Consider the following 54,567-nt stretch of genomic DNA (forward strand, 5'->3'; position numbering starts at 1 on the left):
CAGGCCTTCTGGCTGGTCGACCTGCTGGAATCGGCCGGCTACGACGGCCCGCGCCACTTCGACTTCAAGCCCCCGCGCACCGAGGACCTCTCCGGCGTCTGGGCCTCCGCCGCCGCCTGCATGCGCAACTACCTGCTGCTCGCCGAACGCGCCCGCGCCTTCCGCGCCGACCCGGACGTCGTCGCCGCGCTGACCGCCGCCCGCCTGCCCGAACTCGCCCTCCCCACCGCCCAGGACGGCCTCGCCGGCCTCCTCGCCGACCGGGACGCCTTCGAGGACTTCGACGTCGACACCGCCGCCCGCCGCGGCATGGCCTTCGAGGTCCTGGACCAGCTCGCCATGGAACACCTCCTCGGCGCCCGCTGAGCCCCGTGCCCCGCCCCGCGGGCACGCCCCCACTCAGGGCCGTGCCCGCGGAGTAAGACGACTGACCAGCGAGTTCAACATGCTGTTTATGCTCGGGCGGTCCGATCCGACCTGCCCGGAGCTCGTTATGCCGCCGCCCCCTGCCGCCAAGCCGTCGCACCCGTTGCAGGCGCTGCGGGCGGCGGTCTTCGCCGCGGGCGCCCTGTCGGTTCTGGTCGGTGTCGGCGTGCTGCTCCACCAGCCGATGCTGATACCGCCGCTGGCCGCCAGCGCGGCCCTCGTCCACGGCGCTCCGGGACTGCCGATCTCGCAGCCCCGGAACCTGATCGGCGGACAACTGCTCTGCGCGCTCATCGGGTTCGGCACCCTCGCGGTGACCGGCAGCAGTGCCTGGGGCGCCGCGGTCGCGGCGGGCCTCTCGCTCGGCGCGATGCTGCTCACCCACCTCTCCCACTCACCGGCGGCCGCGACCTCGGTGATCGTTGTGCTCCAGGCCCCGCACCCGGTGCCCTTTCTGGGCCTGCTGGCCCTGGCCACGCTGCTACTCGTCGGCGTCGGCCTGTTGCCGGCGCGCATCGGCGGCCACCCCGTCCGCTACCCGGTCACCTGGGGACGTCAGCGCGCCACCGGTCACGAGTGAGCCGCTCCGGCTCGGGGCGCAGGCGCCGGCGACGGCGCCGAGGAGTGACAGGACGGCGAGCGCGGCGACGGCCGGGCGGAACCCGGCGGCGAACCGGGCCGGGCTCTCCAGGGCGCCGTAGTGGGTGAACAGCGCCAGCGCCAGGGCGATGCCGAAGGCGCCGCCCAGCTGGCGGAAGGTGTTGCTGCTGCCCGCCGCCTTGCCGATGCCCGACGGCGGAACCGCGCCGAGGATCACGGTCTGCACCGTCGGCAGCGCCATCGAGATCCCGACGCCGGCCGCGACCAGTCCCACCGCCAGCGCGGCGTAGGACGGGGACGTGCCCGCGGTCAGCGCCACGAAGGCCAGCCCGGCCGCCTGAAGGGCGAGCCCGGAGGCGAGGATCCAACGCTCGCCGATCCGGTCGGAGAGGTTGCCCGCAATCGGCGCGACGACCATGGGCGTGGCGGTCCAGGGCAGCAGGCGCAGCCCCGCGGCGAGCGGGTCGTCGCCGCCGACGATCTGGAAGTACTGGGCCATCAGGAAGACGGCACCGAACAGGCTCGCCGTCATCAGGAAGCCGGCCGCGTGCCCGGCGGAGAAGGCGCGGGAGCGGAAGTACGGCATCGGCAGCATCGGCGTCCGGGTCCGCAGCTCCCAGAGCACGAAGGCCGTGAGCAGGGCCGCTCCGCCGAGGAGCGCGGTGAGGATCTCGGGGCTGGTCCAGCCGGAGGCGTTGCCCCGGACCAGGCCCCAGACCAGGCCGAGTGCGCCCAGGGCGACGAGCGCGAGGCCCGGAAGGTCCAGCGGACCGCCCGGCCCCCGGCTCTCCGGCACGTGGCGGACGATCAGCGGGACCAGGACCACGCCGAGCACCACGTTGATCCAGAAGATCCACTGCCAGCCCAGTCCCTGGACGACCGCGCCGCCGATCAGCGGCCCCGCGGCCACGGCGAGACCGGTCAGGCCGCCCCACACGCCGATGGCCCGGCCGCGCTGCGCGGGCGGGAACGTCGCGCCGAGGATGGCGAGGGTCAGCGGCATGACGGTGGCGGCGCCCACACCCTGCGCCGCACGGGCGGCGATCAGCGGCCCGATCGAGGGCGCGAGCGCGCACGCGGCCGAGCAGAGCGAGAAGAGGGTCAGGCCGACGACGAGCACCCGCCGCCGTCCGTAGCGGTCCCCGAGCGCGGCGGCGGGGAGGATCGAGACGGCGAGCGCGAGCGTGTAGGCGTTCACTGTCCAGCCCAGCTGCTCGGGCGTCGCCCGGATCGCGTGCTGGATCGTGGTGAGCGCGGTCGTCACGACAAGGGTGTCGAGTACGGCCATGAACGCGGCGGCGGACATCAGGGCGAGGACCCAGCCGTGGCGGTCGGTCGAGGCCGCGCCGGGGGCGCGGGCGGTGGTGAGCTGCTGCGTGGTCATCGGAGGCTCCCGTTCGGGACGCGCGGTGGAGCGCGTGCTCTGCCTCTGGACGAACGGCGCCGCGGGGAAAGGACAGCGCGGAGGGACCGGCCGGGAAGTTTTCTCTGCCCGAATGTCCCGCGCGTCAGGCCTCGTTCGTCCCTAGGGTGAGGACGAGGGCGCCCGCCCGGTCCGGACAGCGAGTCCGAAAGGTTGACCGTCATGCTCTACGCCGCGCTCATCTACACGCCCGATCTCGACTTCGCCGAGCCCGAGATCGCCAAGGAGTGGCTTCCGCAGTACGCCGCCTTCCGCAGTGAGGCGGACGAGCACGTGGTCGGCGGCAAGGCCCTCGCACAGACCGCCACGGCGACCACCGTGCGGGTTCTCGGCGCGCGTGGCGGCGAGGTGGTGGTCAGCGACGGCCCCTACGCCGAGACCAAGGAGGCGCTGACCGGCTTCTACCTGCTGGAGTGCGAGGACCTCGACGAGGCCGTCGCCCTGGCCGCGAAGATTCCCGGGGCCTGGCACGGCGCGATCGAGGTGCGGCCCGTCGCCGACTTCAGCGCGGTGCAGTCGCTGCTGACGTCCGAGTAGCCGCAGGGGCCCCGACAGAGGCCCGAAGGGAACGCCCGTGGAGGACCCGCTCGCGCGGACCGTCCGGCTGGAGGGGGCCAGGATCCTGGCCACCCTCGTGCGGACGGTCGGCGATCTCGGCATCGCCGAGGACGCGGTGCAGGAGGCCACCATCACCGCGATGCGCGAGTGGCCGGTCTCCGGCGTGCCCGAGAGCCCGCGGGCCTGGCTGACGGTGGTGGCCCGCCGCAAGGCGACCGATCTCGTGCGCAGGGAGGGCCTGCGCGGCCGCAAGGAGCGGGAGGCGACGCAGTTGCTGGACCAGACGGCCCCCGAGCCGCCGGAGCCGGTCGGCGCGGTGGGCTCCGACGACCAACTACGGCTCATCTTCGTCTGCTGCCATCCCACGCTCGCTCCCGAGGCCCGGGTGGCGCTGGCCCTGCGCACACTCTGTGGCCTGGAGGTGCCGGAGGTGGCCGCCGCCCTGCTGACCAGCGAGGCGGCCATGGCCAAGCGGCTGACCCGGTCCCGCCAGAAGATCAAGCAGGCCGGCATCCGGTACCGGGTGCCCGCCGAGGCCGAGCTGCCCGCCCGGCTCGCGGCCGTCTGCGGCGTCCTGCACGGCCTCTACACCGCCGGCCACACCCGGCTCGACGGCGCGACGCTGCTCGACGTGGACCTGTGCGACGAGGCGGTGCGGCTGGCCCGGCTGCTGCGCGACCTGCTGCCGGGCCGGCCCGGGCCGGAGGCGCTGCTCGCGCTGCTGCTGCTCACCGAGGCGCGCCGCCCGGCCCGGATCGACCCCGACGGTGCGCCGGTCCTGCTCGCCGCCCAGGACCGCGGCCGCTGGGACCGGGCCGCGATCGACGAGGGCCTGCACCTCCTGGCCACCTCCCTGGAGCGCACCGAGGGGCAGGCCGACCCGTACCAGCTCCAGGCGGCGATCGCCGCCGTGCACGCCCTCGCGCCGACCGCCGAGGCCACCGACTGGCCCGAGATCGTGCGCCTCTACGACCTGCTGATCTCCGTTCAACCCGCGAGCACGCCCGCCGCGCTCGGCCGGGCCGTCGCCGTGGCCGAGGCCTACGGTGCCCCGGCCGGCCTGGCGGCCCTGGACGCTCTCGACGCGCAGGCGCCCGATCCGCACGACCACCGTCGCACCGCTATCCGCGCCGAGCTCCTCGCCCGCACGGGCCGCCTTGCCGAGGCCGCCGCCACGATGCGCCGCTCCCTCGACGGCCCCCTCCCGGACCCGGAACGCGCCCACCGCCTGCGCCGCGTCGCGGAGTGGGAGACCGCCGAGGACCGGCCCTAGCTCCGCCGATTACCGACCGCTACTTGCGTGGTCACAGGTGTGCAGGTTAAGGATGGGGGGTGCGCAGACGCCACCGCGAGGCCTCGACGCACCGTGACCGCGGTGCGTCGTCCGAGCCGGGCTCGAACAGTCCGAGCGGTCCGCGCCGCGGGCGCGGGCTGAGCCGGATGCTCTCCGCCCGGAGCCTGGCCGGGCGGATGTTCCTGACCGGCCTGCTGATCGTGCTGCTGCTGGTGGCGGCGGCCGTCACCGCGATGGTGCTCCAGGCCCGCTCCAGCACGGTCAGCGACGCCCGCCGGGTCACCCGGGGCGTCGCCGAGGCGTTCGCGAGCGGACCGGGGCTCGCCCAGGCCCTGGAGAGCTCGAACCCGTCGGCGGTGCTGGAGCCACGCGCCGAGGCGGTACGGCAGGCCACCGGCGTGGACTCGGTCGTGGTCTTCAACACCCGCTACGTCCAGCTCACCTCGCCGGACCCGACCTTCGTCGGTCGCCCCTACCAGGCGCCCCCCTTCGTGACGCAGGAGGTGGTGCCGAAGCTGCTGGCCGGCCAGACCGTCACCTTCACCCTGAGCGAGCCGGGGTTCAGCTCGATCGCCACCGCCGTCCCGATCTTCGACCCGGCCCACCGGCCGCTCGGCGTGGTCGTCGTCAACATCACCGTCGGCCGGGTCAACTCGCTGGTCGACACCCACCTGCCGATCCTGATCGGCGGCGCCGCCGTCGGGCTGGTGCTGGCGGCCGCAGGCACCGCCTACGCCTCCCGGCGGCTGCTGCGGCAGACCCGGGGCCTCGGCCCGACCGAGCTGTCCCGGATGTACGAGCACCACGAGGCCGTGCTGCACGCGGTCCGCGAGGGCGTGCTGATCATCGGCGGTGACGGACGCCTGACGCTCGCCAACGACGAGGCACGCCGGCTGCTGGACCTGCCGGCCGAGGCCGAGGGCCGATCCGTCGCCTCGCTCGGCCTCGACCCCGCCACGACCGAGCTGCTCACCTCCGCGGACGAGGTGACCGACGGCATCCACCGGGCCGGTGACCGCCTGCTCGCGGTGAACAAGCGCCCCACCGCGCCCTACGGCGGCCTGCCCGGCAGCGTCGTCACGCTGCGCGACACCACCGAGCTGCACGAGCTCACCGACCGCATCGAGGTCGCCGGGCAGCGCCGGCAGTTGCTCTACGAGGCGGGCATGCGGATCGGCCGGACCCTGGACATGACGCGCACCTGCGAGGAGCTCGCAGAGGTCGCGGTCGGCGGGTTCGCCGACACCGTCACCGTCGACCTGGTCGACGCCGTCACCCGCGGCGAGGAGCCGCCGCGGACGGCCGCGTTGCTGCGCCGTACCGCACTGCGCGGTCGTCCGGGCGTGGGCTCGCCCGGGTCCGCCGCGCCGGTCGGCGCCAGCGTGACCGTCACCGCCGGCAGCCCGCAGGAGCGCGCCGTGACCAGTGACGAGGCGGTGCCGGACGACCACCACGGGACGCTGACCGTCGCCCTGCGGATGCGCGGAGGCCTGCTCGGCCTGGTCCAGTTCCGCCGCGCCGTCACGAGCGCGCCCTTCGACGCCGACGACCTGCTGCTGGCGAAGGACCTGGCCGCGCGCGCCGCGATGTCCGTCGACAACGCCCGTCGGTTCACCCGCGAGCACGGCACCGCCGTCGCCCTGCAGCGCAGCCTGCTGCCGCGCAGCGTGCCCGAACGCACCGGGCTGGAGGTGGCGCACCGCTACCTGCCCGCCACCGCGGGCGTCGGCGGCGACTGGTTCGACGTCATCGCCCTGCCCGGCTTCCGCACCGCCCTGGTCGTCGGGGACGTGGTCGGCCACGGCATCAACGCCGCCGTCGCGATGGGCCGACTGCGCACCGCGATCCGGACCTTCTGCGCCCTCGACCTGCCGCCCGACGAGGTGCTGGGCCGACTGGACGAGCTCGTCTCCCAGCTCGACGAGGAGTCCACCGACGTCAGCTTCACCGGGTCCACCTGCGTGTACGCGGTCTACGACCCCGTCGTGGGCGTCTGCACCGTCTCCCGTGCCGGGCATCCGGCGCCGGTCGTGCTGACCCCGGACGGGCGGCTGGACCGCCCCGAGGTGGCCGTCTCGCCGCCGCTGGGCGTCGGCGGGCACCCGTTCGAGACCACCGAGATCCCGCTCGCCCCCGGCTCCCAGCTGCTGCTGTTCAGCGACGGCCTGGTCGAGTCCCGCGAGCAGGACGGCGACCAGGGCCTGGAACGCCTGCGCGCGGCCCTCGAGGGCCGCGGCGGCACGAGCCCGGAGGAGACCTGCTCCGCCGCGATCCAGGCCGGCCCGAGCCCCCACCCCACCGACGACATCGCCCTCCTCGTCGCCCGCACCACGCTGCTGCGCCCGGACCAGGTCGCCACCTGGGACGTGCCGAGCGACCCCGCCGCGGTCGGACCGGTGCGCAACGCCTGCGTGAAGCAACTGGCCGAGTGGGGTCTTGAGGAGATCTCCTTCAACACCGAGCTGATCCTGAGCGAGCTCATCACCAACGCCATCCGCTACGGCGCCTCACCCGTCCGTGTGCGCCTCCTGCGCGACACCGCCCTGGTCTGCGAGGTCTCCGACGCCAGCAGCACCGCTCCGCACCTGCGCTGGGCCGCGACCACCGACGAGGGCGGTCGCGGCATCTTCCTCGTCGCCAAACTCGCGCACCGCTGGGGCACCCGCTACACCCCCACGGGCAAGGTCATCTGGTCCGAGCAGTCCCTGACGGAGAGCGCACCCGGGGACGGGCCGCTGTTCGCCTTTGAGGAGGACTGGTGACGGACCGTCGCACGGGCCGTGGTGATCAGGGCTTGCGGGCGACGCCGACGGCGGCGAGGCGGAGCACGGGGTGGTCGGCGGGGGAGGGGGTGTCCGCGTCCGGGCGCCACTCGGCGACGCCGACGACGCCGGGGTCGAGCAGGTCCAGGCCGGAGAGGAACGCCGCGACCTCGTCGCGGGTGCGGAACTGGCCGCGTCCGACGCCCTGCCGCAGGGCGGCCTCCGCCTCGGCGGTGTCGGCGTCGACCTCCGGCCCTGCGGTGGTCAGGTGGTGGACGAAGACGTAGCTGCCGGACGGCAGCGCGTCGACCAGGCCGCGGACCAGGCCGTAGGGGTCCTCCTCGTCCAGGACGTAGTGCAGGATGCCGCAGAGCAGCAGCCCGACCGGCTGGTCGAGGTCGATGTGGGCGCGCAGCGTCGGGTCGGCCAGGAGCTCGGCGGGGCGGCGCAGGTCGCCGTCGGTGACGACGGTCTGCTTGTTGTCGGCCAGCAGCGCGCGGGCGTGGGCGAGCACGGTCGCGTCGTTGTCGACGTAGACGACGTGCGTGTCGGGCGCGATGCGCTGCGCCACCTGATGCACGTTCTCCGCCGTGGGCAGCCCGGAGCCGATGTCGACGAGCTGCCGCAGGCCCTCGACGCGCACCAGATGGTCCACCACCCGTCGCAGCACCGCGCGTTGCTGCTGCACACCGAGGTGCACCTGCGGGAGCGCGCCGGCGATCCGCTCGCCGAGGGCCCGGTCGGCCTCGAAGTTGTCCTTGCCGCCCAGGAGATAGTCGTAGACGCGGGCGATGTTCGGCGGCGGGGTTTCCACGGTGCTCCACTCCAGTCGGGTGGGCCTGATCGTACAGGCGTGCCAGAAGCGGTCCGATCGCCGTCAGGGCAGGGCGAGTTCGGTCCCGTCGGGGAGCAGCTCCACGCCGGCGGCCTTCAGCTCCGTGTGGGCGGCCGAGGCGGGGTCCAGCAGCGGGTTGGTGTTGTTGAGGTGGGTGTAGATCCGGCGGACGCGCGGATGGCGGGCGAGGGCGGACAGGCTGCCGTCCGGGCCGGAGATCGGCAGGTGGCCCATGGAGCGTTGGGCGCGAGCGCCGGGGGCGCGGGTGCCCAGCTCGTCGGCGGAGAGGAAGGTGCCGTCGAGCAGGGCGCAGTCGACGCCTGCGACGAGCGCGTCCAGGGCGGGCGTCCAGCGGCCGAAACAGGGCGCGTAGAGCAGGGCGGCTCCCGTCGCCGGCTCCGCGATGCGCAGCGCGCTGACCCACGATCCGTCCGTCGCGGGGGAGTCGACGAACTTCGGCGCCTTGCTGCCGAGCTGGTGGACCGTCACCGAGAGCCCGCCGACGAGCTCGTGCGCCGCGCCGCCCGGCACGAGCGCGGTCCAACGCCAGGGCGTGTAGCGGTCGATGGCGTCGCGCAGCGGCACCGCGCCCAGGACCGTCGAGGTCGCGAGGACCTCGAGGCCGGGGCCGCCACGCAGCAGCGGCAGGCCGAGGGTGTGGTCGGCCTCGGCGTCGGTGAGCAGGACGCCGCGTAGCGGGGTGTCGCGCGGACCCGGGCCGGGGGCGAGCTCCGGGGCGGCCAGGAGCTGTGCCCCCAGGTCCGGCGAGGCGTTCAGCAGCCACCAGGAGCGGGAGTCGCCGCTGACGGCCACGCAGTCCTGGGTGCGCCCCGGCAGCCGTCCGGCCCGCGCCCTCCGGCAGAGCGGACAGGCGCAGTTCCACTGCGGGAAGCCGCCCCCGGCGGCGGTACCGAGCAGGAGCACCCTCACGTCAGCACCCGCATCGCGTAGTTCGGCCGCAGCTCCGGGCCGGCCTCGGCCAACGCGGCGTCGACCAGCGGACGGTCGGGGGAGAGGCCGCAGACCGGGTCGGTGCGGGCGGCGTCCCCGGTGAGCTGGAAGGCCTGGCAGCGGCAGCCGCCGAAGTCCTCGTGACGCTGCGGACAGGAGCGACAGGGTCCGGACATCCACTCCGTGCCACGGAAGGCGTTGAACGATGCCGAGGCGTACCAGATCTCCGCGAGCGGGCGCCGCAGCACGTTCTCGACCGGCAGCGTGCGGATCACCGATGCGGCCGGGCACGGCAGCACGTCGCCCGCCGGGGTGACGGTGAGCTGCCGCCGGGCCCAGCCGTCCATGCACGGCTTGGGACGGTCGGCGTAGTGGTCGGCGACCACGTGGACGATCTCCGGCCCGCCGTCGGGAGCGGCCCCGTACCGGGCCCGGGCCCGCGCCACGGCGTCCCGGGACGACTCGAGCTGGGCGCGCGTGGGCAGCAGCGCCGCGCGGTTGCGCAGGCCCCAGCCGTAGAACTGGGTGTTGGCCAGCTCGATCCGGTCCGCGCCGAGCGAGACCGCGAGATCGACGATCCGCTCCGTCCGGTCGATGTTGGCCCGGTGCAGCACCACGTTGACGGTCAGCGGAAGCCCGGCGGCGGTGACGGCCTCCGCAGCGGCGAGCTTCGCGGCATGCACCCGTGCGCCGGCCACCCGGTCGCCGTCGGCCGCGTCGGCGTCCTGGAGGGAGAGCTGCACGTGGTCCACGCCGCGCTCGGCCAGGAGCAGGGCGCGCTCGCGGGTCAGGCCGACCCCGCTGGTGACCAGGTTGACGTAGGCGCCCAGGCCTCGTGCGTGCGCGGCGAGTTCGGGAAGGTCCGGGCGCGCGAGCGGTTCCCCGCCGGAGAGGTGGATCTGCACCACGCCCAGGGCGCGGGCCTGGGCGAACACCTCGCACCACTGGTCCGTGCCCAGTTCCGCTGCCCGCGCCACGAGTTCGAGCGGATTGGAGCAGTAGGGGCAGTGCAGGGGGCAGCGGTGGGTCAGTTCGGCGAGCAGCCCGAACGGGGCGGGTGCCGCGTCGGCCGCAGGTGCCGTGTCAGCCATACGCCACCACGCGGCGTGCCGCGAGACGGGCGAGCAGCTCGTCGACGTCCGCGCGGCTGACCTGCGCGTACCGCTCGCCGAGGGCCGCCACGACGGCGTCCACCGAGCGTCGTCCGTCGCAGAGCGCGAGCACGGCGGCGGCGGTCGGGTTGAGCACCAGGACACCCTCCGGCTGCAGGACCAGGTCCGCGCCCCGGGTGGCGTCGTGGGACAGCCGGACCCCGCGTCGCAGGCGCGGCGCGGCGGGCTGCTGAGCGGGCGCGGGCGCGGGCGCGGGCGCGGCGCTCATGGTCGCGCCCGCAGGGAGGTCGCGCGGTGGTCCACCGTGTCGAGCACCGCCTGCAGCACGTCGCACTTGAACGACAACGCGGCCACGCAGGCCTCCTGATCGGCGCGGGTGGTGGCATGACGGACCACCAGGTCCAGTGTGGCGGCGCCCTCGGCGTCGACGACGTCGATGCGGGCGGTGAAGTACGCCAGCCCTTCCTCGGAGATCCACGGATAATGCTCCCGCATCCGGCCGAGCCGGTGGCGCAGCAGGCCCGGCGAGAAGAGCTCCGTCAGCCCGGAGGCGACCGACTCCAGCCAGGGCCGCTGCCGCGCGAAGGTGACGTAGGCGTCGACGGCGAAGCGCACCCCGGGCAGGACGTGCTCCTCGGAGAGCACCTCTGCCCGGCTGAGCCCGACCGCCTCGGCCAGCCGCAACCACTTCTCCGCGCCGCCCGCCCCGGCATCCGCGCCGTCGTGGTAGACGATCCGCGGCAGCCACTGCCGACGGACCTCCGGCAGCGGGCAGTTGGCGAGGATCGCGGCGTCCTTCTGTGGAATGCACCGCTGGTAGTACCACCGGTTGGCGGCCCACAGGCGCAGCTCGTCCTTGCCGAGCAGGCCCGCGTGCAGACGTGTGTGGAACGGGTGACCGTCCCAGTAGCGGGGCTCGAGCGCGTACAGCGCGGCACGGAACTCGGCGTCGCCGAGGACGGGCGCCCCCTCGGGGGCGGCGGTGAGCAGGCTCATGCGCTGCGGCCCGCTCAGTCGCGGGCCGAGTAGGCGGTGACCTCCAGCGCGGTGTCGTACGCCTCGAAGTCCGGCCGGACCCAGACGTCCCGGACCGGCGGCCGGTCGGCCGCCCGCTGCTGCGGCGCGGCGTCGTTCCCGGTCGTGCCGTGGGAAGAGACTGTGCTGGTGGAAGAGAGGGTGGGGACCACGGGAATCACTCCTCGCATCGCGATCGGCCTCGGCGGGCGACGGCGACCGCCGCGACGGTGCGCGGCGGCCCACCACAAGCGTGCATCCGGCCGCCCGTGCCCGCTCCTCGGACGCGCCCCGAGCGGGTGTCACGCGCCACCCGCTCGGCCCAGTCCGGTGGCGGCCGTCGGGGCGCCCGCGGACCGTGCCCGGGCGGGGGTGGGGCCCGGCGGTCCCCACCCCCGCCCGGGACGATCCGCGGGCGCCGGCTCGTCGGCTCAGATCTGCTTCAGATCGGCCGTCAGGGTGGCGATGTCGATGCCGTTGACCTGCCCGGCCTCGCGGTACTCCTGCGCCAGCACCGCCCACGCCTCGTCCCCGTAGGTCTGCCACCAGTCCCAGGCGACCTGCTGCACCGCGCCCCAGGTGATGACGTAGAGCCAGTCGGCGTCGTACCCGAGCAGCGGGATGGCGTGGCCGCCCTCGATGGGCTGGGTCTGCCAGTCGGGCGCCAGCGTCCAGGGCTTGCCGTCCTGGAACTGCGTCTGGGCGTTGGCCGGGACCTGGATGCCCGCGTACACCCCGCCGAAGAGCGCGATGGTCTGCTTGATCGCCGTCTGGGCGTGGACGTTGACCGGCGCGTAGCCGATGACCTGGTTGCCCCACAGGCCCGTGGTCTGCCAGCTCGACAGGACCTGGGACTCGACCAGCCCCGTGTCCTTGCCGCCGGAGAGCTGGAAGTACTGGTCCACGACCTGCTGCTCCGTCGGCACCGTGTCGCTCTGGCCGGTCTGCGCGTTCCACGACTGGATCAGGTGCGCGGCCGCGGCCATGGTGCAGTCGCCGTACTGGTCGTTGCCGTCCATCGGCCAGGTGCCGACCTTCGTGGCCCAGTCCACCGCCGCGGGCGGCGCGGGCAGCGGCGCCTTCGCGTAGGCGGTGAACTCCTTGAGGCCGACCGGGAACTGCGGTCCGAGCTTGCCGAACTTACCGGTGACGCGCGCCATCTGTGATCTCCCTCCGGGAGTGGGCGGCCGGACCGCCCCCCTGTGGTCGCTTTCCACCATTCCAGATCAACTGGGCATGTACGAGACATTTGGTGCACTCGTCCGGGTGAAGTCCGTTTCGCGACGTAGTCGCGGCGCTCCTAGGGTGGGGCCTTCAGTGGCCTTCAGCGGCCATCCGGGCCGGACGGAGGGAGCCGTCGTGGGAGCTTGGCGTCGGACGGGCGCGGCGGTGGTCCTCACGCTCGCCCTGTCGAGCTGCGGCGGCACTGCCGGTTCACGGACCTCCGCTGCGGACCCCGGGACCGCCCTGGCGGTCGGTCCCGGGCCGCAGAGCGCGTACCAGGTGGCCCCGCAGCCACCCGCCGGGAGCTGCCACTACGGTCAGGGTTCCGGCGCGCAGCCGCTGCCGGACCGTCACTGCACGCCCGGCGCCGTGAACCCCGCCGTCACCCAGGCCAACCTGCGCCAGACCCTGTGCCGCCGCGGCGGCTACACGGCGAGCGTCCGGCCCCCGAAGGCGGTGACGGACGTCGAGAAGCGCCTGAATGCGACGTCCTACGCCTACAAGGGCCGTCTCTCCGACGCCGAGTACGACCACCTGATCCCGCTGGGTGTCGGCGGCGACCCCAACGACCCCCGCAACCTCTGGGTCGAACCGCCCTCCCCGGGCCACACCCCGGGCTCCGGCCCGGCCAACCCCAAGGACGATGTCGAGTCAGCCCTCCACGACGCCGTCTGCTCGGGGCAGGTGGGTCTCACCGCCGCCCAGTCGGTGATCGCCTCGGACTGGACGACCGCCCTGGCCGCCCTCCACGTCACGCCTTCCCCACGCCGGTGAGGGCGCCGGGCCGCTGCGGCAGCGTCGGCGGGTGCCAGTCGAAGGTCGGGGCCATGCCGCGGACGACCGCGGATTCCGGGAGCAGGCCCGCGAGTGCGAGGGCGGTGTCGCGGAGGAGGACGCCCGGGCGGGAGTGGACTGCGACGGCGCGGGCGACGCGGGACGAGCGGAGGAGCACGTCGGTGGCGCGTGGCAGGCGGGCGGCGGAGTAGGCCCGTAGGGCGTCCGCGAGGGTGGGCGTCGCGCGGAGGGCGTGGGCGAGGACGACCGCGTCCTCGATCGCCTGGCAGGCGCCCTGCCCCTGGAACGGCGTCATGGCGTGGGCGGCGTCGCCGAGCAGGGCCACGCGGCCACGGTGGAAGGCGGGCAGCGCGGTGGTCATCTCGTGGACGTCGTTGCGCAGCACCAGCTCGGGCCGGGCGGCGGTCAGCAGTTCGGGCACGGGCGCGCACCAGGCGCCGAAGCGGCGCAGCAACTCGGCGCGCTCGTCGCCGTCTGCGGCACGTTCGCCGGCCGGGGCGAGCGCGGCGGCGTAGAGGTAGGTGCGCCGGTCGGGCAGCGGCAGCACGCCGGTCAGTGCGCCGGCGCCCCAGACCTCGCCGAGCGGGCCCGGCCGACGCCCGGTTGCCCGCTCCGGCCTCGGGATGACGGTGCGCCAAGTGGTGAACCCGGAGTAGCGCGGGCCGGGGTGCTCGGGGAAGAGCAGGCTCCGGGTGGGGGAGTGGATCCCGTCGGCGGAGACGATCAGCTCGGCGGCGAGCCGGGAGCCGTCGGGGGTGACGGCGACGGCCGGCCGGTCCGGGTCGGCGGGGTCTCCCGGGTCCAGCACGCGCAGCGCGCTGCCGGTGTGGAGGGCGCCGGCGCGCAGGTGTGCGGCCAGCAGTGCGACGAGTTCCGCGCGGTGGACGACGGCGAGCGGGTCGCCGAACGTGCGGGCGATGCCCTCGCCGCTGGTCCGGGCGAGCCAGCGGCCACTCGGGCGGCGCAGTCCGCCCTCGCCCTGGACGGTGGCGACGCCGCGCACCTCGTCGCCGAGGCCGAGGGTGTCCAGCGCCCGCAGGGCGTTCGGCGCGATCCCCAGGCCCGAGCCGACCGGCTCCAGCGCGGCCGCGCGTTCGTGCACCCCGACGTGGAACCCCGCCGCCTGCAGGGCGAGGGCGGCGGTGAGTCCGCCGATGCCGGCGCCGACGACGAGTGCGTGCGGGCGGTGCTGGGCTTCGCTCATGGCGGCCCCCCTTCGGCTCACTACGGATGTAGTCCATCGTACTACGGATGTAGTGACCGCTGGGAAGGGGGCATGATTTTGACCATGACCTCGCCGCGCACCCGCCTGATCGCCGACACCGCTGTCGCTCTGCTCGCCGACCGCGGCCTGCGTGGCCTGACCCATCGCGCCGTCGACGAGGCGGCGGGCCTGCCGCCCGGCTCCACCTCCAACGTCGCCCGCACCAGGGCGGCGCTGCTGACGCTGACCCTGGACCGGCTCGCCGAGGTGGAGGCGGCACCGTTGCAGACCTCGCCCCCCACGGCCGAGCTCACCCCCGAGGCCGCGCGCGGACTGCTCGTCTCCTTCCTCGTCGACGGGGTGGGCGCCGCGCTCACCACCGGCCGCGCCCTCACCCTCGCCCGCTTCGAGTTGGCCCTCGAGGCCGGTCGGGACCCCGAGGTCCGCGACCGCTACGACGCGCTCGGCGCGGGCTTCCGCGCGATCGCCGCGTCCCTCCTCGCCGCGGCCGGCGGTGAGGACGCCGAGCGTCGCGCGCGCTACCTGATCGCGTGGTGCGACGGCATCCTCTTCAACGCCACCGCCGGCTCCGGCCAGGCGGCCCCGCCGACCCCCGACGAGCTCCGCGAGCAGGCGGAGCTGCTGCTCCGTACCCTGCTCCAGCCCTGAGCGCAGTACGGTCGAACGGTGATCCTCCCCAAGGAGCGGGACCCCCGGTTCATCACCCTCCGCCGCGGCGGCTCGCTGACCGATGCCGACCACCACCTGCTGGCCCTGTGGGCGGCCGACTGTGCCGAGCACGTGCTGCCCCTGTTCGAGTCGGCGCAGCCGACGGACCTCCGACCGCGCGAGGCGATCGCGCAGGTACGGGCGTGGACGCGCGGCGAGATCCGCATGTCCGACTCCCGCGCGGCGGGCGGCCACGCCATGGCGGCGGCACGGGTGTTGACCGGCCCGGCACGCCACGCGGCGTTCGCGGCAGGTCAGGCCGCGGTGGTGGCGCACGTCGCCGCGCACGAACTGGGCGCCGCGGCCTACGCGATCAAAGCGGCGCGCGCGGCCGCGCCCACGGCCGAGGCCGAGAACGCGGGACGCCGAGAGTGCGCCTGGCAGCGCGACCGCCTCCCGGCGGCGATCCGCGCCCTCGTCCTGGACGACCAGCGCCTGCGCAACGACATCTGCTGGTCGGTGTTCGACTGACGGGGCGTCCGCCGATGCGGCGCGTGCGCCGCCGTGTGGGGGCCCTTGCTCCGCGCGTGGCCGTGTCGGGGCGCGCCGCTGCGCGTTCGCCGCGCGGCCGCCGCGCCTGCGGTTGGCGGCGTGGTCGTGTGACGGCCTCGCGCTCACGCGGCGGCCGCCGCCGCGCGTGCGCCGTCGTGTGGGGCCCCTGCTCCGCGCGTGGCCGTGTCGGGGCCCGCTCCTGCGCGTTCGCCGCGCGGCCGCGCGCCTGTGGCCCGGGCGTCGACGTCCGCCCGGGGCGCAGCCGGCGGCTACTGTCCCGTCGTGCCCAGCGCGGCCAACCGGCGCTCCAGGAAGGCCCGTTCCGTCGCGTTCGTGGTCAGCTCGAGGGCGGCGCGGTATGCCGTCGCGGCCTCGTCCTTGCGGGACAGGCGGCGCAGCAGGTCTGCGCGGGTCGCGTGCAGCGGCTGGTATCCGGCCAGGGGTTCGCGCAGGGCGTCCGTTGCGGCGAGGCCGGCCGCCGGGCCGGAGACCTCGGCGAGGGCGACCGCCCGGTTGAGGGCGACCACGGGCGTCGGCGCCAGTCGCAGGTGCAGGTCGTAGAGGGCCAACACCTGCGTCCACCGCTCCGGTTCGGCGAGCGAGCCGTCGCTGTGCGCGGCGTTGACCGCGGCCTGGATCTGGTAGGGGCCGGGCGCACCGCGTCGCAGGCAGGCGCGGACCAGGGTCTGGCCCTCGGCGATCTCTGCGTGGTCCCAGCGCGAGCGGTCCTGCTCGGCCAGCAGCACGAGCGTCCCGTCGGCGCGCGTCCGCGCGTCCCCGCGGGCGTGGGTGAGCAGCAGAAGGGCCAGCAGGCCGACGGCCTCCGGCTCGTCCGGCATCAGCTCGACCAGCACGCGTGCCAGCCGCAGCGCCTCCGCGCACAGGTCCTCACGCAACAGCCCCTCGCCGGCCGAGGCGGTCCAACCCTCGTTGAAGACCAGGTAGATCGTGTCCAGCACGGCCTGCAGCCGGTCGGGCAGCTCGGCCTCGCGCGGGACCCGGTAGGGGATGCCCGCGTCCTTGATCTTGCGCTTGGCCCGGACCAGGCGCTGGGCCATCGTCGCCTCGGGCACCAGGAAGGCGCGGGCGATCTCCGCGGTCTGCAGGCCGCCCAGCAGACGCAGCGTCAGCGCGACCTGCGCCGCCGGGGCGAGGGCGGGGTGGCAGCAGGTGAACAGCAGGCGCAGCCGGTCGTCGGACACGGGCCCCTCCTCTGCCGCACGGTCCTGTGGGGTGATGGTCGTCGCGTCGAGCAGCCGCTGCGCCTCGCGGTGCCGGTCCTGGCGTGACGACTCGCGGCGCAGCCGGTCGACGGCACGGTTGCGGGCCGTCGTGGTGATCCAGGCGCCGGGGTTGGGCGGCAGGCCCTTGGCGGGCCAGTGCTCGAGCGCGACGGTGAAGGCGTCCTGCACCGCCTCCTCGGCGAGGTCGATGTCGCCGAGGAAGCGGATCAGGGCGGCGACGCACCGCCCGTACTCCTCGCGGAAGACCTGTTCGGTCTCGCGCTCGGTGGCATGGCGGGCGATGCGCTGCTCGTCGTCGGTCAAGGCTGCTCCGGTTCGCTTACAGCTCGGCCGTGTCGTCCTGGAACGGACGCACCTCGACGGGCCCCTGGCAGGCCTTGCTGCCCGCCGCGGCGAGCTCGAGCGCGGCGTCCAGGTCCGCGGCCCGGACCACCCAGAAGCCGCCCAGGTGCTCCTTGGTCTCGGCGAACGGGCCGTCCGTGGTGACGACCCTGCCGTCCGGCTGGGTCCGCACCACGGTCGCGATGTCCGCGGGGAGCAGACCGCCGGCGAAGACCCAGGCGCCGTCCGCCTGCAGCTTCTTGTTGAACCGGTCGACGTCCGCGTACATGGTCTGCATGGTCTCCTCGGACGGCGGCTCCTGGCCTTCGACCATGTGGACCGAGAGCAGGTACATCTTGGTGGCGCTCATGACGACTCCTCGTTGCCTTGTGTTCCGTGTCGGCCTCGGCCTCCTGCCGGGCTGATACCACCACTACGAACGGGGACCGGCGGGATCGACACTCCGCCGAGGATTTCTTCCGGATTCCTTTCCTGGCCCTCAGGCGCGGGGCCGGACCCTGGCCGCGAGCAGGGCGATGTCGTCCTCCGCCTCGCTCGGTGTCGAGCTGTGCAGGACCGCGTCGAGCAGGTCGTCCAGGTCGCCCGCGGCCGGGAGCGGGAGGCGGGCCAGCCGCTCGAGCGAGGCGTCGATGTCCTCGTGTCGGCGCTCCACGAGTCCGTCGGTGTAGAGGAGCAGCACCGCGCCCGGAGCGAGCTCGCGGACCAGTTGCTGGTAGCCGCCGACACCGGTGCCGAGCGGCGGGCCGCTCGGGACGGGGACCAGCTCGGTCGCCCCCGACGGGCCGACGAGCGCGGGCGGCAGGTGACCGGCGCTGGCGAAGGTGACCCGGTTACGTGGCGGGTCGACCAGGGCGAGCAGGCAGGTGGCCGGCCGGGACGCCTCGTTCTCGGAGATCATCGCGTCGAGCTGGCGCAGGATCCGGTGCGGCGGCAGGTCCATCACCGCGACGTACCGCAGCATCGACCGGTACGTGCTCATGTCCACGGCCGCCTCGACGCCGTGGCCCATGACGTCCCCGATCACCAGCAGCGTGCGGCCGAAGGGCAGTCGGACGCTCTCGTACCAGTCGCCGCCGACCACCGAGCTGCTGCCGGAGGGCAGGTAGCGGCAGGCGATCTCCATGTTGGGGTGCGGGCTGGCCGGCTCCGCCAGCAGCGCGCGCTGGAGCTCCAGGGCGATGCCCTGGGAGCGCATGTAGCGGCGGGCGTTGTCGATGCTGAGCGCGGCCCGCCCGGCCAGGTCCTCGATCAGCGCGAGGTCCTCCTCGGAGTAGGCCTCGCCCGTGGTGTCGGTGGACGCGGCGGCGCGGGCGAGGGTCAGCGCGCCGATGAGGTGGCCGCGGGCCGCGAGCGGGACGGCGACGACGGAGCTGACCCCGGCGGCGGCGTAGACCGCCAGGGTCGCCGGGTCGGAGATCGGCGCGGCCTCCTCACCCTCCCGCCCGTCCACGCCCGTGGCGGCGAGGTCGAGCACGATCGGTTTGCCCGCCAGCAGGCTCCGGGCGACGAGCGAGCCCTCGCGGTGCCGGACCGACTCGCCGGGGTGGGCGAGCGTGGCGAGCTGCTGGTGCAGTTCGGGACGGCCCGCGACGGCGGCGCGCAGCAGGCGCAGGGTGCCCAGCGGGACACCCACGCGGTGCTCGGGCACGCCCGGCGGCAGGATGTCCACGGTGGCGAGGTCGGCCAGGCCGGGCACGGTGAAGCGGGCCAGCTCGGAGCAGGTGGTGTCGGTGTCGAGGGTGGTACCGATGCGTTCCCCGGCGGACGTCAGCATCGCGAGCCGCCGCCGGGCGAGCCGCTCCGCTTCGGACGATGGAAGGGGCTCGGGCAGCTCCCCGGTCCCGAGCGCGGTCTCGGCCCCGGTCCCGGCCCCGGCCTCAGTGGGCCCGCCTGCTCGGCCGACCGTCCCGTCCCGGTCCGCGCGGGACAGGTTCGCCCCGCGCGGGTGCGCCTCGGCCACCGGCTCGCCACGCCCACCGGCTGCGCGCTCACCGGCCGGGTGCTCGTCGGCTACGTGCGCGTCGGCCTCGCGGACGTCCGCATCGGGCCGCTCGTCGGTCGACGGCGCGGAGCCGGCGTCCAGCAGGGCCACGACGAGCACCATCGCCCCCGCAGCCGCCGCAGTCCCCGCAGCCGCCGCAGCCCCCGCAGCCCCCGCAACGGCCGTCGCAGCCGGGCCCGAGGCCCGGGGCACGGCCTCGGGTACGGCGGAGAGGGGCGTGCCCGCCTCCGGTGAGGTCGGCGGCTCGGGGTCGAGACGCTGCAGACGCATCCGGACCCGGGCCTCGGGCGGGCCCACGACCAGCTCGCGGGTCTCGCCGTCCGCGAGCACCTGGGCCGCGGTCCGGGTCGCGGCCGCGCTGTCGAAGTCCGTGAGGCGGAGGAAGGCCTCGTTGGCGTAGGTCCGGCGCAGGTCCGCGTCGAGCAGGGCGACGCCGACCGGCAGCGCGGCGAGCAGGCGGGTCGACAACAGGTCCGGCGTACCGGCCATGGCTGAGGACGCCGCGTCCATGGCTGCCGCGGCGGCGTCCCGCTTCGGGGCCTCCGCGCCCACGATCTCTCCTCGTCCCCCCGGTCGGCAGAGCTCACTCCATGATCACCCCAGAGCTGGGGCCGCTGCATCCGTGCCCCGCTCAGAGGGTCCATCTTGCCCGAGTGCGCGGGCGACACGCCCCCCGAGAGGGGGAACCTGTGAGCTGAATCGCAGGGGAGACACAGGGAGACGGCCGGGAGACGTGGGGACAGAATCGGGTAAGGAACCTTTACGGGAATCACCTGGAGTTGTCATGATTCCATCCCGTGAACATCCGTCATAAGCGCCGAGGCAGGCGCACTCTGCTGATCACCTCCGCCGCGGTGCTCGTCGCCGGGGCCGGGTTCTTCGCCGCCGCTGAGGCGGGAGCCTCCGTGGCCGGGGGCGCCGCGAGCGCGCACGCCGCCTCCGCCGCGACCCGCACCCAGTGGATCTCCTGGTCCGGCGGCAGGCTCGTCTACGGCCACGACGCGCAGGGCAACCGCGTCCCGGACTACTCCTCCGCGGGCTACGAGGGCGGCGGCGTCGCACTGCCCGTCGCCCCGGTCAAGGAGCGGGTCGCCGCGCCGAGCGGCAAGGACGACACCGCCAGGATCCAGGCCGCCATCGACGCGGCCTCCCGGCTGCCGGTCGGCGCCGGCGGGCTGCGCGGCGCGGTCCTGCTCGCCCCGGGCGCCTACCGCATCGACGGGACCCTGCACATCGGCGCCTCCGGCGTGGTCCTGCGCGGCGCCGGCAGTGGCGCGGGCGGCACCCGCCTGGTCGCCCACGGCGCGACCGCCCGGGCGCTGATCACCGTCGGCGCCGGCTCCCGCTACACCGCCGTGGGCTCGCCGACCCGCGTCACCGACGGGTACGTGCCCGTCGGCGCGACCACACTGGACGTGGCGAGCACGGTGGGTCTGACCGTCGGCTCCCAGGTCGTCGTGCAGCGGCCGACCACCCAGGCGTGGATCGACGCGACGGGCATGCACGGCCTGTGGTCCCCGAACTGGAGCCTGTACTCCGAGCGCCGCGTCACCGCCGTCAGCGGCCACCGGCTGACCCTCGACGCGCCCCTGACCACCGCGCTGGAGGCGAAGTACACGCAGGCCACCGTCTACCGCTACACCTTCCCGCGGATCGACCACGTCGGCCTGGAGTCGCTGAGCGCGGACGGCCGGGCGATGGCCGCCGACCCCAACTACGCCAAGGACTTCTACGGATCGAACCTCTCCACCTTCGGCGCCGTCCAGGACTCCTGGGTGCAGAACGTGACCGGCTACCACTTCGGTCAGGACGGCGTCACCGGCCTCGGCTCGCAGAGCCGCCGGATCAGCGTGCTGCACACCGCGACGCTCGACATGCTGGTCAACACCGCCACCTCGGCCCGCTCCGACGGCTACACCCTGGAGGGCCAGCAGAACCTGATCCAGGACTGCCTGGTCACCGCGCCGAAGATCCACGCCTTCACCACCGAGGCGCACCAGTCCGGCCCGAACGTCTACTCGCGCTGCACCGCGAAGCTGACCCAGACCGACTACGACGCCGGCGGCCACCAGCGCTGGGGCAGCGGCACCCTCTACGACCAGGTCACCGTCGACGGGACGCTGCTGCTGGTGAACAACGGCAGCCGCGGCACCGGCCACGGCTGGTCGGACGCCAACAGCACCGCGTGGAACTGCGTCACCACCGGCGGCTACGAGGTGCAGCAGCCGCCGACCGCGCACAACTGGGCCTTCGGCTGCACCGGCCCGCTGCTCTCCGGCTCGAACGGCGAGGTGACGAGCGGGGGAAAGCCCGAGCTGCCCGCCAGCCTCTATGCGGAGCAGCTGCGCGAGCGCGGCCTGTAGCGCCCGAACGCTTCAGAGGTCGGGCTTGGTCAGGAAGCGCTTGAGCTTCTGCCAGGGCCAGGCGTTGATCACGTCGTCCGGGCCCAGCCAGGCGCGCTGGGCCGTGCCCACGCCGAAACGGGGGTTGGCCAGCTGCACGGTGGAGTGCGCGTCACTGTCGATGGAGAAGCGCACTCCTGCCGTGCGCGCGGCGCGCACGTGGTCGTCGTTCAGGTCCATCCGGCCCGGCGCCGCGTTGATCTCCAGCGCGGTGCCCGTGCGGGCCGCGGCCGCGAAGACCGCCGGCCAGTCGACGTCGATCGGCGCCCGGCGCCCCACGCGCCGGGCGCTCGGATGCCCGATGACGTGGACGTGCGGGTTCTCGCAGGCGCGGATCAGGCGCCTGGTCTGGGTGGCGCGGTCCGCGCCGAAGTGGGAGTGGACGGAGGCGACGCACACGTCGAAGCCGGAGAGGAACTCCGCGTCCCAGTCGACCGAGCCGTCGGGGCCTATGTTGAGCTCGGTGCCGTGCAGCAGCCGCATCCGGCCGTAGTGGCCGGCCAGCTCCTGCAGGCGGGCGCGCTGGGCCAGCATCTTCTCGTCCGTCATGCGCTGCATGACCAGGTCCGGCGCGTGATCGGTGACGGCGTAGTAGGCGTAGCCGCGGGCCTTCGCGGTCGCGAGCATGTCCTCCAGGGAGGCGACGCCGTCGGTGAGGTCGGTGTGGGTGTGCAGGTCCCCGCGCAGGTCGCGCTCGGTGACGAGCACGGGCAGCTCGCCCGACGCCGCGGCCTCCACCTCGCCCCGGTCCTCGCGCAGCGTCGGCGGGATCCACGCCAGGCCGAGCGCGGCGTAGACCTCCTCCTCGGTGGCCGAGGCGAGGTTCTCGCCCGTCCCGGCGTCGAAGAGCCCGTACTCCGAGAGCTTGAGGCCCGCCCGCACGGCCAGGGTCCGCAGTTTGATGTTGTGGGCCTTGGAGCCGGTGAAGTAGACCAGTGCCGCCCCGAAGGCCTCGGGGGAGACGACCCGCAGATCGATCTGCAGGCCCGCGCCGGTGCGCACGGAGGTCTTCGTCGGCCCGCTGACGATCACCTCCGCGACCGACGGCAGCGCGACGAAGGCCTCCATCAACGGCGCGGAGTCGTGTGCGGCGGCGAGGACGTCCAGGTCGCCGACGGTCTCGCGCATTCGGCGCAGTGAACCCGCCCAGGTGCAGCGCAGGCAGCCGGGAACGGCGGACAGTGCGGCGGTGACCTCCTCGGCGAGAGCCGTGGCGGTGCCCAGGTCGGCACGGCCCGCGGCCTGGTGCAGTACCTCCAGGCCGTGCAGGATGTTCTCCTCCGTGCGGCCGCCGAACCCCGGCAGGTCGTGCAGCCGCCCCGCCTGTGCGGCGGCGCGCAGGTCGTCGATCGTCGACACGCCCAGGTCCTGGTGCAGGGCCAGCGCCCGCTTCGGCCCCAGCCCGGGCACCTTCATCATCGCGCGGACCCCGGGCGGGATCTTGGCGCGCAGCTTCTCGACCGCGTCGATCGTGCCGGTGCGTCGGACCTCGTCGATCTTGCCGACGGTCGACTTGCCGACGCCCGGGATCTCCAGGATCGCCTTCGGGTCCATGTCGGCCAGGTCGGTCGGCCAGCCGCCGATCGCCCGCGCGGACTTCTCGTAGGAACGCGCCCGGAACGCGTCCCCGCCGGTGATGGTCAGCAGGTCGGCGTACTCCTCCAGGAGCGCCTGGACCTGGTCGTTGAGCCGGGCCATGGGCTCAGCGTAGGGCCGGGCCCTACGCCCTGCCTGCCAGAGCCGCGCCGCAGCGCCAGCAGTGGGCCGGGCGCTCGGCGTCCTGGACCGCGTCGCACTCCGGGCAGAGCCGGTGCAGCCAGCACGCAGGCTCGCCGCCCTCCTCGGCCTGTCCGCCCTCGTCGGTCGGCTCGGTCGGCTGGGTCGTCCCGTCCGGCCGGCCCCCGTCGCTCTCCTTCACGTCTGCCACGTTAGACCCGGGGGCCGACAGTGCGGCAGGCGCAGTCGGGCGGGCGAGCGGCCGACGATCTACGGTAAGAACGTGGCTGAAATAGGGCATATAGGTCAAAAGGTGCGCCCGAGTGGGCGGATGAGCCCCGCCGGCAGTGTCCTCTGGGCGCTGCTGCCGCTGTTCACCGTCGGCATGGGCACAGCCGCCGTGATCGGCTGGGCCGCGTGGCGGCTGCGGTCGCGGGCGGTCGCGATGCTGGCCGGCGGCGCGGGGGTGCTCACCGTCGTCTCGCTGTGGCTGGCCCAGTCGCCGCAGAACAGCGCGCGGAACTCGCTGGCGGGCGGACTGATCGCGGTCGGCCTGGTCGGTGGCGGTCTGGTGACGACGTTCGCGCTGCGCCGCAGGTTGATCGGCCAGGTCACGCAGGACCCGGCCGTCACCGCCGCACTCGACCGGCGCGCACGCCGGGCGCAGGCACGGGCGCTGGCCGAACGCGATCCCGCGCTCGCCCGCGAACTCGGCATCGGGCGGCCCGACCTGCCGCACCAGTACGACGACGGCGGACTCGCCGACGTCAACCACGCCCCCGCGCCGGTGCTGGCGGGGCTGCCCGGGATGACGCCGGAGGCCGCCGACCGGATCGTCGCGGCGCGCGGCGAGTGCGGCGGCTTCGGCAGCGTCGCCGAACTGGAGGTCTGGGCGGAGCTCCCCGCCGAGCTCGCCGAGGAGCTCGCCGACCGACTCGTGTTCCTCCCCTAGGCTCTGGAGCCCTGCAGGTCCGCAGGTCCGCAGGTCCGAAGGTCCACAGGCCCGCAGGTCGGTGGACCTGCGGGCCTGTGGCCAAGGCCCCCTGGCCGCCCGATACCCTGAGCCGACAAGGGCGGGCATGAGGGGGACCACTGACGCAGGCGGCCGGGAAGAGCGATCTGCAGGTGCTGCGCGCGCTCGGAACCGGCCTCGGGGGACTGGACGAGCAGCAGGCGGAGCTCCGGCTCGTCGCCCATGGCGAGAACACGCTGCCGCTGCCGGCCGTACCGTCCTGGCCCCGCCGGGTCCTCGCCCAGCTGCGCGACCCCTACACCGCGACGTTGTGCCTGCTGGTCGCGGTCACCTGCCTGTCGGGCGCGTTCAGGAGCGCCGTCGTGCTGGCCGCACTGGTGCTCGCGGGCTGCGCGCTGCGGCTGGTCGGCGAGGTACGGGCCGAGCAGGACGCGGCGGCGCTGCGCGGACTCGCCGAGGGCACCGCGACGGTGCTGCGCCACCGCGCCGGGCCGCACGGTCGCGCCGAACGCCGGCTGCTGGCCCGGGAACTGCCCTTCGACCAGTTCGTACCCGGTGACCTGGTCCGGCTCGCACCCGGCGACCGCGTCCCCGCCGACCTGCTGCTGCTCCGCTCCAGCGGACTGACGCTCGACCAGTCGGCCCTCACCGGAGTCAGCACGCCGGTCTCCAAGCACGCGGCGGGTGTCTCCGCGGCGGCGGCGCCGGACGCCTGCTCGCCCGAGAACGACCGCCTCTGCCTGCGTGGCAGCACGGTCGTCCATGGCTCGGGCACCGGCGTGGTCCTGGCCACCGGCCCGGACACCTACCTGGCGGGCGGGCCCATGCCCGGCGTGCCCGGGGCGCTCACCTCGTCTGCCGCCTCCCCCGCGGCGCCTGTGCCCGGCACCTCGGAGCAGGTCCGGGCGCGTCCAGGCGCGCGGCGGACCGCCTTCGACCGGACCGCGCGGGCCGTCTCCGGGCTGCTGTTGCGGCTCGCGCTGCTGTCCGGGGCCGCCGGGCTGCTCGTCGGGGCGGTCGCCGAGGGGCACACCTGGGAGGTCGTCCCGTACGCGGCCGCGGTCGCCCTTGGTCTGACGCCGGAGATGCTGCTGCTCGTGGTCACCTCCGCGCTCGCGCGGCAGGCGGACGCGCTGCGGCGTGGGGGCCTCTACGCCCGGCGGCTCACCGCGGTGCACGACCTCGGCATGCTCGACGTGCTGTGTACCGACAAGACCGGGACGCTCACCCGGGACCGGCTCACCCTCGATGTGTCCCTCGACCCCGACGGTCGGCCGGACCCCGCCCCGGCCCGCTGGGCCGCGGTCACCAGCCTGGTCTGCACCGACCTGGGCGACCCGCCGCTGGTCGACGCGGTCGACGAGGCGCTGCTGGACGCCGCGTTCGACGCGGATCCGCAGTTCGCGGACCGGCTCACGGGCATCGCCGCCGTCCCCTTCGACCCGAGCCGCCGGATCGCCGTCGCCGTGGTCCGCGGACCCGTCGGGCTCGGGGCGCGGACGATCTGCGTCACCGGAGCGGTGGAAGACGTCCTGGAGCGCTGCGCGGCGGAGCGCGTCGACGGCCGGGACCGGCCGCTGGGCGAGGCGCGCCGCGCCGAGGTCGTCGCCCTCGCCGACGCGCGCGCCGGGGCCGGCCTGCGGGTCCTGGCGGTGGCCACCGCCGGGACGGAGGCCCCCGTGCCGGGCGGCAGCGGAAGCCGCGCGGTCCGACGCCGTGAGGAGGACCCGTACGGGCTCACCCTGCTGGGGCTGGTCGGTCTCGCCGACACGCTCGAACCGGATGCCGCCGCCGCGCTCGCGGAGCTGGCCGCCGACGGGCTCGTGGTGAAGGTCGTCACCGGGGACCGCCCGGGCGCCGCCGCGCACGCCTGCCGTGCGGCGGGGATCGAGCCCGGTACCCCCTTGCTGGGGGCGCAGGCACAGGTCATGGACGACGACGAACTGCGCCGGGCCGCCGAGCACACGACCGTCTTCGCCCTGTTCGCCCCCGCGCAGAAGGCCCGCCTGGTGCGGGCCCTGCAGGCAGGGGGCCACACCGTCGGGTTCCTCGGTGACGGCCTCAACGACATGCCCGCGCTGCACGCCGCCGACGTCGGCCTCGGCTCACCCACGGCGCTCGACAGCGGCCCGCGCCGCACCGCCGATCTCGTTCTCGGCGCCCAGGCCCTGCGCCACCTCGGCGGCGCGCTGCGGGCGGCCCGCACCGGCGTCGCGAACGCGGGCAACTACCTGCGGATCACGCTCGCCTCCAACCTCGGCAACGTATTCGCGATGCTCGCGGCCGGTGCGCTGGTGCCGTTCCTGCCGATGCTGCCCGCGCAGGTGCTCGCGCAGAACCTCTGCTTCGACGCGGCGCAGCTCTCCCTGGCCTTCGACCGTCCGCTGCGGGACGGCGGCGCCTCGCCGCTCCCGCAGCGCCTGACGCGCGGTGCACTGGCGCGCTACGCCCTGGCCTTCGGCCTGGTCAACGCCTGTGCCGACCTCGCGACTTTCGCGGTCCTGCACGCGACGACGGCGGGGCTCGGGCCGGTGCGGTCGGAGGTGCTGTTCCACTCCGGCTGGTTCACCGAGAACCTGATCACCCAGGCCGTCACCGTCCAGCTCCTGCGCGTGGGCGGGCACGGGCTGCGCAGCGGCGTCCCGGCCACCTGGCCGGTCCGCGCGGCCAACCTGGGCCTCGTCCTTGTCGGCCTGCTGCTCCCGGCGACCCCGGCCGGCGCGGCGCTGGGCCTGGGCGTGCTCCCGCTGTCCTTCTACGCCCTCCTGACGGCGATCATCGCCGCCTATGCGGCGGCGTTGCTCGTCACCCGCCGATGGGTCTCGGCCTGACCGCAGGACCGGCCCTCGCCGGAAAGCGGCCCGGTCAACGCGGCGCGGGGCCCCAGCGGGGAGTCAGCTCGCGCGGGCGCCAGGTGTGCGGCGTGTCCGGGGCGGGGTTCGGGGTGGCGGACGGGTCGGGGGCGTGGGTGCGGGGACGGAAGAGGTGCGGGGCGGGGACCGGCCCGGGGACGGGGCGGCCCGGCCGTCGGCCGCGGTAGCGCAGGGGAGCGGGGGACTGGCGCAGGAGCGCGGTCAGCAGCTCCGCCGTGGCACGGCTGTCGCCGAGCGCGGTGTGGGCGGCGGTGAACGAGGTCGCGGTGAGGCTGCGGTGGAGCGCGGCGAGGCCGAAGCCGGGGCCGGCCAGCTGTGCGCGGGCGGTGACCAGCGTGCACAGTCCGGGCCAGCGCGGCACCGGCCGCCCCGCCGCGCGGAACTCCGCCGCCAGGAACGCGTCCTCGAACGCCAGGTTGTGGGCGACCACCACCGTGCCGGCGAGCAGCCGCTCCAGCCCAGGCGCGAGCTGGGCGAACGTCGGCGCGTCGACGACCTGGTCGGCGGCTATGCCGTGGATGGCCGTGGCGGCCATCGGGCGCTGCGGGTCGACGAGGGTGGTGTACTCGCCCAGCACCGACCCGTCCGCGCGGAAGAGCACCACGCCGATCTCGCAGACCCGGTCCACGCCCGGCTCCAGGCCCGTCGTCTCCAGGTCCACCGCCGCGAACACCAGCGAGCGCGGGTCGACACCGCCACGGCGCCCGCGTCGCAGCGAGCCCGCGTCGAAGCACCGCAGCGCCGCCCGTCCGTCGCGTGGGACGCGCCGGACGCGGCCCAGCAGGCGCCGGACCCAGCCGGGCGTGCGGGCCTCCTCGTGGGCCGGTGCCCGGCGTCGGGCGGTGGCCTGGGCCTGAGCCCGGGCCGGCTGTTGCGGATCGCGCATCGTCGTCTCTCCCGGCCGTGCCGTCGGCCTCTCGGGTTGATCTTCCTGGCAATCTAGCCGCAGGGTCTGACACCCGCCCGTCGGTCGACCAGGGCTCGTCCGTCGGTCGCCGGATCGGACCGAACGGTGAGAGTGCGCCGCGAATCTGTCCGTTCCGCCGCCGACGCGCCTACTCTGGAGGCGTCCGGCACGGACAGTGCCGGCGCGCGGTTCGGTGCTCTCACGGAGGCGATCACCGTGCGGTCTGACTCCACTTCTCCTCGCTCCCGGTCCCGCTTCGCCCCGGACCGCCAGCTCACGGTGCGCATGGTCACCGTGGTGTTCCTGCTCGGGTTGCTGTACGTGGTCTTCGCGGCGGTGCTGGTCGTGCTGCTGAAGTCGGCGGTGCTCGTCGTGGTGGTCGTGGGCGGCCTGCTCGCGTCGCAGTTCTGGTTCTCGGACCGGATGGCCCTCTTCGCCATGAAGGGCCGCGAGGTCACCGCCGAGGAGGAGCCTCGGCTGCACGGCGCCGTCGACCGGCTGTGCGCCCTCGCCGACATGCCCAAGCCCCGTCTGGCCATCGCCGACTCCGACCTGCCGAACGCCTTTGCGACCGGCCGCAACGCCGACCACGCCGTGCTCTGCGTCACCACGGGCCTGCTGCGCCGGATGGAGAACGACGAGCTCGACGCCGTGCTGGCGCACGAGCTCTCGCACATCGCGCACCGGGACGTCGCGGTGATCACCGTCGCGTCGTTCCTCGGGGTGCTGGCCGGACTGGCGGTGCGGGTCGGCTTCTACTCGGGCCTGATCGGTGGCAAGGGACGCCGGGACCAGAACACGGCGCTGCTGATGGCGGCCGTGGTGGCGGTCTCGGCGGCGGTGTACGCGCTGAGCTTCGTCATGATCCGCGCGCTGTCGCGCTACCGGGAGCTCGCCGCGGACCGCTCGGCCGCGCAGCTGACCGGCAAGCCCTCCGCGCTGGCGTCCGCGCTGGTCAAGGTGACCGGCGCGTCCGGCCGGATCCCGACCAGGGACCTGCGCACGGCCCAGGCCTTCAGCGCGTTCCTGTTCGCCCCGGCGCCGTCCGGCCCGGGGGACGAGGGTGACGGCCAGGGCGAGTCGACGCTCGCCAGGCTCTTCTCGACGCACCCCACCCTGCAGTGCCGGCTCGACGCGCTGGAGCGCCTGTCGACCGACCTCGGCGAGTCATGACCGCGTGCGGGTCATGACAGGGTGCGGGTCATGAAGGTGCTCAGCGGATCGGGCCGGTAGTCGCCGAACGGCGGGCAGTCGGCGAAGCCGAACTTGGCGTAGAGGCGCCGCGCGGGCAGGAAGAACTCCGCCGAGCCGGTCTCCAGGCTGACCCGGGTGAAGCCGCTCCGCCGAGCCTCGGCGAGGATGTGCTCCAGCAGCCGCGAGGCGACGCCGCCGCGCTTGCGCGCGACGGCCGTGCGCATCGACTTGAGCTCGGCGTGCTCGGCGTCGATCCGCTTGAGCGCGCCGCAGCCGACGAGCTCCTCGCCGTCGTACAGGGACCAGAAGGTGATCCCAGGGCGGCGCAGGCCCTCGAGGTCCAGCGCGTGCTTGCTCTCCGGCGGGGAGATCTCCCGCATCTGCTGCACGTGCTCCTCCAGGAACGCGGCGATGGCGGGGCCTGACAGGTCGTCGACGATGATTCTCACGACATACAGACAAGTCGACACAGGTTTCGCGGCGGTTTCCGCGCCGTTGCACCGGGTCGCACCGGGTCGCACTGCGCCGTCCGGGTGAGCCGAGTCGCCGCCGCCACGGGCGCGTGTGAGCATCGGGAGGACCGGAGGCAGGCACGGAGGGAGCGCGCGGGGTGCTGACGTCCCAGCAGGTCCTGGTGGGCGCCGGACTGACCGTGGTGCTCGCGGTCGGCTCGCAGATCCTCGCCTCGCGGCTGCGGATCCCGGCCATCATCGTGCTGCTGCCCGCCGGGTTCGTCGCCGGCGTCGCCACCGACTCGGTGCACCCGGACAAGCTCATCGGCCCGTCGTTCGCGCCGCTGGTCTCCCTGGCGGTCGCCGTCATCCTCTACGACGCCGGTCTCGGGCTGGATCTGCGTCGCCTCACCGGGCACACCCGGCGGACGGTGCTGCGGCTGGTCTGGTTGGGTGCCGGGCTGACTCTGCCCTCCGCGGCGTTCCTCGCCTCGCTGATGCTGGGGATGAGCGGGCAGGCCGCGACCATGCTGGGCGCCGTGCTCGTGGTCTCCGGCCCGACGGTGGTCGGGCCGCTGCTCGCCTTCGTCCGGCCCACCGAGCGAGTGCGGCGCGTCCTGCTCTGGGAGGGCACGCTGATCGACGCGGTCGGCGGCATCCTCGGCGCGCTGGTCTACGGTGCCCTCGTCTCCGATCGGGGCCATACCCTGCCCGGCGCCGTGGGCGAGTTCCTGGCCAGCACCTTGGTCGGCCTGGCGGGCGGCCTGCTGGGCGCGGTGGTGCTGTGGTGGCTGCTGAGCGTGCTGCGGCTGGGCGAGATCCTCGGCACCACCGCGCAGCTCGCCACGGTCGTCGGGGTCGCGGCGCTGTGCGACGCGTTCCGGGACGACGCGGGGCTGGTCGCCGCGATCGTGATGGGCGTGGCCGTGGCCACGCTCCCGCGTTACGACCTGCCGGCGCGTCAACCCTTCTTCGAGACGCTGGTCTCGCTCGTGGTGGGCCTGCTGTTCATCTCCATCTCCGCCTCCGTCACGCCCACCTCGCTGCACCACGTCGTGCTGCCCGCGCTGGGCCTGGCGGCCGTCCTGGTGGCGGTGGTGCGGCCGGTGGTGGCGGAACTCTCCACCCTGGGAACGGATCTGGCCCGGGGCGAGCGCGGCTTCCTGGCCTGGATGGCGCCGCGCGGCATCGTCGCGGCCTCGACCGCGGCGACCTTCTCCAGCGGCCTCACCGACGCGGGGATCGGCGGCGCGGACAAGATCCTGCCCGCGACCTTCGTCGTCATCGTCGCCACGGTGACGCTCTACGGCCTCACGGCCCTGCCGGTGGCCCGGCGTCTGCACGTCGTGCGGCCGGCGCGGTCCCGCCCGCTGCTGGTGGGCGGTGCGCCATGGGTCGTGGACCTGGCGCTGGCGCTGCGCGAAGCGGGCGTGGAGGTGCTGGTGTGGGCCGGACGCCGGGGCGACCGCGAGCGGGTGGCGGCCGCCGGTCTGGAGCTCGCCGAGGGCGAGCTGCTGGCCGCCGTCACCGAGACCGGCGCGGAGGAGCTCGGCCTCACCTCGGTCTTCCTGCTCGGCGACGACGACGAGTTCAACGCACTGGCCTCCAGCGTGATCGACGGCCAGGGCTTGCCCGTCTACCACCTGGGCCGGGCCCCGTGGGACGACACCCCGGTCGCGGCCGCCACGGGCGCGGTCCTGTTCGAGGGCGCCCTCGCCGGCGGCTCGGCGTCCGCCCGCTACGCCTCGGGCGCGCGCATCACCGCGCGCCCGGCCCCGGCGGAGGTGCCGGCGGGTCACGCGCTGCTCTTCACCGTCGACGCGACGGGCAAGGTCACCCCGGTCACCGACGACGACCCGTCCGGCGGCGCGGACGCGCGCACGGCGGTCACCTTCGGTTCGGTCGCGGTGCCGGCGGTGGACGGGGTGTGACCGGCGCGCGGCCGAGGACCCGGCCGGGGACGGGCTCTAGTCGAGGCGGAAGCCGACCTTCAGGCCAACCTGGTACTGCTTGACCTCGCCGTCCTCGATGGCGCCGCGGATCTGGGTGACCTCGAACCAGTCCAGACCGTGCAGGGTCCGGGCGGCGCGGGCCAGACCGCTGCGGATCGCGGCGTCGACGCCCTCCGACGACGTGCCGACGATCTCCGTGACGCGATAGGTGTGGTCGCTCATCTCAGCCTCCAAAGAGGGTCAGCTCACTCCACCTTCGCGCAGTGCGCGGCCCCCCGCCACGCGGGCCCGCTCACCGGGGCGCTCACCCGGACGGCAGCGACCGGGCTGCGGCGCGGGCGGGTCGCGCCTAGCGTCGGGAGCAGGGCCGCAGGGTCGCAGGGCCCGCGCAGCCGCGCCACCGAGCACCGGGAGGAACAACGATGTCCCGCAGCCGATCAGTCGCCGTCCTCGTGGGCGGGGCCGTGCTCGTCGTGGCACTGGCGGGGTGCTCGGACCCGCCGCAGGGGACCGTCGTGGCGACCAACGGGAACCTCGTGCAGGTCATCTCCAATCCGGGTGACACGTACTGCCACCGGTTCATCCCCGGGGGCGTCAACGCGGTCCAGGACGGCACGCTCGCGGACATGCGGCTCTACCGGTCGACGGACTGCTCGGGCCACAACGACTATCTCTCCACGCAGACGTCCGTCGGGCCGCAGAACACGCTCTTCTACCGCAGCTACTCGTTTGTGGGGCAGTGACGGGCCCTCAGCATCCGTGAGCTGTGGACCGGCTCCCCGGCCAGGGTGAACGCCGTCGGCAGCATCCCGTGGAGGGCAACCCATTCCGGGCGCGCGGCGATCCGGTCGAGCCAGGGCCCCGGCGGGTGCCCCACCTCGTGGGAGTCGGCGAACTTGCCCAGCGGCTGGTCGTAGTGGAGCGTGCACGCGACCTCGACCGGCGCGCCGCCCGGTGTCTCGAACCACCGGGCCAGCACGAGCGTGGCCGCGCCCACCCGGACGGTGAGGCGCTGCGCGCCGGGGGCCGCGACCTCGCGCTCGGCGATCCGCGTGAACGCACGCCACGCCTGCCCTGACACCGGGTGCTGGTCCTCGCAGTCCTCCCAGGACAGCAGCGACTCCCAGGCGGGCGCGACCTCCTCGACGTCGAGCGGTCGCACGAGGAGGTCGGGCCGCAGGCCCGGGTCGGAGTGCGCGAAGGAGCCGTCGCAGAAGTACTCCTCCTCGTCGTCCCCCAGCAGCCGCGCGCCGAGCCGCCGGGCGACCTCGGCCAGCGCGCCGGAGTCGACGGTGTACGCACCCGTGCGGACCTGGCCGGCGTGGCAGATGAACTCCGTGTCCGCGAGCGACTCCGGCAGCCCGGCGTCGACGACCGCCTGCCACTCGCGCGCGGAGATCGGGTACTCCGCGCTGCGGGTCTGCCATGCCGCGCGCGTGATCCGCAGGTCGTATCCCATGGCGGACAGTGTGCACGGCGCCACCGACACTCAGCCGGGACTCACGACCGCCTCCAGACGCGGGACCGCGTCGAGCAGCGCGCGGGTGTACTCGTGCCGGGGCCGCGTCAGCTCCGCCGCGGCCAGGGTCTCGACGACCTCGCCGCCGCGCATCACCGCCACGCGGTCGCTGACCGAGCGGACCACGGCCAGGTCGTGGGCGATGAAGACGAGCGTCAGCTCGAACTCCTCCCGCAGCTCCCGCAGCAGCGCGACGACCTGGGCCTGGGTGGTGACGTCGAGCGCCGAGACCGGCTCGTCGCAGACGATCAGCTTGGGGCGCAGGATCAGCGCGCGGGCGATCGCTGCGCGCTGGCGCTGGCCGCCGGAGAGCTGGTGGGGGTAGCGGTCCGCGTGCTCGGCGCTCAGGCCGACGCGTTCCAGCAGGCCGACGGCCTCGGCGCGCAGCGCGGCCTCGTCGTGGCCGCCCTGCACCCGCAGCGGCTCGGCGACGGAGTCGCCGATCAGGCGGCGGGGGTTGAGCGAGGAGGTCGGGTCCTGGAAGACCATCTGCAGCTCGTGCCGGCGGCGCCGCAACTCACGCCCGCGCCAGGCGGCGAGGTCCGCGCCCTCGAACCGGACGGCACCGGCAGTGGGATCCTGCAGGCGCACGAGCGTGCGACCGAGCGTCGACTTGCCGGAACCGGACTCGCCGACGATCCCCAGCGTCTCGCCCCGACGCACCGTCAGATCGACGCCGCGCAGGGCCCGCACGGAGCCGAAGTCGACCCGCAGGCCCTCGACGGAGACGAGCACGTCGTCGGCGGCGGGCGCCTTTCGTTCGGGCAGCGGCGCGTCGAGGCGCGGGACCGCCTCCAACAGCTGCCGGGTGTAGGGGTGTTCGGGTGCGCCGAGCAGGCGCCCCGTGGCGCCGCGCTCGACGGGCCGGCCCTGCCGCAGCACGACGACCTCGTCGGCCAATCCGCCGACCACACCCACGTCGTGGCTGACCAGCACCAGCGCCATGCCCGTCTCCGCGCGCAACTCGTCCAGCAGGCGCAGGATCTGCGCCTGGACGGTGACGTCGAGCGCGGTCGTCGGCTCGTCCGCGACCAGGACGCGGGGCCGCAGCGCCAGCGCCATCGCGATCAGCACGCGCTGGCGCATGCCCCCGGAGAACTGGTGCGGGTAGTCGCGAGCCCGCTTCGGGTCGATGCCGACCCGCTCCAGCACCTCCGCAGTGCGCTGCCTCGCCTCGGGGCGCGAGGCGCCGGTGTGCAGCCGGTAGGCGGTGGCGATCTGGGTGCCGATCCGGCGGTACGGATCGAGGCTGGTCAGCGGCTCCTGGAAGACCATGGCGAGTTCCGGGCCGCGCGCGGTGCGCAGCTCGGCGTCGCTCGCCGCGTTGACGTCCAGGACCGGGCGGTCCGGGCGGTGCAGCAGGATCTCGCCGGTGACGGTCGTGGCCGTGCGGCGGTGCAGACCGAGCAGCGCGAGCGCGGCCGCCGACTTCCCGGAGCCCGACTCGCCGACCAGGCCCAGCACCTGCCCGGGCGCCAGGTCGAAGGAGAGCCCGTCGAGCGCGGTGACCGGTCCGGGGTGGACCACGCGGAGGTCCCGAACCTGTAGGACGGGGGAGACCTGGACAGCGGGGGAGACCGGCAGATCGGGGGAGACCTGCAGAACGGGGTCGGTCATGGTCAGATCCTGACTCGGGGGTCGAGCGCCGCGTGCAGCAGGTCGGCGGCGGTGTTGGCGACGACGATCAGTGCGCCGGCCAGCAGGGTGATCCCGCAGACCACCGGCAGGTCGACGGTGCTCGCCGACTCCACGGCCAGCTTGCCGAGGCCGGGCAGGCCGAACATGGTCTCGGTGAACACGGCCCCGGCCAGCACCATGCCGATGTCCATGGCGGCCACCGTCACCACCGTCGGCAGTGCGCCGCGCACGGCGTGGCGCAGCACGATGCGGCGCTCGGGGTAGCCGTAGGCGCGCAGGGTGCGGATGTGGTCCTGGTTGAGCGTCTCCAGCACGCCGGCCCGGGTGAGCCGGGTGTAGCCGGCCGCGCTGACCAGGGCGATGGCCAGCCACGGCAGCAGCAGGTTCTGCGCCCACTGCGCCGGATCGTCGGTCAGCGGCACGTAGTTCGGGAACGGCAGTACCTGCAGCCAGACGCAGGCGCCCATGAGCAGCAGCAGCGCCATGACGAACACCGGGGTCGATCCCAGGGTCAGCACCACGGTGTTGGTCACCCGGTCGCGCCAGCGGCCGGGCCGCAACGCGGCGAACAGGCCGGTGCCGACGCCGATGAGCAGCCACAGCGCGGCCGAGCCCAGCGCGAGCGACACGTCGACGGGCAGGCGTTCGACGAGCATCTGGGTGACGGGCTCGTTGCTCTGGTACGAGTAGCCGAGGCAGGGCGCGGAGCACCAGACGGTGCTCGGACCGGTGCTGAAGCCGTGGCCCAGGACGAGCGTGGTCAGGAACGTCCAGAACTGCCGCGCGAGCGGCTGGTCGGTGCCGAGCGCGTGCCGCACCTGGGCGAGCTGGTCCGAGGTGCAGCTCTTGCCGCAGGCGAGCTGTGCCGGGTCGCCGGGCATGGCGTAGAAGAGCAGGTAGGTGAGGGCCGCGAGGGCCAGCAGCACGGCGGCCGCGCCGAGCAGGCGGCGGAGCAGGAAGCGGATCATCGGGCCTCGCCCTTCTGGCTCGGGACGGCGGTGGCGACTGCGGGGTGGCCGGCCTCGGGCGCGGTGGTCGTCGCGCCGACCGGCCGGGCCGGGGCCTGCGCGGCCCCCGCGGCCTTCGCCGCCTTGCGGCGGATGCGGATGCGGCGTGTACGGGTCGGGACCGGGGCCTTGGGGTCGAACGCCACGCGCAGCGCCTCGCCGAGGCCGGCGAAGGTGAGCACGCAGACGAGCAGGGTGAGCGCCGGGACCAGCACGTACGTCGGGTCGACCTGGAACCAGGTGGTCGCGGTCGACAGCATCTGCCCCCATGAGGACGTGGGCGGCCGGACGCCGAGGCCCAGGAAGGACAGGCCCGCCTCGGCCACCATGTTCTGCGGCAGCACGATCGCCGTGTAGGTGGCCACCGGAGCCACGAGGCCCGGCAGGATCTCGCGACGCGCGATGCGCCAGGTGCTCGCGCCGGTCAGCACCGCGGCGGCGACGTACTCGCGTTCGCGCAGCACCCGCGTCTCGGCCCGGACGATCCGGGCGATCGGGGCCCAGCCCAGGCCGCTGAGGATCAGTCCGAGCAGCAGCGGCCGCGGGAAGGATGGCGGGACCACCGCCAGCAGCGCGATGGAGAAGAAGAACGTGGGCAGCGCCAGCGCCAGGTCGGTGACCCGGCTGAGCAGCGCATCGGCCCAGCGTCCGCCCCGCCCTCGGTTGGCCAGCCCGGCGGCCAGGCCGACGAGCAGGCCCAGCAGCAGCTGGCCCAGCGTCGCGCCCACGGCCACGCCGAGGGAGACCCGGGCGCCGTAGACGAGGCGGGCGAACAGGTCGCGGCCGGTGGTGGGTTCGACGCCGAGCCAGTGCTGGGCACCGATCCCGCCGAAGGCGCCGTTCGGGCTGCCGCCGGAGGCCGAGTTGAGCAGGGTGTCGTGGAAGCTGTTCGGGTCCTGGCCCTCCAGCGCGGCGAGCCAGGGTGCGGTCAGGGCGACGAGGACGAGCAGGCCGACCGCGACCAGGGCGGCCCGCCCGCTGCGCAGGGCCCACAGGCGGGCCCACACCGCGGCCGGCCCGCCGGCCGGCCGCTGCCCTGCGGGCGCGGCGACCGACTCGGCGGGGGTACCGGTTCGAGTGTCGGTGAGAGTCACTTGACCGACACCGTGGCAATGTCGTACCAGCCGCGCCACTGGTCCAGGTAGGCGTTCTTGACGTGCGAGCCGGTAAGGACGCTGGTGGCCTCCTCGTAGAGCGGCACGGTCAGGGCCAGCTTGCCCAGCTGCGCGTCCAGCGCGGCCCACTGCTTCTGCGCGGCGGCGTAGTCGGTGATCTGGTTGATCTTGTCGATCTGCGCGTTGACGGCGGGGTCGTTGTACTGGGCCAGGTTGAAGTTGCCGCCGCCGGTGACGATCTGACGGCCGTCGAAGATCGGCGTCAGGAACGGGCCGCCGCTCGGCCAGTCGGCGCCCCAGCTGGTCAGCGTCAGCGCGGGCTGCGTGGCCGGGGTGTTGACCGTGCCGGAGAAGTCGGCGTCGCTGAGCGGCTGGAGCTGCAGGGTGATGCCTGCCTTGGCGAAGGCCTGCTGCAGCGCGGTCGCGGCGGGCGCGCCGGTGCTCGTGTCGTCGGTGTCGTAGGCGAGCGGTACGGTGATGCCGTTCGGGTGTCCGGCCTGGGCCAGCAGCTGCTTGGCCTTCTCCGGGTTCCCGGTCGCGCCCGCGGGGAAGTCGTCGTAGTCCTGGTGAGCCGCCGTCAGGCTCTCGGGGGTGAACGTGGTGCTGGGCACCGCCAGCTGGGTGCCGCCCTCGGCGTTGACGAGTGCGGTGCGGTCGACGGCGTAGGAGAGCGCCTCGCGCACCAGCTGGTTGTCGAACGGAGCCTTCTTGAGGTTGAAGGCCAGGTAGTAGATCTGCGGGAACTTGCCGGTCACCACGCGCTTCTTGAGCGCCGGGTCGGCCGAGACCCGGGCCAGGGTGGGCGCGTCGAGCGAGGTGTCGGTGGTGATGGCGTTGGCGTCCTGGCCCACCGAGGAGCTCAGGCGCTGGTTGATGACGGCGGGGGAGAGGCCGAGCGAGACGTCGATCCGGTCCGGGCAGGCCAGGCGCTGCTGGTCGGTGCTGCGCGACCAGTAGGGGTTGCGGACGAGGTCGAGCTCACGGCCCTTGGTGAAGCCGGCGATGGTGTACGGGCCGGAGGAGACGGGGTCGGCGTTGTACTCCTTGCCGGTGTCCTTCGCCTTGGGCACGGGTGCGAACTGCGTCTCGGCCGCCAGGTAGGGGAAGTCGCCCTCGCTCTTGCGCAGGTGGAAGACGATGGTGCTCGCGTCGGGCGTGGCGATCGAGGCGAGGTCGGTGTTGCCGCTGCCGTAGGGGCCCTGGTAGTCGGCGCCGCCGACGAGCCAGTCGCGCAGGTAGGGCGGCCCGCCCGCGAGCTGCGGCGAGAAGGAGCGCTCGACGCCGTACTTGACGTCGGCGGAGGTGATCGGGGTGCCGTCGGCGAACTTCAGCCCCGCCTTGAGGTGGTAGGTCCAGACGGTGGCGTTCTCGCTCGGCTTGCCGGTGTCGGTGGCCAGGTCCGGTACGACCTTGGTGCCGTCGACGCCGGGCACGCTCTGGCGGGTCGTCAGGGTGCGGAAGAGCAGGCGCGGGATCGCGCCGCCCCCGGAGGTGTAGAGGACGGCCGGATCGAAGCCCTTGGAGTTCTTGGCGCTGTCGAGCACGCGGAGCGTGCCGCCCTGGCAGTTCGCGGCCGAGAACGCGTCCGAGGAGCCACCGGCCGAGGAACCGGAGCCGGCGCCGCAGGCGGCGAGCGAGCCGGTCAGGGCGACGGAGGCAGCAGTGAATAGCGCTATTCGGGCAGGGCGAAGCATCGTGATGTCCTCGATCGGGCGTCGGGCCCGGGCAGGGGGAGACCGCGCGGCGGAGCGCGCACGCGGCGAGGCGCGGCGGCAGGGCCGGGCCTTGAAGGGAGAAGTCCCGGACAGAAAGGGGTCGGGACGAAAGACAGCGGGCGGCGGAGCCGCCGAAGCATCAGCGGCGACAGAAGTTGTCGCACAGGCTGTGGGCGCACATCGCCAACAGCGCGACCCGGTAGGCCGGCTGGGACGAGGAGATGTGGTGCGCGTGCATGGTCATGGACTGTATGTGGGCTGAATAAGGCCAGTCAAAACGACGCCCCGTCTGGTCTCACTCCGTGGACTCCGTTTTGGACACGAGTGCGGTTCTCGGGCCCGGACGCCCGTCAGGAGCGGTGGCCGCGCAGGCGGGCCCAGCCGTCGCGGACGAAGGCGATCGGGTCCCAGGAGCCCGGGCGGCCGCGGGTCAGCGGGTAGCAGGCGAGGCCGAGGAGGACGGCGGTGAAGTGCCCGATGCTGGTGAAGTCCCGGCTCTGCACGACGCCGAGCCCGTAGAAGAAGAGCAGCCCGACGAGGTAGACGTAGCGCCAGGGCTTCGCGATCAGGTAGACGAGCACCGCCTCGATCCCGGCGAGGGCGTAGCTGACGCCGTAGTCGAGGGTGAAGCGTGCCCTCTCCGGCGCCATGCCGTGCTGGATCGCCCAGTACAGGACGCCCTCGCTGATGTAGGTGGCGCCGACGTGGGCGATCAGCAGCGCGGCCAGCCAGCGCCAGGTGCCGAGCCAGCGTTCGGCCGGTACGTGGAAGATGTTGTAGAGCACGAAGTAGAACCACCAGCCGCCGCCCGCGATGTAGAACCCGCTGGTGATCAGCACCCGGATGGGCTGCTGGGAGAGGTAGTGCAGGTTCGTCGAGTGGCGCTCCAGGATCCGGTCGGCGGTGTGCGGGTCCACGTGGCGGATCACCACCGTGGTGACGAAGAGGATCGCCAGCCAGATGTAGGTGCCGGGGGCCTTGCGGATGTAGGCCCACACGGCCCGCCCCACACGGCCGACCCGGGACTCCGTCGCGACGAGTTCCATGATCCCTTGTAACCCGGTCGGCGGACGGCGGCAACCGCAGGCGGCGCAGCGAGCCGGCGGTTGTCCCGCGCGGCGCCGGGGGGCCGAGCGGGCGGGGACACGGCGTGCGGGGGTCCCCGGGAGGAACGGAGGCGCGGCGTAGGATGGTTCGGAAGCGACCCAAGGTGGGCGTGGCACTAGCGCCGCCGCTGATCCGGGAGGCGAGGCGCACCGATGCCTGGAGACATTCCGGTCCATCCGGACCCCGACGTCTCGCCGCCGAGCGAGCCCGCGCCCAGGCCGGGCCCCCCGCGACCGGTCCCGCCCGCACCCACGCCGCCCGGCCCACCGGGCCGTCCCGAGCCGCTGCGTCCGCCGGACCCGGTGCGGCCGCCCGAGCCCGCCGAGCCGAGCGAACCCGGTGACCCGGGTGGCCCCGGAGAGCCGGGCGAGCCGGGAGAGCCGGGGGACCCCGAGGCGGCCCGGCCCCGGGTGCGCGGTGCGCGGGTGCGCGGGGTGAACGGCGCGCCGTCGTGGGTCAGCCTGATCGTGCGGGACCTCGCCGAGGCCGAGCGGTTCTACCACGGGCTGCTGGGCTGGGAGTTCGAGCAGGGCCCCGAGCTCCTCGGTCCGTTCGTCTACGTCGTCGTCGACGGCCGTAGGGTCGCCGGTATCAGCGAGGCCGGCGGGCTGGGCTTCGGCACCGGCTGGACCACCTTCTTCGGGGTCGGCGACGCCCACGAGAGCGCCCGGCGGATCGCGGACCGGGGCGGCACGATCGGGGTCGGTCCCGTGGCCATCGACGCCGGGCGCATCGTCGTCGCCAGGGACCCGGACGGTGCGAGCTTCGGTCTGTGGCAGGGCCCGGAGGAGCTGCCCGAGGCGTCGACCGCGCTGGCCGGCGTCCCCGCCTGGATCGAGCTGCGCACCGGCGACCCCTTCAAGTCCGCCCTCTTCTACGGCGAGGTCCTGGACTGGGACCCGGAGCTGTCCGACCGCACCGAGGTCGTCTGGGAGAACGAGCGCGTCGTCCTGCGCATCGACGACCGCAGCGTCGCGGCCATCGGCGGCCCCGAGCCGGTGACCGACGTGAGCACCCCGCCCGCCGCACCGGCCTGGCGCGTCTTCTTCGCCACCGCCGATCTGCCCCGCGCGCTGGCCCGCGCCGTGGAGCTCGGTGGCACGGTCGTCTCCGGACCCACCCCCACCCCCTACGGTCCCGTCGCGCAGCTCCAGGACCCGGTCGGCGCGCGCCTGTGCCTGATCCAGCCGCCGACGCCCAACGGCCCGTGAGCGACATCCCCTGCGTCCCCTATGTCGCGGTGATCGGCCCTGGTGAGGCGACCCCTGCGGAGTGCGACACGGCCGGGGAGGTCGGCCGCCGTCTCGCCGAGGCGGGCGCGGTGCTCGTCTGCGGCGGTCTCGGCGGCGTCATGGAGGCCGCCGCGCGCGGCGCGAGCGCGGCCGGTGGCACGACCGTCGGCCTGCTCCCCGGCCGCGACCGCTCGGCCGGCAACCCCCACCTCACCGTCTGCCTGCCCACCGGTCTCGGCGAGCTCCGCAACGGCCTGGTCGTCGGCACGGCCGACGCCGTGATCGCCGTCGGTGGCAGCTGGGGCACGATGAGCGAGATCGCGCTGGCCCTGCGCACCGGCAAACCCGTCGTCGCCCTCGCCGGCTGGGACCTGCGCCCGCCCAGCGGTGACGCCCCCGGCCCGCGCCCGGCGGCCACGCCCGAGGAAGCGGTGGCGCTGGCGGTCGGCCGTCCCCCTCAGTTGGAAAAGTCCTGAGTCAGCCAGACGTTGCCCGAGCTGTCGCGCATCACCGCGATGCCGACGTGGTGGAAGTCCGGGCTCAGGATGTTCTTGCGGTGGCCGTCGTCCGGTGGCTGCTCCGCCAGCATGGACCGGGTCAGGCCGACCGCCATGCCCGCGATGCCGGAGGTGGTGTCGGAGACCGGTCCGCCGGTGCCGATGTTCTCGCCCGCGTTGCTCCACTGGACGCCGGCGGCCGACTCGCGGCTGCCCAGCTGGGCCTCGCCCGGACAGTCGTGGGAGAGGCCGCAGCCGGTCGCCATCCGCTGGTTGTGCGCGGTGGAGCTGCTGCCGAGGCCCGTGCTGAGCTGGAGGGGTGCCAGCCCCTGCTGGGCGCGGGCCTGGTTGATGACCGTCAGGACCTGCTCGGCCGCGGCCTGGTCCGGGCTCGGGGGCACGGTGGTCGCCGAGGGCGTGGCGCTCGGCGACGGGGACGCCGATGCGCTCGCCGAGGGGCTCCGGGTCGGCGAGGGAGCGGCGGACGACGCGACGGAGACCGGTTGGGCCGCCGCGCTGTGCGTCCTCGTGCCGGTGGCCGCGGCGAGCCCCGCCGGCGCGCCCGGCGAGCCCCCGCCGCCCAGCAGGAGCGCGCCCGCGCCGACCGCGGCCGTGACCGTCGCCGTCGCGGCGGCCGCGAGCAGCAGCGGCTTGCCGGCGAACGGCCCGAACCGACCGTGGCCGCCGACCGCCCGGCGGTGCGAGGTCGGCCGGCGCTGCCCCGGTATCCGAGGCGCCTGCGGTTCCTGAGGCAGGTGCGGCCCCTGAGGTGTCTGGGGCACGTGCGGGCCCTGCGGTCCCTGGGGTCCATGCGGTCCATGCGGTTCCTGCGACGCCCAGGTGGCCTGGTGGGCGGGCACGGACGGGTGGGTCGTGGCGTGTGAGTCCGGGGCCTGGTCCGGGTGCCACGGGAGCGCGTCCGCCGCCGCAGCCAGGTGGTCGCCCGCGCCGACCCGACTGAGCAGCCACCCCAGATAGCCGACCGGCAGCGGGATCAGCGCGAGTCCCACCAGCAGCCGCTCCGGCGGCACCAGGTCCGCGCCGAGCGCGCCGCAGCGCCCGCACTCGCGCATGTGCCGGGCCAGTCGCTTGCGCCACAGGGCGCTCGGCCGCCCGTCCCACAGGTGCACCGTCCGGGCCAGCTCCGGGCAGCCGGGCTGGGCGGCGAGCGCGCGTACCACCAGACGGGCGCCCTCCAGTTGCGCCTTCATCCGCCCGACCCGGACCGTGACGTGGTGCGGGTCCAGACCGAGTGCGCCGGCCAGCTCCGTCCGGGTCAGGTGCCCGGCGGTCACCAGCCACCACAGCGACAGCAGCTCGCGGTCGTCCTGGTCCAGCCACCGCGTCGCCTCGACGGTCTCACGCCGCTGCCCCGACAGGCCCAGCTGCGTCAGCGTCAGGTCCTCGAAGTCCGCGCCCGGATCGGCGACCGCCGCGAGCTCGTCCAGCGCGCGCTCGTGCGTGTGCGGCGCGTTCGCGCGCGCCTGGGTGTGCCGACGTATCTGGTTCATGGTGACCGCGGCCAGCCAGGACCGGTACGCGGAGTCGTCCCGCAGGTCGGGCAGGCCCCGCAGCACCCGCAGCATCGTCTCCTGCACCACGTCGTCGACGTCCGCGCGGCCCGACAGCGCCCTGCCCACGATGTTGTAGACGAGCGGCAGGCTCTGTCCGACCAGCTCGTCCAGCGCCTCCTGCCGCCCGCCGCGCGCCGCCGCGACCAGCCCGGCCTCCACCGACCAGCCCACCATCCCGCGCTCCTCGCTCACGTCGGTTCCATCCGTACGTGAGAGGAGACCCTACGGAACGCGGGAGGTCACAGAAATCGGCCGGTCGGCGGCAAATTCCCGCCACTGGGGGGCATCCACGCCGGCGCGCCGCTCGCGCACCCGCTCGCACACCGCCCGCGCACCGGTCGCCCGGGGGTCCGCGCGCCGGTCGCGGATGGGTGGCTCACCACCCGCCGAGAACCGCCTCGGGGTCGTCCGTGGTGTGCATCGCGGCCTCTTCCGCGGTCGCGGCACCGCCGGAGATGCCCACGTCGGCGGCGATCAGGTGGCTGCGGGAGCCGTCGCTCTCCACGAGCCGCCCGGAGCGGGTCTCGCCCGCCTCCGGGTCCACCGGCTCGCCGTCGGTCCCGACGCAGTCGCCGATGCCGTCGCCGTCCGGCTCGCACACGTCCGGCGTCTCGGCGGCGAGTCGCTGGTCGAGCGTCTCGCGGTCCCGCTGCTCGGCGGCGGTGTTGCCGTACTTCCCGACCGCGAGCGGCCGTTCGGGTGGGGCGTAGCCCTCGTCGAGCGCGTCCTCCAGGCCGCGGTCCACGAGGGTGTCCTCGGGCTCCAGCTGGGCGAGGCCGTCCTGGACATCGCCGTCGTTGCTGGGCTGGTAGACGTCGTCCCCCATCAACTCGTCGTTCGACACGGTGCGCATCCCTTCCGGCCCGGCCATCCGGCTCGGGCCTCTCGGCGGAGCCGCGGAGCGAACCCGGCGGCGCTGACGGAGGCTGTTTCGATACTCCCACCAGCGGCCCCCGCCCGCCCGGCGGTGGCCGGGCGGCGCGCGGGGCCCGGCCACCGCCACCAGGCGGCAAACGGGCATCGAGTGGCCTTGATCGTCGGCACCTCCGCGGCCGCCAATCCGCGGCCGCCAACCCGCGACTGCCGACCGAGCGACTGCACGCACTGCTGTGTTCCATCGGACTGCCTCGGGAACACTCCCTGTAGGAGCCAAGGAGGCGGGGCGCGATGAGGGGTTCGGCGCCGTTCGGGCACCTGTTCGGGATACCGGTGCGGGTGCACTGGAGCGCGCCGGTGCTGGTTGCTGTGCTGGCGTTCGGGCTGGGTGGGCAGACACTGCCCGTGTGGCTGCCCGGGCGGGGTGGCGGTTTCTACACGGGTGCCGGCCTGCTCGGGGCCCTGCTGCTGGTCGCGAGCCTGATGGCGCACGAGCTCGCGCACGCGCTCGCCGCTCGGCGCGCGGGGACCAACGTGGACTCGATGACGCTGTGGGCCCTCGGCGGTGTCACCCGGATCGGGCGGCTGACCGCGCCGGCCCGGGAGCTGTGGGTGGCCCTCGTCGGCCCGCTGACGAGCCTCGCGCTGGCCGGCGTCGGCCTCGGCCTCGGCTGGGTCGCGATGCGGCAGCTGGCGTGGGACGTGCCGGCGGCGCTGCTGATCTGGTGCGGCGTGGTGAACCTGCTGCTCGCCGTGTTCAACCTGCTGCCCGCCGCGCCCCTGGACGGCGGGCGCGTGCTGCAGGCGCTGCTGTGGTGGCGGGCCGGCGATCGGGAACGCGCGGAGCGCCAGGCGGGCCGGTGCGGTCAGGTGCTGGCCGTCCTGCTGCTTGCGGGTGGCTGGATCGCGCTGGTGCGCGGTGCCGGCGTGGGGCTGTGGATGCTTGCGATGGGCGGCTTCCTCGCGCTGGCGGCGGCCGCGGAGATCCAGCACGCGACGATCGCCATGGCGCTGCGCGGCCGCCGGGTGGACGAGGTGATGACCGCGCCCGCCCCCACCTGGCCGGACTGGACGTCGGTGGGCCGCTGCCTGGCGGAGAGCGGCCCGTGGCGCGCGACCGGCGCGGTGCCGGTGGTCGACTTCGACGGCCGCCCGAGCGGTGTCGTACGGCTACGGTCGCTGATCGCGGTCCCGGACCGGCTCCGCGAGCAGGTGCGGGTGCGGGACGTGGCCGTCCCGCTCTCCGGGTGCGCGACGGCCGCGCCGGACGTGGAACTCGCCGGCGCGACCCTGGACGCGGCCCTGTCGCGGCCGCCGCTGCTGGTCCTGGACGCCGGCCGCCTGGTCGGCGTCGTCACCAACGCCGACCTCGCGGTCCTGGTGAACGCCCGCCGTCGGCGTTAGCTCGCGAGCAGGAAGGCGTAGGCGGCCTGGCGGCCGAGGTCGCTCGCCGCGTGCGTCTGCACCGAGTGCGACGCGCCCGGGACCACGACGACCTTGCCGTTCGCGACGAGCGCGGCCTCCTGGTAGAGGCAGGCGAGCGGCGTGGACAGGTCCCGGTCGCCACCGATCAGCAGCACCCGGACGTTGCCCGGGATGTGCCGGTTCGCGGCCGGGGCCGGCGGCACCTGCTCGCGGGGCCAGGACAGGCAGGCCAGCAGTGAGCCGAAGCCCGTCGCGGTGGCGGCGTCGAACGGGGCCACCTCGACGGGCGTGAGTCGGTCGCGGGTGGCGGCCAGGGCGGCCGGGCGCGTGGCCACGGGGGTGTCGCCGGTGCCCCAGGGGAAGACGCCGTCGGCGCAGAGTGTCGAGGCGTGCAGTCCTTGGCTGAGCTGGTCCGGGGTCGCCGCCGAGCCCTGCTGCACGCCCGCGACGATCCCGTCGAGGGCGCCCGTCGAGCCCTGCGCCGCCTGGTGGATGGCGGTCAGCATCGCGGTGTAGTTCGGGTCGACGAACTCGTAGCTGGTGAGGGTGTCCAGCAGCACGACGCCGTCGTGGTAGTGGCGCACGACGGCGGCGACGTCGGCGGCCGGGTCGAAGCCGCAGTTCACCGCCGCGCAGGAGGCCCGCAGCACGCGCGGCACGGCCTGGATCGCGGCCAGGTCCAGCGCGTCGTAGCCGGTCTGCGGGACGACGGAGTCCAGGACCATCCGGGAGACGTGCGCGGGGTGGGCGAGGGCGTAGCGCTCGGCGGTGAACGTGCCGTAGGAGACACCGTCCAGGGAGACGCGGTCGTCGCCGAGGGCGCGCCGCAGGTCGTCCAGGTCGGCGACGGTGTCGGCGGTCGAGTAGAAGCGACGGTCGGGACCGAGCGCCGCGGCGCAGTCGGTGACCGCCCCGGCGGTGGGCGCGGTCAGGTCCGAGGAGCCCATCTGCGTCTGCAGCTCCGGGCACTGCAGCGCGTTCGCGCCCGTCCCGCGCTGGTCGATGAAGACGATCCGGTACTGCGCGAGCAGGGGCTGGATCCTCGGCAGCACCCGGGGCGCCAGCGGCTCGTCGGGCTGGCCGGGGCCGCCGGACAGGAAGACCAGATCACCCTTGGCCGGGTGGGCGTTGCGCGTCACCGCCACGCGCAGGTCCAACGTGCCGCGGACCGTCCCGCTGTGGTCCAGCGGGACGGTGAGGGTCGAGCAGATCAGGTCCGCCTCGTCGGGGCAGGGCGCGGTGCCCGTCAGCGCGGGACGTGCCCGGGCCGCGTCGGTCGACGGGTGCGCGGCGGGGGACGACGCGGCGCAGGCCACGGTCGCGGTCATGGTGACCGCCACGGCCAACCCGGTCGCGGGGAGAAGTCTCATGGGCCCAGCCTGGGCCGCGGCACTGACGGCGGGCCACCGACTGTGCCACGATTCGACCACGTTCGAAGGTTTCGGGCGGGTGGGTGCGCGGGGGCGCAGAGTACGGGGGCACAGCGGGGATGATCCAAGTCGTTCTGGACGCGGACGCGTTGGCGCGCACGCGGTTCGTCGTCTCACCGCTGCACGAGCTCGTGGCGACCCTGTTCGCGTGGCCGCACCAGCCCCGGCCGCAGGCCCGCCCGATGCTCGTCCGCGCCCGGGCGGCGCTGCGCGGCCCCGGCCTGCCGCTGCTGACCACGCTGGCCGGTACGGGCACCGGTTACATCCCCGACTTCCTCTCCCCGCATCCCGACAGCCCCGCGCCGAGCGTCGCCGAGCAGCTGGACCAGGTCGCGGCGACACCGGCCGAGCGTGTCGAGGCGGAGTTGGAGGCGCTGACGCGTGGCCGCCCGCTGGCCGGCCTGGCGCCGAGCGACAGCCCCGGAGCGGTCGCCGAGCTGCTCGCCGCCGGCGGACGGCGGCTTGCCGTGCAGGCGGCGGAGGAGCTGCGCCGCTACTGGCAGCTCGTCGTCGCCCCGGAGTGGGACGCGGCCCGCGCCGTACTGGAGGCGGACGTCGCCCACCGTGCGCAGACGCTGGCGCGCCAGGGCGCCGGGCAGCTGATCCCCTCGCTGCATCCTTCGCTCGGCTGGGACGGGCGGGCGCTGAGCATCGAGAGCCGCTACTACGTGACGCTCCCCGCGCCGATGATCGTCTTCGTGCCGTCCCTGGTCGCCTCGGCGGTCGGCGCGGCGATCGACCCCGTCTACGAGCTGGAGCCGCGGGCGCCGGTGATCACCTACCCCGCCGTCCCCTCCGCGCCCTCCGGCCCGCCGGCCTCCGCCGACCTGCGCCGTCTGCTCGGCGTCACGCGCGCCGACCTCCTCGCGACGCTGACCGCCCCCGCGACGACGGGCACGCTCGCGGAGCAGCACTACCTCACCGCGCCGACGGTCTCGTACCACCTCGGCATCCTGCTGCGCGCGGGCCTGGTCACCCGCGAACGCGCGGGCCGCGAGGTCCGCTACCGCCGCACCGAGCGCGGCACGCGCCTGACCCGGACGGGCAGCTGAGCCAGGAGCCGCACGTGCACCCCCAGGGGTGCGAGCAACCACCGGCGTGCGGCCGGCCCCGCTCGTTCGGCGCGCTACGTGGGTGGGTGGCTTGGCGTGCAGTTGCCCGCGCCCCTCGGGTGGGTGCAAGTGAGCATGCCGAGCAGAGCAACCGGGTCGTTGGTGATGATGACGTCCGCGCCCAGGCGGGCCAGGCGTGCCATGCGCTTGGGGCGGTCCACCGTCCAGACGCTGACCGCGAGGTCGTGGCGGCGGGCGAAGGAGACCAACGGGCGGGTGAGGCGGTGGTGCTCGACGTTGAGGTACTGCGGGCGGATGCGGGCCAGCACGCTGCGGCGCGGTGGGAGGAAGGACTCCCAGCTCAGCGCGATGCGGGCGGTCGGGCTCGCCGCGCGGACGCGCGCCAGCGCGGCACGGTGGCCGGCGAAGACGCAGGTGTCGAGGAGGCCGAGCTCGCGGACCAGGGCGAGGGAGGCGTCGCCCTCGGCGGGGCCGGGGACGTCGACCATGACGGTGACGCCCGCCTCCGCGCAGAGGGTGAGGCCCTCGCGCAGCGTGGGGACGCCCGCGCCGGCCGGGCCGGGCAGGGCCGCGAGCTCGGCGGCGTCGAGGTCGGTGACGGGGCGCGGGAGACCCCAGAGACGCTGCAGCGTGGCGTCGTGGAGCAGCACGGGCGTGCCGCAGCGGGCGAGCCGGACGTCGACCTCGACCCAGTCGGTGCCTGCCGTCAGCGCCGCGCGCAGGGACGGGAGGGTATTTTCGCGGGCGAGCCGTGGCGCGCCCCGGTGCGCGACCACGGCGATGCGTCGGGCGGCCGCAGGCGCCGCGCCGAGCAGCCCGGTGTCGTCCTCGGCCGCCGCCATGGGAACCCGTCCCCTCCGCTGTCCGCCACCGGCTGTCCGGTGTGCGGACAGGCTACCCGGGTGTTGACGCGGGACGGTGGATGATCTGTCATGGTGCCTCGACCGGGGGCATCGCCGCGATCAGCCAAGGAAGCGAAGGAGACGTCGCATGGAGCCGGATCGGCCCGAGGAGCTCTCGGTGCCCACGTCGAAGGCCGAGTCGGAGCCCGTCACTCCGATGTCGATGCTGGACGCGGTCGGCCGCCTCAGCCCGGAGCAGGCGGGGCTCCTCGGCGTCCTGATCGGCCTGCGCCGCCTCGACGACGGCCCGCCGCGGGAGGCATGAGCCGGACCGGCGCTAGTCGCGCGGCGGCAGGACCGGGCGGGCGAGGCGGGCGAGGTTGACGCCGTAGCCGACGCCGAAGGCGTGGGGCGTGAACAGGGCGTTGTTGTCCGGGTCCCAGAACTCCGCGCGCACCCGCGCGGGCGTGGGCGGCCGGAAGTCGTAGGGCAGGCCGAGGATGCGCCCGTGCCAGGTCCGTTCCTCCGGGGGCTGCCGCAGCTCCTTCAGTACCGCGGCAGCCACGACACCGACCACGGTGAGCAGGACGACACGGTTCAGGGTCCGATTGTCATGACGGGTGGTCATGGCACGACGTTACCGCCGTGTGCTCGCAGCGGGTGTTTTCCGGCGGCAGATCTTCCCCTGGCCCTTCCCGCGTGGCGCACTGGAAGCAGACGTTCCGCGCGGCGCGGTGCCCGCAGCGGCGCCGCGCTGATAGGAGAAGACCATGGACGAAAGCCCCGACCGCCCCCCTGAGACCCAGGGCCGGCACACGAAGACCTGGACGGTCCGCGTGGACCTGTTCGAGGACGGCGACGTCACCAGCGCCCACGCGGTGATGGACTGCGGGGGAGATCGGCTGCAGGCGCATTCCGCGTCGCTGCGCGACCCGGTGGACCGGCCGGTGGCGGAGATCGGGGACGAGTTCGCCGCCGGGCGGGCACTGGTCGACCTCGGCTACCAACTGCTGCGCGCCGGACAGGCGGGCACCCGGGCGAACACCGTGCTGCCGGGAGAGTGATTCAGCCCTGCTCCTCGGCTCGCCGCTTGACGCCGAGCAGCATCTTCCGCTCCATCACCAGGCCGACGGGTTCCACCACGTAGAGGGCGACGAGCCGGGCCGTGGGCGAGGCGCCCGGCTGCTCGATGCGGTTGCGGCTGACCAGCCGGGTGCTGCGGCCGCGCGGGTGGAGGGAGAAGGACCAGACCCACTGCCCGTCCTGCGAGCGCAGCACGAGGAACTGCTCGGGCTCGACCTCCGCGACCTCCAGCGCAGGTCCGCGGCGTCCGAGCGGGAGCAGGTCGCCGGGCTTGGGCTCCCGGTAGCCGGGAACGGGTTCCCCGGCTCCCGGGGTGGAGCCGTTCTGCCGGTCCAGCCCCCGGTGCCGGTCCAGACCGACGAGGCTCTCGATCCAGTCGTAGGTGTAGACGCCGCCGCGGCCCGGCCCGAGCCGGACGAGCCAGGGCCAGACGGCCGAGGGCCGGGCCCGGACGGTGACGGCGCGGGTGGAGACCACGGGGGCGGCCGGGAGCAGGTCGTCACCGGGCATCGCCCGGCCGACCTCGACCGCGCTCGCGCCCCAGGTGAGGCAGGCGCGGCGCCACAACCACGGGTAGCCCGCGGTGGCGACCACGGCCGCCGTCGCACCGGCTCCCAGCAGGCTCCTGGCTCGCATGGTTCCCTCCCTGGTGTCGTCGTGCCGAGGCCGATGCCGAGGCCGCCACCGCCGTCGCGGGTCCGCGACCGGTCAGCCGAAGCGGCCGTCCTCCTCCGCCGCGGCGTCGACCATGCCCGCGCGCAGGAGCTGGCGACCGAGTTCGATCAGGGCGCGGCCCGCCGCGTACTCGTCGCCGATGTCCGCGATGGCGAGGTCGTGCGGGTTGCGGTGGGAGGAGCCGTTGCCCTCCAGGGTGCGTTCGGCGGTTTCCAGAACGGCGTGCGCGCGGGTGTCGTCGCCCTCCTCGAAGAGGTCGATCGTCAGGGACCAGCGCTTGGCCTGGAGTGGGGCGGGGATGGTCGGCGATGTCATGGCGGTGTCCCGGGGTCGTGGTCGCCGTCCGCGTGCTGGCCCCCCACGCGCGGCGCGACGACGCGTCGCTGCTTCGCGCGGACACTCCCACGGTACTCAGCTTCGCCCTGCGGGGACAGGGGTCCGACGGATACCCCCTGGGGTACGATCGAACCATGAAGGTGGACGAAGAGGCTCAGGGTGCCGTGCTCAACCGGCTGCGCCGGGCGCAGGGTCAGCTCGCCGGTGTCATCGCGATGATCGAGGCCGGTCGGGACTGCAAGGACGTCGTCACGCAGCTCGCCGCGGTGTCGCGGGCGCTGGACCGGGCGGGGTTCAAGATCGTCGCGAGTGGCATGCGGCAGTGCATGGTCGCGGCCGAGGAGGGTGGTGCGGCCGACGCCGCGCCGATGACCGAGGCCGAGCTGGAGAAGCTCTTCCTCACCCTCGCCTGAGGGTCCGTCGGGGCGCGGGCGCGCACGATACCGTGAGCGTTCGCGCCATTTGCATACTTCGGCAATTAACGATGTGCGACTGAGTGGTCACGCCTAGCGTCCATTCCATGGCGAACACGGACATCGCACTCAAGGAAGCCATGACCATCGACGGCGCGCTCGGCGCCGCGCTGGTCGACCTGGCCAGCGGCATGAGCCTCGGGGTCCTCGGCGGCACCTCCGAACTCGACCCGGCGGTCGCGGCCGCCGGCCACACCGACCTGGTGCGCGCCAAACAGCGCACCATGCAGATGCTCGGTGTCGACGGGCAGATCGAGGACATCCTGATCACCCTGACCCGGCAGTACCACCTGATCCGCCCCCTCACCGCCAAGACCGGCGCAGGGCTCTTCCTGGTCCTCATCCTCGACCGACAGCGCGCCAACCTGGCCATGGCCCGGCGCAGGCTGCAGCTGATCGAGGGCGAGCTGGACCTGTGAGCCCCCAGTCGAGGCGCAGCGGAGGCTGGGGAGCGCCGGAGCGGGGTACGGGTGCGGACGGCGCCCTGCCGATCGGGGCGCCACCGGCCGAAGGCCGGGGGTGGGGCCGGGACGGAGAGCGTCCGGAAGTCCAGCGCTCGCAGAGCATGCCGCCGCCGCTGTACCAGCGCAAGGCGGAGTTCTTCCGGCTGCTCGGCCACCCCGTGCGGATCCGGGCGCTGGAGCTGCTGAGCATCGGTCCGACGAGCGTGCGGGCCCTGCTGGACGACATCGGCGCGGAGCCCGCCTACCTCTCGCAGCAGCTCGCAGTGCTGCGTCGGGCCGGGGTGGTCACCTCGCACCGCGAGGGCGCGCTCGTCGTCTACCGGCTGACCGGCCCGGACGTGGCCGACCTGCTGCGCGTGGCACGCCGGATCCTCGCCGAGCTGCTGGCCGGGCAGCAGCGACTGCTCGACGAGCTGCGGGCCGACCCGGAATTCGAGGTCGACGCGGTGGACGCCGCCGGCCCGGACGTCGACCCCGACGGCGACGCACAGGAGGTCACGCCGCGTGCCGACGCGGCATGTGGATGACCTGGTGGTTGACCACCTCGGCCTCGGCGGCGCGCTGCTCCTCGGTCAGGCGCACCCCCATGTGGTAGTCCTGCACCAGGATCCAGCCGAGAAAGCCCGCGGCGGCCGTGGTGACGACGCCGACGGAGGCGAGCACGATCCCGAGGACCGCGCTGACCGGCGGGCCGTTCCAGTGCGCGGCGTAGCGGCCGAGCGTGATCGCGAACAGCACGAGGGCGAGGACGTTGAGCGCGCCGTGGGCCTGCGCGACGTTCCTGGCCGCGGTGCGGTTCGGGATGCCGTACACGGCGTCGGCGAGACCGGGCATCGCCGCCAGCAGTGCGCCGCCCACACCGGCGACGTTCATGGCGATGGCGAGGTTGAGCCAGAACTGGTCGCCGCTCGCCCCGTAGACGGCGAAGGCCACCAGTGTTCCGGTGTAGCCGGTGACGGGGTAGGCGACCAGCATCGGGTGCAAAGGGTGTCCGGCGATATTGATCCTGCTGGGCATGGTGCCTCCAACCCTCGGCACCATTCTCCCGCCTTCCCGCCCCGCCGGGGTGGGCGAACCGGGGTGGCGCGGCTGGCAGGATGGGCGCGTGAGCGCCGGAAGCATGACACCCGTGACACCCCTGCAGATCGATGACGCGGCCGACGTCTCGGCCTCGCCGTTCCAGGTGGAGGCCGCCGCGGTCGCCGCCGAGGCGGCGGGCTACGACGGCTTCAGCGCCTCGGAGACCCGGCACGACGTCTTCGCCTCGCTGATGCTCGCGGCCAGGGCGACGGAACGGATCACCCTGCGCACGGCCATCGCCGTCGCCTTCGCCCGCAACCCGATGACCGTGGCCACCCTCGCCAACGACCTGCAGCTGGTCTCCGGCGGCCGGTTCGAGCTCGGCCTCGGCTCCCAGGTGCAGGCGCACATCGAGCGGCGCTTCGCGATGCCGTGGAGTCGGCCCGCCGCGCGGATGGAGGAGTTCGTCCGGGCGGTCCGGGCGATCTGGGCGGCCTGGGCGGGGGAGGGCCGGCTCTTCTTCAAGGGCGACTTCTACCGGCACACGCTCATGACGGAGTTCTTCGACCCCGGCCCCAACCCGCACGGCACCCCGCCGATCCTGCTCGCCGCCGTCGGCGAGCGGATGACGCAGGTGGCCGGCCGGGTCGCCGACGGTCTGCTCTGCCACGCCTTCACCACCCCCGCCTACCTGCGCGAGCGCACCCTCCCCGCGCTGCTGGACGCCCGCGGCGGCTCCCTCGACGGTTTCACCGTCTGTCTGCCGGCCATGGCCGTCCTGGGCGCGGACCCCGTGGCGCGCGCGGCGGCGGAGCAGGCCGTGCGCGGGCAGATCGCCTTCTACGCGTCCACCCCCGCCTACCGTCCCGTCCTGGAGCTGCACGGCTGGGGCGACCTTGGCGAGCGCCTGCACCTGATGTCGCGGCGCGGCGCCTGGCAGGAGATGGCGGCGGAGATCCCCGACGAGGTCCTCGACGCGTTCGCGGTCGCGGGCGGCCCGGCAGAGGTCGCCGACGCGTTGGCGTCACGCTTCGGCGGCGCGGTGAGCAGCGTCTCGCTCTACACCCCGTACGCCGTGGACCCCGCGCTGACCCTCGAGGTCGCCGGGCGGCTGCGCGGTCAGGGCTGACGTCCGGACGGGAATGGCTCCGCGGCGCCGGTCGTTGGAGTTGTCGGTATGAACAGCAGCGAGAACGAGGAGGGCCCCGTGGCCACGCAGACGCAGAAGGCCGTGCTGGCGGGCGGTTGCTTCTGGGGGATGCAGCAGCTGATCCGGCGCCGGCCGGGCGTGCTGGACACCCGCGTCGGGTACTCCGGCGGCGACGTCCCCAACGCGACCTACCGCAACCACGGGACGCACGCGGAGTCGATCGAGATCGTCTTCGACCCGTCGGTGACGGACTACCGCGCGATCCTGGAGTTCTTCTTCCAGATCCACGACCCGAGCACGCGTGACCGACAGGGCAACGACATCGGCAGCAGCTACCGCTCGGCGATCTTCTACCTCGACGACGAGCAGAAGCGCGTTGCCGAGGACACCATCGCGGACGTGGACGCCTCCGGACTGTGGCCCGGCAAGGTCGTCACGGAGGTCGCCCCGGCGGGCCCCTTCTGGGAGGCCGAGCCGGAGCACCAGGACTACCTGGAGCGCTACCCCAACGGCTACACCTGCCACTTCCCCCGTCCGGGGTGGACGCTGCCGCGTCGCAACGGCTGAGCTGACCCCTACGGGGTGAACCGCTCGGTGATCCAGTCCGCGCCTCGCTGGGCGGCGAGCGCGCGGCGGGTGCGGCGGGTGCGGGGGAGCGGGCGGCCGGTGCGGTCGCCCGCGGCCTCGGCGGCCAGGCGCGTGCCCGCGGCGGCGAGTTCGAGCAGGAGTCGACGCCTGCGGGCCGGTTCGCGCGCGCGGAGCCACGCGGTGTAGACGCCCTCGATCTCGCCGATCACCGCGGCCAGCCGCAGCTGTGCCTGTCGCCCCTGCTTCACTCCG

56 protein-coding genes and 1 pseudogene are annotated in these 54,567 nt (G+C 74.5%); 25 read left to right on the forward strand and 32 right to left on the reverse strand.

The genetic code is table 11. The features are described from left to right. Both BMY61_RS32440 and BMY61_RS32445 read left to right on the forward strand, forming a co-directional pair. Nucleotides 1-366: pseudogene (locus BMY61_RS32440) on the forward strand (xylose isomerase); the annotation flags it as partial. Nucleotides 367-493: 127 nt separating this feature from the next. Beyond that, complete coding sequence (locus BMY61_RS32445) at nt 494-1,006, forward strand: HPP family protein (protein ID WP_042450932.1); 513 nt, start codon at nt 494-496, stop codon at nt 1,004-1,006. On the opposite strand, the gene BMY61_RS32450 is transcribed toward BMY61_RS32445, so the two are convergent. Next, nucleotides 908-2,410 (reverse strand): DHA2 family efflux MFS transporter permease subunit, encoded by a 1,503-nt coding sequence (locus BMY61_RS32450; protein WP_063773297.1) that lies wholly within the window; start codon nt 2,408-2,410, stop codon nt 908-910. The genes BMY61_RS32445 and BMY61_RS32450 overlap by 99 nt on opposite strands. Nucleotides 2,411-2,611: 201 nt before the next feature. Between BMY61_RS32450 and BMY61_RS32455 the strand changes: the two genes are divergently transcribed. The 3 genes from BMY61_RS32455 (at nt 2,612) to BMY61_RS32465 (ending at nt 7,063) form a co-directional block, all read left to right on the forward strand. Continuing rightward, entirely contained in the window at nt 2,612-2,986 is a 375-nt protein-coding gene (locus BMY61_RS32455; RefSeq protein WP_042451031.1) for a YciI family protein, read from the forward strand. Nucleotides 2,987-3,023: 37 nt separating this feature from the next. After that, a complete protein-coding gene (locus tag BMY61_RS32460) occupies nt 3,024-4,280 on the forward strand; it encodes an RNA polymerase sigma factor (RefSeq protein ID WP_042450927.1) in 1,257 nt (418 codons plus the stop codon). Between the two features lie 167 nt (nt 4,281-4,447). Then, nucleotides 4,448-7,063, forward strand: a complete 2,616-nt coding sequence (locus BMY61_RS32465; RefSeq protein ID WP_425314720.1) for a SpoIIE family protein phosphatase — start codon at nt 4,448-4,450, stop codon at nt 7,061-7,063. 25 nt (nt 7,064-7,088) lie between these two features. On the opposite strand, the gene BMY61_RS32470 is transcribed toward BMY61_RS32465, so the two are convergent. From BMY61_RS32470 to BMY61_RS32495, 7 genes are all read right to left on the reverse strand, one after another. Continuing rightward, nucleotides 7,089-7,877 (reverse strand): SAM-dependent methyltransferase, encoded by a 789-nt coding sequence (locus tag BMY61_RS32470; protein ID WP_052438919.1) that lies wholly within the window; start codon nt 7,875-7,877, stop codon nt 7,089-7,091. A gap of 63 nt (nt 7,878-7,940) precedes the next feature. Continuing rightward, entirely contained in the window at nt 7,941-8,828 is an 888-nt protein-coding gene (pqqB, locus tag BMY61_RS32475; RefSeq protein ID WP_042450924.1) for a pyrroloquinoline quinone biosynthesis protein PqqB, read from the reverse strand. Beyond that, complete coding sequence (gene pqqE, locus BMY61_RS32480; protein WP_042450922.1) at nt 8,825-9,940, reverse strand: pyrroloquinoline quinone biosynthesis protein PqqE; 1,116 nt, start codon at nt 9,938-9,940, stop codon at nt 8,825-8,827. The genes pqqB and pqqE overlap by 4 nt, the downstream gene beginning before the upstream one ends. After that, on the reverse strand, nt 9,933-10,229 hold the full coding sequence (gene pqqD, locus BMY61_RS32485) for a pyrroloquinoline quinone biosynthesis peptide chaperone PqqD (RefSeq protein WP_042450920.1): 297 nt from the start codon (nt 10,227-10,229) through the stop codon (nt 9,933-9,935). The genes pqqE and pqqD overlap by 8 nt, the downstream gene beginning before the upstream one ends. After that, nucleotides 10,226-10,957, reverse strand: coding sequence for a pyrroloquinoline-quinone synthase PqqC (gene pqqC / locus BMY61_RS32490; protein WP_042450918.1), 732 nt, complete (start codon nt 10,955-10,957; stop codon nt 10,226-10,228). The genes pqqD and pqqC overlap by 4 nt, the downstream gene beginning before the upstream one ends. Before the next feature lie 14 nt (nt 10,958-10,971). Next, the gene (locus BMY61_RS46645) at nt 10,972-11,148 is read right to left on the reverse strand and encodes a hypothetical protein (protein ID WP_169791865.1); all 177 of its coding nucleotides are present in this window, start codon (nt 11,146-11,148) and stop codon (nt 10,972-10,974) included. 258 nt (nt 11,149-11,406) lie between these two features. Next, nucleotides 11,407-12,135 (reverse strand): hypothetical protein, encoded by a 729-nt coding sequence (locus BMY61_RS32495; RefSeq protein WP_042450917.1) that lies wholly within the window; start codon nt 12,133-12,135, stop codon nt 11,407-11,409. Nucleotides 12,136-12,334: 199 nt separating this feature from the next. Between BMY61_RS32495 and BMY61_RS32500 the strand changes: the two genes are divergently transcribed. Continuing rightward, entirely contained in the window at nt 12,335-12,973 is a 639-nt protein-coding gene (locus tag BMY61_RS32500) for a hypothetical protein (RefSeq protein ID WP_042451027.1), read from the forward strand. Here the strand turns inward: BMY61_RS32500 and BMY61_RS32505 are convergent. Then, nucleotides 12,951-14,198, reverse strand: a complete 1,248-nt coding sequence (locus BMY61_RS32505) for an FAD-dependent monooxygenase (protein WP_042450916.1) — start codon at nt 14,196-14,198, stop codon at nt 12,951-12,953. The two genes, BMY61_RS32500 and BMY61_RS32505, sit on opposite strands and share 23 nt — an antisense overlap. Before the next feature lie 84 nt (nt 14,199-14,282). Between BMY61_RS32505 and BMY61_RS32510 the strand changes: the two genes are divergently transcribed. Both BMY61_RS32510 and BMY61_RS32515 read left to right on the forward strand, forming a co-directional pair. After that, the gene (locus tag BMY61_RS32510) at nt 14,283-14,867 is read left to right on the forward strand and encodes a TetR/AcrR family transcriptional regulator (RefSeq protein WP_042450915.1); all 585 of its coding nucleotides are present in this window, start codon (nt 14,283-14,285) and stop codon (nt 14,865-14,867) included. An 18-nt stretch (nt 14,868-14,885) separates the two neighbouring features. Beyond that, the gene (locus BMY61_RS32515) at nt 14,886-15,398 is read left to right on the forward strand and encodes a putative immunity protein (RefSeq protein WP_042450914.1); all 513 of its coding nucleotides are present in this window, start codon (nt 14,886-14,888) and stop codon (nt 15,396-15,398) included. Between the two features lie 290 nt (nt 15,399-15,688). Here BMY61_RS32515 and BMY61_RS32520 read toward each other — a convergent pair whose 3' ends face one another. The 3 genes from BMY61_RS32520 to BMY61_RS32530 form a co-directional block, all read right to left on the reverse strand. After that, nucleotides 15,689-16,966, reverse strand: a complete 1,278-nt coding sequence (locus tag BMY61_RS32520; protein WP_236656108.1) for an RNA polymerase sigma factor — start codon at nt 16,964-16,966, stop codon at nt 15,689-15,691. A 16-nt stretch (nt 16,967-16,982) separates the two neighbouring features. After that, complete coding sequence (locus BMY61_RS32525) at nt 16,983-17,354, reverse strand: YciI family protein (RefSeq protein WP_042450913.1); 372 nt, start codon at nt 17,352-17,354, stop codon at nt 16,983-16,985. 129 nt (nt 17,355-17,483) lie between these two features. Continuing rightward, complete coding sequence (locus tag BMY61_RS32530; protein ID WP_052438918.1) at nt 17,484-19,559, reverse strand: SpoIIE family protein phosphatase; 2,076 nt, start codon at nt 19,557-19,559, stop codon at nt 17,484-17,486. Between the two features lie 245 nt (nt 19,560-19,804). On the opposite strand from BMY61_RS32530, the gene BMY61_RS32535 reads away from it, so the two are divergent. After that, entirely contained in the window at nt 19,805-21,370 is a 1,566-nt protein-coding gene (locus BMY61_RS32535) for a glycoside hydrolase family 55 protein (RefSeq protein WP_236656107.1), read from the forward strand. Nucleotides 21,371-21,382: 12 nt separating this feature from the next. Here BMY61_RS32535 and polX read toward each other — a convergent pair whose 3' ends face one another. Together polX and BMY61_RS32545 are read right to left on the reverse strand one after the other, a co-directional pair. Then, complete coding sequence (gene polX / locus BMY61_RS32540; protein WP_042450912.1) at nt 21,383-23,107, reverse strand: DNA polymerase/3'-5' exonuclease PolX; 1,725 nt, start codon at nt 23,105-23,107, stop codon at nt 21,383-21,385. A gap of 22 nt (nt 23,108-23,129) precedes the next feature. Next, nucleotides 23,130-23,327 (reverse strand): hypothetical protein, encoded by a 198-nt coding sequence (locus BMY61_RS32545; RefSeq protein WP_042450911.1) that lies wholly within the window; start codon nt 23,325-23,327, stop codon nt 23,130-23,132. Between the two features lie 129 nt (nt 23,328-23,456). Between BMY61_RS32545 and BMY61_RS32550 the strand changes: the two genes are divergently transcribed. Both BMY61_RS32550 and BMY61_RS32555 read left to right on the forward strand, forming a co-directional pair. Next, entirely contained in the window at nt 23,457-24,077 is a 621-nt protein-coding gene (locus BMY61_RS32550; RefSeq protein WP_052438917.1) for a ComEA family DNA-binding protein, read from the forward strand. A 173-nt stretch (nt 24,078-24,250) separates the two neighbouring features. Beyond that, nucleotides 24,251-26,929: a P-type ATPase actuator domain-containing protein gene (locus tag BMY61_RS32555; protein WP_052438916.1), complete on the forward strand. Its 2,679-nt coding sequence runs from the start codon at nt 24,251-24,253 to the stop codon at nt 26,927-26,929. Between the two features lie 34 nt (nt 26,930-26,963). On the opposite strand, the gene BMY61_RS44430 is transcribed toward BMY61_RS32555, so the two are convergent. Continuing rightward, complete coding sequence (locus tag BMY61_RS44430) at nt 26,964-27,857, reverse strand: 3'-5' exonuclease (protein WP_052438915.1); 894 nt, start codon at nt 27,855-27,857, stop codon at nt 26,964-26,966. A gap of 237 nt (nt 27,858-28,094) precedes the next feature. Between BMY61_RS44430 and htpX the strand changes: the two genes are divergently transcribed. Further along, nucleotides 28,095-29,051 (forward strand): zinc metalloprotease HtpX, encoded by a 957-nt coding sequence (gene htpX, locus BMY61_RS32570; protein ID WP_269083974.1) that lies wholly within the window; start codon nt 28,095-28,097, stop codon nt 29,049-29,051. Between the two features lie 11 nt (nt 29,052-29,062). On the opposite strand, the gene BMY61_RS32575 is transcribed toward htpX, so the two are convergent. Beyond that, entirely contained in the window at nt 29,063-29,521 is a 459-nt protein-coding gene (locus BMY61_RS32575; protein ID WP_042450908.1) for a GNAT family N-acetyltransferase, read from the reverse strand. A 164-nt stretch (nt 29,522-29,685) separates the two neighbouring features. On the opposite strand from BMY61_RS32575, the gene BMY61_RS32580 reads away from it, so the two are divergent. After that, a complete protein-coding gene (locus BMY61_RS32580) occupies nt 29,686-31,455 on the forward strand; it encodes a cation:proton antiporter (RefSeq protein ID WP_236656110.1) in 1,770 nt (589 codons plus the stop codon). A 36-nt stretch (nt 31,456-31,491) separates the two neighbouring features. Here BMY61_RS32580 and BMY61_RS32585 read toward each other — a convergent pair whose 3' ends face one another. After that, nucleotides 31,492-31,698, reverse strand: a complete 207-nt coding sequence (locus BMY61_RS32585) for a dodecin (RefSeq protein WP_042450906.1) — start codon at nt 31,696-31,698, stop codon at nt 31,492-31,494. A 200-nt stretch (nt 31,699-31,898) separates the two neighbouring features. On the opposite strand from BMY61_RS32585, the gene BMY61_RS32590 reads away from it, so the two are divergent. Further along, a complete protein-coding gene (locus tag BMY61_RS32590) occupies nt 31,899-32,219 on the forward strand; it encodes a hypothetical protein (RefSeq protein WP_075004158.1) in 321 nt (106 codons plus the stop codon). Here BMY61_RS32590 and BMY61_RS32595 read toward each other — a convergent pair. The 6 genes from BMY61_RS32595 to BMY61_RS32620 form a co-directional block, all read right to left on the reverse strand. Then, nucleotides 32,198-32,935 carry a hypothetical protein gene (locus BMY61_RS32595; protein ID WP_143094640.1) on the reverse strand — a complete coding sequence of 246 codons (738 nt, stop codon included), beginning with the start codon at nt 32,933-32,935 and terminating at the stop codon, nt 32,198-32,200. The genes BMY61_RS32590 and BMY61_RS32595 overlap by 22 nt on opposite strands. Before the next feature lie 30 nt (nt 32,936-32,965). Continuing rightward, nucleotides 32,966-34,612, reverse strand: coding sequence for a dipeptide ABC transporter ATP-binding protein (locus BMY61_RS32600; protein ID WP_042450901.1), 1,647 nt, complete (start codon nt 34,610-34,612; stop codon nt 32,966-32,968). 2 nt (nt 34,613-34,614) lie between these two features. Further along, the gene (locus tag BMY61_RS32605) at nt 34,615-35,601 is read right to left on the reverse strand and encodes an ABC transporter permease (protein ID WP_042450899.1); all 987 of its coding nucleotides are present in this window, start codon (nt 35,599-35,601) and stop codon (nt 34,615-34,617) included. Continuing rightward, a complete protein-coding gene (locus BMY61_RS32610; protein WP_063773295.1) occupies nt 35,598-36,734 on the reverse strand; it encodes an ABC transporter permease in 1,137 nt (378 codons plus the stop codon). The genes BMY61_RS32605 and BMY61_RS32610 overlap by 4 nt, the downstream gene beginning before the upstream one ends. After that, nucleotides 36,731-38,449 (reverse strand): ABC transporter substrate-binding protein, encoded by a 1,719-nt coding sequence (locus BMY61_RS32615; protein WP_042450898.1) that lies wholly within the window; start codon nt 38,447-38,449, stop codon nt 36,731-36,733. Before BMY61_RS32615 ends, BMY61_RS32610 begins: the two co-directional genes overlap by 4 nt. A 371-nt stretch (nt 38,450-38,820) precedes the next feature. Then, entirely contained in the window at nt 38,821-39,516 is a 696-nt protein-coding gene (locus BMY61_RS32620) for a rhomboid-like protein (RefSeq protein WP_042450896.1), read from the reverse strand. A gap of 213 nt (nt 39,517-39,729) precedes the next feature. Here BMY61_RS32620 and BMY61_RS32625 point away from each other — a divergent pair, with 213 nt between their 5' ends. Next, nucleotides 39,730-40,788, forward strand: coding sequence for a VOC family protein (locus BMY61_RS32625; RefSeq protein ID WP_176573051.1), 1,059 nt, complete (start codon nt 39,730-39,732; stop codon nt 40,786-40,788). Beyond that, the gene (locus BMY61_RS32630) at nt 40,785-41,285 is read left to right on the forward strand and encodes a TIGR00725 family protein (RefSeq protein WP_082015189.1); all 501 of its coding nucleotides are present in this window, start codon (nt 40,785-40,787) and stop codon (nt 41,283-41,285) included. Before BMY61_RS32625 ends, BMY61_RS32630 begins: the two co-directional genes overlap by 4 nt. Here the strand turns inward: BMY61_RS32630 and BMY61_RS32635 are convergent. Both BMY61_RS32635 and BMY61_RS32640 read right to left on the reverse strand, forming a co-directional pair. After that, the gene (locus BMY61_RS32635) at nt 41,267-43,072 is read right to left on the reverse strand and encodes a sigma-70 family RNA polymerase sigma factor (protein WP_244904228.1); all 1,806 of its coding nucleotides are present in this window, start codon (nt 43,070-43,072) and stop codon (nt 41,267-41,269) included. The genes BMY61_RS32630 and BMY61_RS32635 overlap by 19 nt on opposite strands. Nucleotides 43,073-43,256: 184 nt before the next feature. Continuing rightward, nucleotides 43,257-43,724 carry a DUF5709 domain-containing protein gene (locus BMY61_RS32640; RefSeq protein ID WP_042451003.1) on the reverse strand — a complete coding sequence of 156 codons (468 nt, stop codon included), beginning with the start codon at nt 43,722-43,724 and terminating at the stop codon, nt 43,257-43,259. A gap of 323 nt (nt 43,725-44,047) precedes the next feature. On the opposite strand from BMY61_RS32640, the gene BMY61_RS32645 reads away from it, so the two are divergent. Continuing rightward, on the forward strand, nt 44,048-45,160 hold the full coding sequence (locus BMY61_RS32645) for a site-2 protease family protein (RefSeq protein ID WP_042450893.1): 1,113 nt from the start codon (nt 44,048-44,050) through the stop codon (nt 45,158-45,160). Here BMY61_RS32645 and BMY61_RS32650 read toward each other — a convergent pair. Next, nucleotides 45,157-46,551: an alpha/beta fold hydrolase gene (locus tag BMY61_RS32650; RefSeq protein ID WP_143094641.1), complete on the reverse strand. Its 1,395-nt coding sequence runs from the start codon at nt 46,549-46,551 to the stop codon at nt 45,157-45,159. The two genes, BMY61_RS32645 and BMY61_RS32650, sit on opposite strands and share 4 nt — an antisense overlap. Before the next feature lie 119 nt (nt 46,552-46,670). On the opposite strand from BMY61_RS32650, the gene BMY61_RS32655 reads away from it, so the two are divergent. Then, entirely contained in the window at nt 46,671-47,663 is a 993-nt protein-coding gene (locus tag BMY61_RS32655) for an ArsR/SmtB family transcription factor (RefSeq protein ID WP_042450891.1), read from the forward strand. Between the two features lie 74 nt (nt 47,664-47,737). On the opposite strand, the gene BMY61_RS32660 is transcribed toward BMY61_RS32655, so the two are convergent. After that, a complete protein-coding gene (locus BMY61_RS32660; RefSeq protein WP_052438911.1) occupies nt 47,738-48,526 on the reverse strand; it encodes a glycerophosphodiester phosphodiesterase in 789 nt (262 codons plus the stop codon). Between the two features lie 148 nt (nt 48,527-48,674). Here BMY61_RS32660 and BMY61_RS46650 point away from each other — a divergent pair, with 148 nt between their 5' ends. Further along, nucleotides 48,675-48,851, forward strand: coding sequence for a hypothetical protein (locus tag BMY61_RS46650; protein WP_161791283.1), 177 nt, complete (start codon nt 48,675-48,677; stop codon nt 48,849-48,851). Between the two features lie 12 nt (nt 48,852-48,863). On the opposite strand, the gene BMY61_RS32665 is transcribed toward BMY61_RS46650, so the two are convergent. Next, entirely contained in the window at nt 48,864-49,154 is a 291-nt protein-coding gene (locus BMY61_RS32665; protein ID WP_042450889.1) for a DUF5808 domain-containing protein, read from the reverse strand. A gap of 142 nt (nt 49,155-49,296) precedes the next feature. On the opposite strand from BMY61_RS32665, the gene BMY61_RS32670 reads away from it, so the two are divergent. Beyond that, a complete protein-coding gene (locus BMY61_RS32670; protein WP_042450887.1) occupies nt 49,297-49,590 on the forward strand; it encodes a dsRBD fold-containing protein in 294 nt (97 codons plus the stop codon). A 1-nt stretch (nt 49,591) separates the two neighbouring features. Here the strand turns inward: BMY61_RS32670 and BMY61_RS32675 are convergent, their stop codons facing one another. Both BMY61_RS32675 and BMY61_RS32680 read right to left on the reverse strand, forming a co-directional pair. Continuing rightward, a complete protein-coding gene (locus BMY61_RS32675; protein ID WP_042450885.1) occupies nt 49,592-50,245 on the reverse strand; it encodes a hypothetical protein in 654 nt (217 codons plus the stop codon). Between the two features lie 72 nt (nt 50,246-50,317). Further along, nucleotides 50,318-50,599: a dsRBD fold-containing protein gene (locus tag BMY61_RS32680; protein WP_042450883.1), complete on the reverse strand. Its 282-nt coding sequence runs from the start codon at nt 50,597-50,599 to the stop codon at nt 50,318-50,320. A 155-nt stretch (nt 50,600-50,754) separates the two neighbouring features. On the opposite strand from BMY61_RS32680, the gene BMY61_RS32685 reads away from it, so the two are divergent. The 3 genes from BMY61_RS32685 to BMY61_RS32695 all read left to right on the forward strand — a co-directional run bounded on the left by BMY61_RS32685 (nt 50,755) and on the right by BMY61_RS32695 (nt 52,084). Continuing rightward, nucleotides 50,755-51,033 (forward strand): metal-sensitive transcriptional regulator, encoded by a 279-nt coding sequence (locus tag BMY61_RS32685; protein WP_042450997.1) that lies wholly within the window; start codon nt 50,755-50,757, stop codon nt 51,031-51,033. A 107-nt stretch (nt 51,034-51,140) separates the two neighbouring features. After that, nucleotides 51,141-51,512 carry a hypothetical protein gene (locus BMY61_RS32690; protein WP_042450881.1) on the forward strand — a complete coding sequence of 124 codons (372 nt, stop codon included), beginning with the start codon at nt 51,141-51,143 and terminating at the stop codon, nt 51,510-51,512. A gap of 146 nt (nt 51,513-51,658) precedes the next feature. Then, complete coding sequence (locus tag BMY61_RS32695; protein ID WP_082015188.1) at nt 51,659-52,084, forward strand: ArsR/SmtB family transcription factor; 426 nt, start codon at nt 51,659-51,661, stop codon at nt 52,082-52,084. Here the strand turns inward: BMY61_RS32695 and BMY61_RS32700 are convergent. Further along, nucleotides 52,053-52,574: a DUF2231 domain-containing protein gene (locus tag BMY61_RS32700; RefSeq protein ID WP_161791282.1), complete on the reverse strand. Its 522-nt coding sequence runs from the start codon at nt 52,572-52,574 to the stop codon at nt 52,053-52,055. The genes BMY61_RS32695 and BMY61_RS32700 overlap by 32 nt on opposite strands. A 103-nt stretch (nt 52,575-52,677) precedes the next feature. On the opposite strand from BMY61_RS32700, the gene BMY61_RS32705 reads away from it, so the two are divergent. Both BMY61_RS32705 and msrA read left to right on the forward strand, forming a co-directional pair. Then, nucleotides 52,678-53,706, forward strand: coding sequence for a TIGR03617 family F420-dependent LLM class oxidoreductase (locus BMY61_RS32705; protein ID WP_143094656.1), 1,029 nt, complete (start codon nt 52,678-52,680; stop codon nt 53,704-53,706). A 78-nt stretch (nt 53,707-53,784) separates the two neighbouring features. Continuing rightward, nucleotides 53,785-54,294, forward strand: a complete 510-nt coding sequence (msrA, locus tag BMY61_RS32710) for a peptide-methionine (S)-S-oxide reductase MsrA (protein ID WP_075004167.1) — start codon at nt 53,785-53,787, stop codon at nt 54,292-54,294. A gap of 8 nt (nt 54,295-54,302) precedes the next feature. Here the strand turns inward: msrA and BMY61_RS32715 are convergent, their stop codons facing one another. Further along, nucleotides 54,303-54,563 carry a hypothetical protein gene (locus BMY61_RS32715; protein ID WP_042450879.1) on the reverse strand — a complete coding sequence of 87 codons (261 nt, stop codon included), beginning with the start codon at nt 54,561-54,563 and terminating at the stop codon, nt 54,303-54,305. Between the last annotated feature and the right edge of the window lie 4 nt (nt 54,564-54,567).

The sequence above is a fragment of the Streptacidiphilus jiangxiensis genome, assembly GCF_900109465.1.
Lineage (GTDB): Bacteria > Actinomycetota > Actinomycetes > Streptomycetales > Streptomycetaceae > Streptacidiphilus > Streptacidiphilus jiangxiensis.

Bases quoted from the DNA above. Each gene is read 5' to 3' on its own strand.
- BMY61_RS32445 (WP_042450932.1), top strand. From the start codon at position 494: ATGCCGCCGCCCCCTGCCGCCAAGCCGTCGCACCCGTTGCAGGCGCTG.
- BMY61_RS32450 (WP_063773297.1), bottom strand. From the start codon at position 2,410: ATGACCACGCAGCAGCTCACCACCGCCCGCGCCCCCGGCGCGGCCTCG.
- BMY61_RS32455 (WP_042451031.1), top strand. From the start codon at position 2,612: ATGCTCTACGCCGCGCTCATCTACACGCCCGATCTCGACTTCGCCGAG.
- BMY61_RS32465 (WP_425314720.1), top strand. From the start codon at position 4,448: ATGCTCTCCGCCCGGAGCCTGGCCGGGCGGATGTTCCTGACCGGCCTG.
- pqqE (WP_042450922.1), bottom strand. From the start codon at position 9,940: ATGGCTGACACGGCACCTGCGGCCGACGCGGCACCCGCCCCGTTCGGG.
- pqqD (WP_042450920.1), bottom strand. From the start codon at position 10,229: ATGAGCGCCGCGCCCGCGCCCGCGCCCGCGCCCGCTCAGCAGCCCGCC.
- pqqC (WP_042450918.1), bottom strand. From the start codon at position 10,957: ATGAGCCTGCTCACCGCCGCCCCCGAGGGGGCGCCCGTCCTCGGCGAC.
- BMY61_RS32495 (WP_042450917.1), bottom strand. From the start codon at position 12,135: ATGGCGCGCGTCACCGGTAAGTTCGGCAAGCTCGGACCGCAGTTCCCG.
- BMY61_RS32505 (WP_042450916.1), bottom strand. From the start codon at position 14,198: ATGAGCGAAGCCCAGCACCGCCCGCACGCACTCGTCGTCGGCGCCGGC.
- BMY61_RS32510 (WP_042450915.1), top strand. From the start codon at position 14,283: ATGACCTCGCCGCGCACCCGCCTGATCGCCGACACCGCTGTCGCTCTG.
- BMY61_RS32525 (WP_042450913.1), bottom strand. From the start codon at position 17,354: ATGAGCGCCACCAAGATGTACCTGCTCTCGGTCCACATGGTCGAAGGC.
- polX (WP_042450912.1), bottom strand. From the start codon at position 23,107: ATGGCCCGGCTCAACGACCAGGTCCAGGCGCTCCTGGAGGAGTACGCC.
- BMY61_RS32550 (WP_052438917.1), top strand. From the start codon at position 23,457: ATGAGCCCCGCCGGCAGTGTCCTCTGGGCGCTGCTGCCGCTGTTCACC.
- BMY61_RS44430 (WP_052438915.1), bottom strand. From the start codon at position 27,857: ATGCGCGATCCGCAACAGCCGGCCCGGGCTCAGGCCCAGGCCACCGCC.
- BMY61_RS32585 (WP_042450906.1), bottom strand. From the start codon at position 31,698: ATGAGCGACCACACCTATCGCGTCACGGAGATCGTCGGCACGTCGTCG.
- BMY61_RS32590 (WP_075004158.1), top strand. From the start codon at position 31,899: ATGTCCCGCAGCCGATCAGTCGCCGTCCTCGTGGGCGGGGCCGTGCTC.
- BMY61_RS32595 (WP_143094640.1), bottom strand. From the start codon at position 32,935: ATGGGATACGACCTGCGGATCACGCGCGCGGCATGGCAGACCCGCAGC.
- BMY61_RS32600 (WP_042450901.1), bottom strand. From the start codon at position 34,612: ATGACCGACCCCGTTCTGCAGGTCTCCCCCGATCTGCCGGTCTCCCCC.
- BMY61_RS32605 (WP_042450899.1), bottom strand. From the start codon at position 35,601: ATGATCCGCTTCCTGCTCCGCCGCCTGCTCGGCGCGGCCGCCGTGCTG.
- BMY61_RS32615 (WP_042450898.1), bottom strand. From the start codon at position 38,449: ATGCTTCGCCCTGCCCGAATAGCGCTATTCACTGCTGCCTCCGTCGCC.
- BMY61_RS32620 (WP_042450896.1), bottom strand. From the start codon at position 39,516: ATGGAACTCGTCGCGACGGAGTCCCGGGTCGGCCGTGTGGGGCGGGCC.
- BMY61_RS32625 (WP_176573051.1), top strand. From the start codon at position 39,730: ATGCCTGGAGACATTCCGGTCCATCCGGACCCCGACGTCTCGCCGCCG.
- BMY61_RS32645 (WP_042450893.1), top strand. From the start codon at position 44,048: ATGAGGGGTTCGGCGCCGTTCGGGCACCTGTTCGGGATACCGGTGCGG.
- BMY61_RS32650 (WP_143094641.1), bottom strand. From the start codon at position 46,551: ATGAGACTTCTCCCCGCGACCGGGTTGGCCGTGGCGGTCACCATGACC.
- BMY61_RS32655 (WP_042450891.1), top strand. From the start codon at position 46,671: ATGATCCAAGTCGTTCTGGACGCGGACGCGTTGGCGCGCACGCGGTTC.
- BMY61_RS32660 (WP_052438911.1), bottom strand. From the start codon at position 48,526: ATGGCGGCGGCCGAGGACGACACCGGGCTGCTCGGCGCGGCGCCTGCG.
- BMY61_RS46650 (WP_161791283.1), top strand. From the start codon at position 48,675: ATGGAGCCGGATCGGCCCGAGGAGCTCTCGGTGCCCACGTCGAAGGCC.
- BMY61_RS32665 (WP_042450889.1), bottom strand. From the start codon at position 49,154: ATGACCACCCGTCATGACAATCGGACCCTGAACCGTGTCGTCCTGCTC.
- BMY61_RS32670 (WP_042450887.1), top strand. From the start codon at position 49,297: ATGGACGAAAGCCCCGACCGCCCCCCTGAGACCCAGGGCCGGCACACG.
- BMY61_RS32675 (WP_042450885.1), bottom strand. From the start codon at position 50,245: ATGCGAGCCAGGAGCCTGCTGGGAGCCGGTGCGACGGCGGCCGTGGTC.
- BMY61_RS32680 (WP_042450883.1), bottom strand. From the start codon at position 50,599: ATGACATCGCCGACCATCCCCGCCCCACTCCAGGCCAAGCGCTGGTCC.
- BMY61_RS32685 (WP_042450997.1), top strand. From the start codon at position 50,755: ATGAAGGTGGACGAAGAGGCTCAGGGTGCCGTGCTCAACCGGCTGCGC.
- BMY61_RS32690 (WP_042450881.1), top strand. From the start codon at position 51,141: ATGGCGAACACGGACATCGCACTCAAGGAAGCCATGACCATCGACGGC.
- BMY61_RS32695 (WP_082015188.1), top strand. From the start codon at position 51,659: ATGCCGCCGCCGCTGTACCAGCGCAAGGCGGAGTTCTTCCGGCTGCTC.
- BMY61_RS32700 (WP_161791282.1), bottom strand. From the start codon at position 52,574: ATGCCCAGCAGGATCAATATCGCCGGACACCCTTTGCACCCGATGCTG.
- BMY61_RS32705 (WP_143094656.1), top strand. From the start codon at position 52,678: ATGACACCCGTGACACCCCTGCAGATCGATGACGCGGCCGACGTCTCG.